We start from the raw sequence: 57,671 nt of genomic DNA, 5'->3' as shown, positions 1-57,671 counted from the left end.
GCTGTTGATTCTCTCTTGAAAAAATCCGCATCCTTATTTCTTGATGCACCGGTGAACGCTTCTGTGAATGATAGTGTTCAATTCACCGTGCGTGTGTATAATGATAGAACAGGACATAACTTGCCAAGTTCAGTGTTCTTCAACCGACAAATGTGGCTCGAAGTAACCGTCTCGAACGGAAGCGATACGATTTATCGTTCCGGCTACGTTGATGCGAACGGCGATTTGATGGACAAGAACAGTGCACTCCGTCCGAATGATGACAAAGACCTGACGCTTTTCGGCGGTGCATTGTACAAGAACGGACACGAGACAAATGTGTTCGAGATGGATTCGCTGGTGAATAATTCTATTCCTCCATTTCAATCGCGAACGGCGCGCTATCGCTTCAAACCGACGTATGCAGGAACATGGAATGTGAAAGCGAGATTGTTGTTCCGCCCGTTCGGTCCGTATTTGCTTCGTACGTTGAACGCAGAGCAATACATCGGTGAGTTGCCAACGTTTGTAATGAATGTTCAAACAACGAGTGTGGAGGTGCGATGAAGAATCTGCCGTTGGTTGATAACTACAAACGGGTGCATACGTACTTGCGCATCTCGGTGACGGAGCGATGCAATCTCCGTTGCCGTTACTGTATGCCGCCCGATGGAATTGAACTCATGCCTCGTGCAGAAATTCTTACATTCGATGAGATTGAAACGCTCGCGAAGCAATTCGTCGAACTTGGCATCAGGAAAATTCGTGTTACCGGCGGCGAGCCGCTTGTGCGGAAAAATGTTGATGAATTGTGCGCACGTCTTGCCGCTATTGAAAAGTTGGAAACACTTGCACTGACGACGAACGGAATCAAACTGGGAGAAAAAGCACAAGCGTTACGGGATGCCGGAGTCTCTCATTTGAATATCAGTCTTGATACCTTGAAGCCGGAGAAATTCCACCATATAACATTTCGCGATAATTTTCAACAAACAATACATGGCATTGAGAAAGCGCTTCAGGTCGGATTTCCTTCGGTGAAAATCAACACGGTCGTGATGAAGGAATTTAATGATGATGAGTTACTCGACTTTGTTGATTTTGCAAAAGCGTTATCGCTGAACATCCGTTTTATCGAATACATGCCGTTCCTCGAAAATGGTTGGAATGAAGTGAAGTTCATGTCGTACAGAGAGATGAAAGACATCATCGAATCAAAACACACGCTTGTTCCGTTCTCAACCAATGAAACAGTTCCCGGTCCGGCAAAAGATTTTCTTGTTGAAGGAAGTGAAGCAACCATCGGGTTTATCACGACGATGAGCGAACACTTCTGCGGCGATTGCAACCGACTGAGATTAACCGCCGATGGCAAACTCCGAAACTGTTTGTTCGGTCGTGATGATTTTGATTTGAAACGTCTGCTTCGTTCCGGTGCATCACCTGATATTATCGAAGATACAATCCGCTCCGCAGTTATCCTCAAATGGGAAAAACATCCCGACACCGAAGAACTTGTAGAAATGCAAAGCAACGCCATGGTTGCCATCGGTGGATAGATTTTTTGATGTATGACGGAGAACGAATTATCAAATAAAATAATTGGTTTAGCAATTGATGTCCATTCTGCTTTAGGTCCCGGGTTGTTAGAGAGTGCGTACAAGGAATGTTTATACTACAAAATAAATACGTCAGGTATTTCGGTCGAAAAAGAAAAACCAGTGCCTTTGTTCTATGAAACGGTAAAATTGGATTGTGGATACAGAATTGATTTGTTGGTCGAAAATAAATTGGTGCTTGAATTAAAAAGCGTTGAAGCCATCAACGATATTCATCTTGCACAAACTCTGACGTACTTAAAACTCGGAAATTATAAATTAGGATTACTAATAAATTTCAATGTTCTGAAATTAAAAGACGGCATCAAACGGGTTATTAATGGAACTTTGTGAACCTTTGTGAAAATACTTTGTGTGCTTTGTGTTTAAAGGGAGTTTTACCACAAAGATTCACAAAGGATAGCACAAAGAACACAAAGTAATTCACTGGGCGATGCTAATGATTTTGCATGAATCTACAAACAACAATAAAAGGAAAACAATGAAAAACTTAACAATCATCGGAATTATCATTCTTCTGTTCTTCACATTCACAGCAATGGCTGGCTCGGCAAAAAAATATGGCAAAGCATTGACGCTGAAAAATGTCACAAAGGTTTCGGCAATTCTTGAAAAACCGGAGAAGTACAACGGAAAGAAAGTGTTAGTCGAAGGGACAATTGTAGAAGTGTGTGCAAAGCGCGGTTGCTGGATTGAAATTGCGAGCGACAAAGAATTCGAGTCCATCAGGTTCAAAGTTGAAGATGGAGTGATGACGTTCCCGATTGATGCAAAAGGAAAGAAAGTCCGCGCTGAAGGAACATTCTCGATGGAAGTTGTCTCCAAAGAAGAGTTGATTGAGCAGGGGAAGAAGCACGCGAAAGAATCCGGAGAGAAGTTTGATACTTCGAGCATTACTGAAGGGAAAACCTACGTCCAAATTGATGGGCTTGGCGCAGAAGTAAAATAAGCATGAATCACATAATGTCGAGAGGTCGCCTATGAAGTGGCGCAAGTGGAATAACATTCTCCATCGCGACATAGGGTACCTTATTGTCGGATTGACGATTGTGTACGGCATTTCCGGAATCGCCGTCAATCATGTGCAGGATTGGAATCCGAATTACAACATCGAAAAAGAATTTCTCTCTATCGAACCGCTTGCCGCGACAGAACGCGAGCCGATGGTAGATGAAGCATTGAAGAAACTCAATCTTGCCGAACGACCGAAAGATTCGTTCAGACCGGATGAGGAAACGCTTCAATTATTTTATGAAAACAAAACGTACTCGGTTGATGTGCCGACCGGTAATGTTATGATTGAAACAACACAACAACGACGCGTCCTGTTCGAGATGAATCAACTCCATCTCAATGCGCCAAAGGAAGCGTGGACGTACATTGCAGATTTGTATGCGTTTTCGCTCGTTTTTGTCGCAGTAACAGGTTTATTCGTTTTGAAAGGAAAGAATGGAATTACCGGGCGTGGGGCGTGGTTGACGAGTATCGGTGTGTTGTTGCCGGTCGTATATTGGATATATTATTTATACTGGTCATAACATTGTCGCTGTTTGTTGAAGCAGGCGGAAAAAATATTAATTTTATAAACATTTATTGCCGTTGCATTCATGCATCGGTAAAGAAATCATAGGGGGCTGTCTCAAAAGGTAGATTTTATTGTAGGCGCAACCTTCATGGTTGCATTTCCAAATTAACAACGCAGACATAAAGTCTGCGGCTACATCATAATCAGACTTATGAGACAGCCCCTTTTAATCATCATAATATTTTGAAACAGATGTTTCTGTTTCAGAAAACAATAAACGAAAGAAATGAAAACAACATTCATCATTTACATTATCATATTTTGTTTCACAACTATCACTTATGCTCAATTCTTTCAAAACGTGAAAGTAGCAAAGGTGGGTGAGCAAGCGCCTGAGTTTTCTTTGACCGACTTTCAGGGAAAAGCGTTCAACTTCTCCAAAGCGAAGAATGATAAGGTGCGGATGTTCTGGTTCACGAATTTATGCAGCGGGTGTCTCTCCGTCATTTCCGATATGGAAAAAATCAAATCTATGTACGAAAAGAAAGGCGTCGAGATTGTTGCTGTCAGTCAGTTAGGCGAAGACAGAGCAACGATTGAACGCATCGTGAAAGAAAGAAAATTGACGCTTAGGTTTTTGTACGACCCGAAAGGCGATGCAACGGCAAAGTACAGTGGACGATACACGCCCGGAACCTGTCCGTTGAAAAGTCTCTACGTAGTTCAGAAGAACGGAACAATTCAGTTCGCAAATCATTTTCCCGGTGTTCCTGCTGCGGAGATTGTGAATCAATTAGATAAAGCGCTCGCGGCGAAATAATCTAACAAAAAACGATGAAGACAACGAAAACATTATTATGGGTGCGCATTCCTATTGTTTTCGCTGTCGCGTTCCTTTTCTTCGCGTTCATCAATTATAAAGAATACAAACCCTTCATTTTTCTCCCCGGCACGCAACCCGGACAGGCGGACACAGCCGCGCCGGTTTCGAGTTGTAAGCCGTGTCATCTTCAACAAGTCGAAGAATGGTCGGGAAGTATGATGGCGCACGCGCCGAAAGACCCGTTCTTCAACGCGATGCTTTCCATAACGTCAAAATATATGATGGGACGCGGACTTGATGTCGGTGAATATTGCTTGCGTTGTCATTCTCCTTCGGGATGGCTTGCCGGTCGTTCGCATCCGCAAACGGTGAAGGATATGTTCGGAAGCGACCTCGATGGAATTCACTGCGATTTCTGTCATCGCATGGTTGACCCGTTAAACAACGACGGCAGTGCCATAATCAATGATTCTGTTCCGGGATATGGAAACGGAATGTATGCAACGCAACGATTCAGCGCTCCGGTGCGAGGCGCTCGCGGAACTCCGCATCCGTGCGAACAATCATTTGTTGACCCGTTCTATAAAACAAGCGAGTACTGCGGTGTGTGTCATCAGGTCAGCAATCCGTATTTGACGGAAAATGCGCGCAATCTTTCACCGCATCTTCAGGTGACGATGGAACGAACCTATAGTGAATGGAAACTCAGTTGGTTTGCGACCCGCGGCGAAGCAGGTTCGTGTCAATCGTGTCACATGAAGAAGAAACCGGGAACGGGTTCATCGTTGCCCGGAACGAGACCACGACTTGACATTGCAAGTCACAGTTTCTCCGGCGGAAATACTTTTGCGCCACGTTCTGTTCACAAACAATGGAGCGGCGTGAGTTCGATTGCAATCGGAAAAGGTTTGGAAGAAGCAAAACAGATTCTCAGTGAAGCGGCGCTACTCGAAGTTGTTGCAGGAAGAGAAACCGATTCAGTTGTTGCTCATATTCGTGTAACCAATCTCACCGGACATAAATTGCCAACCGGTTTTCCTGAAGGAAGACTGTTGTGGTTGAATGTTGTTGGGAGAAATCAATCAGGTCAGGTTGTGTTTGAATCGGGAAGATACGATACGACGGAGCGAAAAGTCATCCTTGATGCACAACTGAAATTGTATCACACCGAGCCGGGAATTTCTCACACGCTCGCCGCACAGGTTGGAATGACTGCTGGACCATCATTCCTCGCGGCGATGAATGATTCTGTTTATCTTGATAATCGAATTCCTCCCCGCGGATTTTCGTACGCGGCATTTCTTGAACATCGAGCGGAACCGGTCGGCTATCATTACGAAGACGGACAATACTGGGATGAAACTCGCTACGCACTTCCGTTCAATACGGAAACGGTAGAAGTGAAATTGATGTATCAGGTTGCGAGCAAGGAGTTTATCGAATATGTTCGCGATGAAAATATCAACAACCCGTACGATTGGAATTCGTGGGGAGAAAAAACGTATGAAGATTGGCTTGAATTCGGTCAGCCGGTGGAAATGGGAGTGAAACAAATTCGCGTATCAGGGTACAGCCAGCAGTTGCCGCGCTTTGAAGACGTTGAACAACCGGTAGAAATCCGGCTTGCGCAAAATTTTCCCAACCCGTTCAATCCCGGAACGACAATCGAGTTTTGGATTTCTCAGCCGACATTCGTTTCTTTAGCAGTTTTCGATGTGAGCGGAAGAGAAGTAGAACGGCTTGTGAGCGAACCACTTGCGGCAGGATTGCACAGCGCGTATCTTAACGGCGCGGAACTTTCGAGCGGTTTATATTTCTACCGGCTTTCAACTTCAGCCAGCAGTATCATTAAAAAATTAATTCTCATTAAATAGGGATTATAGTTGTTCCATGAAAAAATTCGATACGAAATTATTTCATCATCATCTTCGCGGAATGTTCATTCCGTTGCTTGTTCTTTTTCTTGTTTTGATTTCATCACTTGAAGCACAAACTCCGTGGGTGAAGAAGGTCAGCGGCGGTGGCTTGGGAAATCCGTTCTGCGTCAATCCATGGAATGATAATATCATTTACTCGGCAGCCGGAGGACAAGGATTGCTCATTTCCAGAAATCGGGGAAACACGTGGAGTACACTCTCAACAGTGACAGGCGGCTCGCAAATCAAAGCAGTCGCAGTCAGTGCGAGAGATACGAATGTTATTCTGGTCGCGATGGAAAGCGGACCACCGGACAAGATTTTGAAATCTACGAACAACGGCGCAACTTGGACTGTAACGTTTCAACAGAATTTTTATTACTGGGGAGTTCCGCTTGCCTATCTTCCTCAACTCGATGATGATACTGTTTATACAATGGGGGGCAACACGGTTTACCGAAGCACAGATTTCGGCAGTACGTGGGATACTGTTCGAACGAATCCGTTTAACACCTCGAACCAGGGATGGGAATATTGTGTGATTCGCCCGGATAGTCCGAGTGTTCTGCTTGTCGCTGATAACGCATCGGGAATCTGGAAGTCGTATGATTATGGAGTGAACTGGAAAAAAGTACATACTGCAACGGGTGAAGTTCCTGCGCTTGCGTTATCTCCTGATGAACCGAGAACGATATATGGTCCCCGATGGAGCGGCGGCGGCGGTTTTGTGAAATCAACCGACGGAGGTGAAACATGGAACTTCAGCACACCGTTGAATGGCATCAACATGTGGGGTGTTGCTGTTTCCACGACCGACCCGAATTTTGTTATCACCGGAACGTACGGACCTTCATACACTTCGACCGGAGGAATTTATATTTCCCGTGATGCCGGAACCACATGGGAACGAACGTATCAGGGTTTGGTCGCCACAACAAACTACGCGTGTCTTGTGCTTGATACGATGAGTTTATTTATCGTTCAGGGAGATGGATTGTGGCGACACGACCGACCGCTCGGGCAACTTGCTGTAACATCGCCGAACGGAAAAGAAATCTGGCATGCGAACACTGTTCACAATATTACATGGACTGCGAATGGAGTGAACGATGTCAAACTTGAATACTCGCTCAATAACGGTTTCAACTGGATAACGATAATCAACAGCGTACCAGCGGCAACCGGCTCGTACACATGGACTGTTCCCGATACAGTTTCAGCAGAATGTCTTGTACGCGTGACCGATACGTTCAACACAACATTGAAGGATGCGAGTAACGCTACATTCATCATTGATAGAGTAGCATTGGAGTTGCTCAGCCCGGTTGGAGGAGAAGACTGGCTTGCAGGTTCGACTCACCCGATTCAATGGAGTTCGATAGGAATATTGCATGTCAAGATTCAGTTCACGACAGATAATGGCGCTAATTGGCTCGACCTCGTTTCGAGTATGCACGCTTCCGTCGGTTCGTATTCGTGGAAGATTCCACACACGCCTTCCTCATACTGCAAAGTAAAAGTAACCAACACATCCGAACTCGATATGGTCGGCATCAGCGATTCCGTGTTTACGATTTCCGATACGGCACAGTTTTCCGCAAGTATCGTAATTGAGGATGGCGGCGGAAATTCCGATACAGTAATGTTCGGGGAAAAAACATTGGCGACCGATGGACTCGATACATTGTTTGGTGAATCAGAACTCACCATTAAACCGCCTCCCGGTACGTTCGATGCTCGGTGGCAGGTTTCGGGAACGAACGGAACGAAACTTGACCTTCGCGATACATTAAGCGATGTACATCCGACTGTTATCTTTACTTTGGAACTTCAACCCGGGAGCGCAGGGTATCCGCTCACGCTTCGCTGGAATCCCGAATTGTTTCCGCTCGATTATTTCACCTTGCGCGACGCTCAGACGGAGGGAACGCTCCTCTCGCTTGATATGCTTGCAGAAACATCATGTGTGATTACGAACTCCTCCATTACATCCGTGCAGATTGTTCATTCATTGCTGATGGAACTCCCGGTTCATGCAAACGCCCGGTGGAATCTTGTTTCACTTCCGGTGAACACCAATGACCGTAGCAAAGAATCCGTGTTCCCGACCTCCATTTCTCAGGCATTTGAATACACGAATAAATACCACGCGGAAGATACGTTAGAATACGGGCGTGGTTACTGGTTAAAATTCAACGACGACCAAACCGTGCTTATCACCGGCACTAAACGGGCAAACGATTCGGTTGGTGTTGCTGAGGGCTGGAATATTGTTGGAAGCGTGAGCAAGCCGGTTCCGGTTCCTTCCATTACAAGCGACCAGCCGGGCGTCATTCAATCATCGTTCTTCGGTTACAACAACGGTTACTCCGAAGCCGACACAATCAAACCCGGCTACGGTTACTGGCTAAAAGCAGGACAGAACGGAAAACTGTACATGACATCGCCGGCAGTACAGCGAAGAAGAAAATAATTCTCACATCGAGTGAAAATACAAAGCCATGTGTCGGTTGACCATGGCTTTTCTTTTATCAACTTACCTGACTCTTACAGCAAATTTCTGATAACATTCATTCTTTGTTTTTTTTGGGGGGGGGACGTCGTATCGAATTCGAATGTTCAGGGCAGTACAAATTTTTTCCTGAAGTTTCGGACTGGGGACTTTCGTTCCCTGTTCAATAAGGGAAAAATACTTGGGTGTAATGTTCAGTTTCCCTGCAACTTCTTTTTGGTATAAACCCTGGCTCTTCCGTGCAACTTTAATAGCCGAACGAAACTCCACTATGCTTTTCTGTTTTGGCATAACTCCGCATCATTGGTGAAAATAATCTTAATGAAACATGGTATCTAATAGATGGAAACAAATATTTTGAAAAACTATTGACTGTAACAATTGACTTCGCTAAATTATAGCAAAAATTATGAAACGAATCAAATCTTTTCACGGTAAAGACATGTTCGATAAAAAATAAGAAGTGATGGACAACAAGCCAATTACAGTATTACTCGTTGAAGATGAACAAGCGTTACGGCAACTGACATCATGGTTTCTTCAGGAAGAGGGAGGAATCGAGGTTATCGGGGAAGCCGCAGACGGGGAAGAAGCGGTTACGTTAGCCGATAAACATACGCCGGATATCATTCTCATGGATGTTTCACTCGGTTCGATGAACGACCTGAAAGGAGTGGACGCAACTCGAAAAATTCTTGCTTTGCATCCGGAACAAAAAGTGATTGGGTATTCGATTCATGAACATCCTCATTATGTCCGTGAGATGGTGAAGGCGGGTGCTTGCGGTTACTTTAGTAAGTTGTCGGATGATATGAAACAGATAACCCATGTTATTAAAACAGTCTTTTCCAAACATCATTATTTCAGTAAGAGTGTCGCCTTAGCATTGAAGAACAAGGACGAAGAAAAAAGCCCGTATGAAATACTATCACCGGTTGAAAGTGAAATACTCCTGCACATTGTACAAGGGAAACCGTTAAAAGAAATTGCCGCCATGCGGAATGTTACCATAAGCACTGTGGATACGCAGAGGCGAAACATACTGAACAAGCTACACTGCCGGAGTGATGTGGAGTTGGTACTGCATTCTCTCAGGCACGGGTTGATAGAATTTTGACAATGCCTGTCAATCGAATCTATCTCTGTGCGATATTATACGCGAAAAAAACCTGCCTCTCGCGAATTTCGCGAAGGAATGCCTTGTTGTTCCTTCTTGAAAACAGTATATTTGCGGCAACTGTTGCCCTGAACAACAGGGAGAACTCAGTAACGCAAATCTATTTTTTAGAGTGTACAAAGAACAAACAAATGAATGAACGGATGTAACCAAGTGAATAAATAAACAAGTATCACATTTTTTTTGAGAAACGTAATGGCATATCTACGAAACAATACACACCGGTTGAACCTTGCTTATTGTGCTGGTTCACCAAAACAAGGGAACGAACTTCGGCGTTCATACTCCCCCAAGCGCACCACATCTGAATCACGGGAAGCAATAAATAAAACACTTCTCTTCACTGAATCCCGATTTATTGTAATTGTAAACTGAACTGTACTTTGAGATGAGTACAGTTGAGGCTCAGGCGAACAAGTATTTTTTCCTTTCGATGAAAGGGAAGAGGATGGCTTTGCCCGTCCGATACAGAACTGCGCGCTGTTCCGAAACTCAAGAATTTTCTTTTCATTTTCCAACCACCAACATTAACAAGATGGTTATGAAATACCTTACTCTATTTCTCTTCTCATCAATCTTTTTTTTCTCATTGATGATTTCACAAGAGAAGCACAACCTCACAGCATATAAATTGGAGGATGGAGTTATTTACAAGACAACAAATAAAACAACTTGGCAACTCCTCCCCGAAATTTCCGAGCCGATAACGTTTCTCGCATGGAACAAACAACAACCGGAACATCTGTTCGCAGTAACAGAAGATAATATCTTACTTCGTTTGAGAGAGAAGGAAAAACAATGGACAACTGCTTTCATTCCTGAACGAGATTTTCTCATACAAGAAATACAATTCTCTCATACGAATGTAAATGTCATTGGGCTTGTAACGAAACATACGGAGGATGCTGGACAAATGAGGAGTTTCCTTAGCTTGAATGACGGCATTTCATGGGTTCAAGGAAATCACCTATCATTTCACAATAACCCATTTCTAAGAGAGAGAAATACTGTATTGCTTTACTATGACGAAAATAAGAACACGAAAGGAGGAGAAGAGAGATGAAATACTTAAGACTATTCATAGTCCTTATTTTTTACTTCGAATATAGTACCGCTCAGAATACGACTGATGGAATCGTTTGGCAAGAACCTATTTTACTTTCGAATGGTATGCAAAATGCCTATAGCCCTAAAATAGCGCTTACAGGAGAAGATACACTTCACGTAACATGGGGACACGGATTTTTTAATATTCGATTACCATATTGTCGAAGTATAACAGGTGGAAAGGATTTTGAACCAATGAGAGACCTTATTACAGACACGCTTGACTTTCCTTTTCAAGCCCATCGCTCTCATATACTGACAAAAAACGATACAGTAATAATAATTTTTGCAGGTGCAACCGGAAGCTATGCACCTCTTCGTAAAACCATTAGTTACGACGGAGGAATCAGTTGGAGTTATCCGCGAAGAATTACAACAGATGTAACGGGCGAAGTAACAGATGCAAAAATCAATGGAAATACAATTGCGGTGCTGTATCCTCCCAAAGACCAGTACCGAAAATTCCTCTTTAGTACAAATTCCGGTTCTTCATGGACGAGAAGAAATGAAGACTTTGATGATTTTAATAGAATTGCTGTAACAGAGGGAATCATACACATGGTCGCTCATACATGGATTCCTCCGACAAACGAAACCGTATATAAACAATCCACCGACTATGGCATTAGCTGGAATCAGGAAACTGTAGTATCGGAAATAGATGATTGGTATTCCGACATGCCGACGATAGCAGCGAAAAAAACTGATTGCGGTACTCAAATGTTGACTGCTTGGCGGGACACCAAGTATGGCTGGTTTGGAGCGATTGGAGCAAGTATTATTGCCCGTAGTGGAATATCAAATGGAAGGATATGGTTACCGGAAAAACTTCTCACTCCGGAACCAAGATATTTTTCTCCTGTCGCATCAATGTCAACGAACGCAAGCGCTGTTGTAATGATATCGGAAGTCTCACCCCTTGATACATTTCATGCCGCTATTACGGCAACAAATTCTTCACTAACAAATTTTACACCGGTAAAAGATTTAACTCCAAATGTCCGTACTGTTTGGGTCGCGGATGTTGCGGTAACAGCCAAATCAATTCATGTTGTCTATGAACAGAAAACGGGTGAATTTTTCTCTATTTATTATCGCCGTGGAGATTTTCTCCAAAAGGATGTTCAGTTCAATCTCAGTACAGGAACGGTTATGTTCGACACAACAGAAACGACCACAAGTTCTTTTGATACAATCATGGTGAGCAATTCAGGGAGTGATACGCTCATCGTCGGAACAACGATTTCCGATGATAGTAACTTCAGCATAACGCCGTATGATACGACCGTTTCCCCCGGAAGCTCGACACAATTTGTTCTTTCGTTCACACCGGTAAGTGACAGTCTCAAATCTGGAAAAATCATTTTTTATCATAACGGTGAATCATCTCCGGAGTGTATTACTGTTTCCGGTGTAGGAAAATATCGTCAGGAACAACAACAATATCAATCGGGATGGAATCTTGTCTCATTACCTGTTCGACCGGGAATCAATCATCGCTTGCCTTCACTCTATTCGTTTGAACGCGGGTATGAAGCCGAAACGACGATGACGTTCGGGAAAGGGTATTGGGCAAAACCGGATTCCGTCGTATCATTTACCGGAAGCTATGCAACGGATGAGACGGTGGCAGTCAAAGAGGGTTGGAACATTCTCGGCTCGTTAAGTGCGCCTGTTCAGACGAACACCCTGACCTCTTCACCATTGAATATTCTGGCATCACCCTTTTATGGATATGGTGAAGAAGGGTACTTTGAGGCTGATGCTATTCTCCCTGGGAAAGGGTATTGGGTGAAAGTAAATCAAGACGGGAAAATAATATTACAAGTTCAGGATACGAGTAGAGAGAGTGCAATCGGAATCATTAAATCAAAAATTGAAAGAAAAGAGGATAAGCAACTAGCACCGACCAAAGCAGAAATAGAACGGTACCGAACTGCGGAGATGATGTGGTATGAAGGTCTTTTGTCTGAGCATGAATCAGTATTGATGTCGGATAAAATGAAGCAAGACAAGACGAACTACAAGGTAATAAACAAAAAATTATATCAGACAAAAAACAAAGGAACATCATGGATTCCTGTTAATGAATTTCCTGAAGATGTGTCATTTGTTGCTGTCAATAATAGTAGTCCCCAAACCATACTTGTAGCTGTTGAACATAGCATTTACAGAAAGTCCGGTAGCTTATGGCAACCTGTACTGTATCGGTCAAGGAACTTTACACCAAAGGAGATTACGTTCTCGACGCGTAACAACGATATCGTTTGGATGAAAGCGTCCGTAACAGAGTCCGGAATCACGCTTACTGAAGTCTGGTATAGTTTTAATACAGGCATGACATGGGAACTTGCTCACACAAGTCGTACGCCGAGTGAGGCAATTCATCTACAACCCGATGTTTACCCACCGTATTGGGATGAATGTGATACAACTTATTTATGGAGTGAATTATGAAACATTATCTTACTTGTCTTCTCTTGATATATTTTTTCTTCACGTTCAATATGAACGGGCAAGATACTACCGACGGCATTGTTTGGTATCCGCCTATCCAACTATCAGATAGTGGATTTAATGCCTTTATACCAACAATTGCCTTATCAGGAAATGATACTGTACATGTTACATATTATGGAGGAGGGAAACGATTAGCGTATGCAAGAAGTGTTACAGGCGGAATAGATTTTGAGCCGGTGAGAGAATTGTTAACGGATTCGTTGGTAACAAGTTCCATTGCAATGAATATGAAAATAGTTGCCGACGGAAATGATGTTTTTCTTTTTTTTGTGAACCCTGACCCACCTTACCCTTATCACTCAAAAGTACGTTTATCACACAGCAGTGATAGAGGCGAAACGTTTGAACGTATCCGGCAAATAAGTCAGGATAGAGCTGGGGAGATAACATGGGCGACAATTTGGAAAAATGATATTGCCATTATTCATGATATCACAGGACCGAGAAAAATTACTCGTTCTTCGGACAGAGGAAGAACCTGGACACGCACGAATGAAGATTTAGGCGACTTTACCCGTATTGCGTTAACTCAAGGCACACTACATCAGGTTGACCATAAATGGATTGACCCGACAAATGAAATTAGCTATTTACAATCTACAAATTTAGGCACAACATGGGGCAAAGATACGATTCTTTCAAAAATTGATGAGTGGTATTCGGATATACCGTCAATTGCAGGTTACACAAATGATTGTAGTACTGAACTACTGATTGCATGGCGGGACACAAAATACGGTTGGAAGGGTGCCTTAGGAGCAAGTATCATTAGTAGAGGAGGGCTTGCAAATGGAAAGCGGTGGTTACCGGAAGTTCTGCTAACACAGGAACCGCGCGGGTTCGATCCCAGGGTAGCCATAAACAAGAATCTCCGGGCTGTTCAAATGAAATATGAGGTTGCGGCATTAGATACCTTTCACAGTGTCGTAACGGCAAGTAATAATTCACTTTCACGCTACGTGCCGGTGAAAGACCTAACTCCTCAGGCTAAATTTACGAGTAGAGGTGATGTCAAAGTTTCAAGCCATGCAGTGCATGTTGTCTATTCCAAAGAAGTTGGCTCGACATTTCGTGTATTTTATCAACGAGGTGAGTTTTTACAAAATGAAGCAACAATTTCTTTTTCACAATCATTGATGAAGTTTGACACGACAGAAGTCAGCACAACAGTGACACAGTCAGTAACAGTGCGAAATGCAGGCCAAGACATCCTACAAATTGGAACAGCAACTACCGACAACGAAAGTTTTCAAGTTACACCTTCAAGCGCAGCGATACTCCCTGAAGATAGCGTAGAGTTTAGTATATCATTTACACCGGAAAAAGAAGAACAGTACACGGGACGAATTATTTTTTATTACAACAGTCCTAATTCACCCAGTTGTTTTCCGGTAACAGGATATGGAAAATGGAGACAAGACCAAACACAATATTCTCGAGGATGGAATCTGGTATCTATTCCCGTCCGACCGGGTCCGGTACAAAAAGTTCCTTCCATGTTTTTGTATGATGGCGGGTATTACGATAGCGATACGCTTGTGTTCGGAAAAGGGTATTGGGGGAAACCGCCGGACACAATGACATTTCAGGGGAGTGAAGTATTGGAAGATAGTTTTATTGTAAAGAAAGGGTGGAATATTATCGGTTCGTTGAGCGCGCCTATTCAATCTGCAACACTTCTCACATCGCCAATGAATATCGTTGTCTCTCCGTTTTACGGATATAACGAAGAAGGATATTATCCCGCCGATGCAATACTTCCTGGGAAAGGGTATTGGGTGAAAGTAAACAGTAATGGGAAATTGATTTTACAAGCTCAAAGTATGAGTAAAGTCATGAATTCTAAATAATGAAACCAAATCCAATGAAAGGAGACACCGGCAAGTGAATGAAATGTAATAAAAAATAGAGAGACGGTGTGATGCAGACTCACGCTCAGGAACCGATTGAAGATTTCCCAGAACGATTCTGTCCACAGCTACTACCGTCCCTCGGGATACAAACCCCGCATCTGCAGGGTTATCCACTTGTCGGTGCTGGGTTCGCACAAACACCGATGCAAATGTAGCAATAAATCCTAACTAAAGAAACAATAACAATTTCAAAGAAAGTTAATTTTATGATAAAAAAATATTTAAAACCGAGTAGGATGGTTGCTGCTTTTTTTGCAATCACAATTCTTTTTTCACCTTTTACCTCCTTTGCACAGTACACATCGTTGTATGGTCCCTTGGGTCAACCAAAAGATGTAAAGGACATTGCAGTTGATGCAACAGGTATTACCTTGTACGCATGTGATAAAACTGTTCTGTTCAAATCCACAAATGGCGGCTCAAACTGGTTTGCAACACAGTACGAAATTCCGTCGCCGCTTGTTGTTACTTGTAAACCGGATGTACCTGCCATTGTAGTGGCGGGTGTTACGGATATGCTATGGTATAGTGACAATGGTGGAAATAATAATTGGGTCCCTTCATTATATTCTTCGGGTATGGTGCCGCTCCGTCTTTCCACTTCCCCGGTTACAAATTATACAAACCTTATGTATATGGGAAGAAAACATTTAAATAGTGTATCTGTTTATTACAGTGGAGATGCAGGATTTACTTGGGACGCACGACCATCTTTCAACTGGCAGACAGATGCATACGATGTTGTTCCCGATCCGGGAAACCAAGAGAAAGTATGGGTAGGTGGTTCTGACCCGAACAATGCAACTGAAGGAAGCAACCCAAACGCACCAAACAATAATCCTTCAATTCACAAAAGAGGTGTTTGGGTTTCCTTTGACCGTGGGCAAACCTGGATTTCCCGTTCCATGGGAGATTTTAATGTGCGTGCAGTTGCGGCATACGGACAAACAGTTTTTGCAGGAACAGCGTCAGGGAAAATTGCTAAATCAACCGATGGCGGCAACTCTTGGGACTCCACATTGAGAGTTTTATCCGGTGTGTCAACTATCAAATCATTACGAATGACAAGTAGTGATACAATCTATGCCGCGACAGACAACGGTATTTATCGTTCTACCGATGCCGGGGCCGGATGGGGTACATATCCTACCGGCATGACGGATAAAAATTTATTTTCATATGGTATTGCACGAGATGTTGAAGCAACATCATTTGGCACCACTGCTACCGCGGTCTATAAAAGTACTAATGCAGGAACAAGTTGGACCAACTCAAGCACAGGAATCGGGAGAATGTCTCTTTCGTCGGTCGTCTCTTCCGGGTCAAATGTATGGACTGTTTCTTCAACGAGTTCCAATGCAAGTACATATAACGGTACCACATGGAGTAATGTGGCTCTTGGAGGTGCAGAATCGTTTATAGGAAATCGCATCAGCAGACATCCTTCGAGTGGAAGACTTTTTGCTGCAGGACAACTCAATAACGTTGCGGCATTGTATCAAAGTACAGATGAAGGTGTAACATATCCGACGCTTTATAAACCATCCACGACAACAAACACAAAATTTTATGGAACGGCAGTTGACCCGCTCAATTCAAATATTGTGTATCTTTTTGGGTCGGCAAAAAATAGCACGAATGTCCGAAACTGGTATCGCAGTTCTAATGGAGGAACTTCATGGGATACCACTCTTTCTGTTATCCATAGTGCGGCAGATACCGTCCAGGATATGGTCGTTGATTCTACTGGCGCTTCAGGGCAATCCCAAAAACTGCTTGCGGCAATCAAAAATGGCGGTGTGTACAGGAGTACGAATTATGGAAGCGGATGGGCGCAAGTATTTTCTTCAACTACAGCTGATGTAAAATCCTTAGCGATGAATACAACTTCTGCATCGGTAGTTTATGCGGCATCATCTATTGGCATTCATAGAAGTTTCACTTCCGGAACATTTTGGTCATCTATACGAACCGGGAATTATAAGAAAGTAGTGATTTGTCCCGGAGTAAGCACTACAAACAATTCTTCCATCGCCGCGCTAACCGATGACGGAACAAAAATATATTATTCGCCGAATGCAGGATTAACATGGATTGATGCAACAGGTTCAATTCCAACACCAATCAATAATTTATACGGCGAAGGAACAACAACTGGAACGATGTATGTTGCAACAGGAATAGGAACATACAAAATTGCTGAACCTCAATCACCGACACCAAACGACCCGGCAACTCCAACGAAATTTGATGTTGTATTGGACTGGAGCGAGCCGGCTGGCGCTGTAGCATATCACATACAAATCGCTTACGACACAAATTTTACCAACATCTTGGATGATGCAAATAATCTCACTTCACCATCCTATGAGCCACTTACGTTAATTAATGGTACAACGTATTACTGGCGTGTGGCGGCAAGCAATATTGCCGGTGAAAGTAATTTTTCATCTGCTCGTTCCTTTGTTGTTGATGCTGATAGTGTAATTCAGATGTCGATGACATATAATGCAAATCGTAATCCTGTTTTTACCATAACAACCTATGACCCGAATGGCGGTCCGTACAAACTTTACCGTTACTCCTGCACCAATGGGTCAGACTGTAATCCGCATCCTGAAACGACTCCATATCAATTCTTGGGTTATTTTAGCGGTTACACATATATAGACCTTTCTGTACAAGCAAAACAAAAACAAGAGACAGAGACTATTCGGTATTACTATGAAGCGCGTGCAACACATTTTTCTAATAAGAAAGTTGTTATCTCTTCTGATGGCGGCGGCGGTGAAGCAAAAACCGTTATTGCTCTCGATGATAATCTTCCGAAAGAAACACGTTTATATTCTAACTTCCCCAATCCCTTCAACCCAACCACGGAAATAAAATACGACCTCCATGAAGATGCGTTCGTTTCTCTTATCGTCTATGATGTGCTTGGTCGTGAAGTACAAACGTTACTCAACGGGATGGAAAGCGCTGGATATAATTCTGTACCATTCAATGCTTCGGCGTTACCAAGCGGCGTCTATTTCTATCGCTTCTCTGCTACGCCGGTCAGCGGACAAACCGGTTCCTTCACTGATATCAAGAAGATGTTATTAGCAAAGTGACGCAAGTCAGTTTGATAATAATCCCGCAAGGCGGGGGTTCTCATTGTTAATTGGTTGATTGGTTAATTGGTTAATTGGTTATTTCGTAAGGCAAATTGAGTTATTTAGGATTGAGGGGGGAGAAGGTTGAAAAATACTTGATTTTCTCCCCTTTTATGAATAGCCCAAAACAGCGTAATTTCTCATGTCCTTCCGGAAACCTGCATTTTTGAAGCGAACGGAAGGGTTGTTCTTCGGGCAACTCGTTCCCGCCACCGGGCAGGAAGGTTCTGCCCACGGGCAACTCGTTCCCGCCGTCGGGCAGGAGGGGTCTGCCCACGGGCAACTCGTTCCCGCCGTCGGGCAGGAGGGTTCTGCCCACGGGCAACTCGTTCCTGCCGTCGGGCAGGAGGGTTCTGCCCACGGGCAACTCGTTCCCGCCGTCGGGCAGGAAGGTTCCGCCCACGGGCAACTCGTTCCCGCCGTCGGGCAGGAGGGTTCTGCCCACGGGCAACTCGTTTCCGCCATCGGGCAGGAGGGTTCTGCCCACGGGCAACTCGTTCCTGCCGTCGGGCAGGAGGGTTCTGCCCACGGGCAACTCGTTCCCGCCGTCGGGCAGGAGGGTTCTGCCCACGGGCAACTCGTTCCCGCCGTCGGGCAGGAAGGTTCTGCCCACGGGCAACTTGTTCCCGCCGTCGGGCAGGAAGGTTCCGCCCGCGTGCAATTTGTTTCCTCCATCGGGCAGACTATTTCAACAAGTTCGCAACACGTTTCTGTTATTTGGAATCTGTTGTCGAAGGAGCGGAACCGGTAACCAGTATGCAGAAACCAGTAATCAGCAATCAGTTTTCAACAAAGTAAAATTATTTTCATTCAAATATTAAAACAACAATAACATAAAGGATAAAGCAAATGGCATCAACATTTTTGCCTCGAAGCGAATCATTGTTCTTACAATGGTTGGAAAATTTTATTGCAAAACTTGCAGAATATGTAGCGTTGTTCGGACTCTCCGGCGGGCAGGTTGACCAGTTCACAACGGACAGGGATAGCGTAAAAAATAATCTGACAGAAGTTGACAGTCTCAAAAAGACCTTACAGTCGAAAGTGAAAACCAAGGATGAAGTAGTTGCTCTTGCGCGAAAGCATGTACAGGATTTGGCTGGTATTCTCAAGCGTCATCCTTCCTATACGGAAGCAATCGGAGAAAATTTGGGAATCGTAGCGCCGGAGACGCCGGGCGCGGGTTCTCTTGAAAATGCGAAGCCGAAAATTTTCGCGACAACGTTGGTTGATTGTGCCCGTCTGGATTGGTTGAAAGAAAAGTCAGACGGGGTTGTCGTGTACTCGAAACGCGGAGCGGAAACAGAATACACAAAACTCGATGAGGATTACCGGTCGCCGATGGAAGATAAACGGAAGAATCTTGTCGCCGGTGTGCCGGAACTTCGTTCCTACAAAGCACGCTTCCTGAAAGATGATGTGGAAGTCGGGCTCTGGTCAGACGAAGTAACGGTAACAGTGTTGATTTCGTAACAAAGTCCGGTCCGGGGACGGGCGTCGTTTGCCGTTGCGTTAGCGGCAGGCGACGCTTTTTTTTCCGCCAGAGGCGGGCGAGAGTTACTACGCCGCTACTTGCCGACTTCGTTTTCTTTGGAACAGAACTATCCCAATCCGTTCAACCCTTCAACCGTTATCAGTTACTCGTTACCGGTTGATTCGTGGGTGACGCTGAAAGTGTACAACATGCTTGGTGAAGAAGTTGTTACGTTAGTTGATGGTTTACAGGTCGCGGGTTACAGGTTCGTGGAGTGGGATGCGTTTCGTGTTTCGAGTGGAGTGTATCTCTATCGTCTGACTGTGAACTCATTTACGGAAACAAAAAAACTTGTATTGATGAGATAAGAGTTGAAGATTTCAATTTCATATTCTTTGGAAATGCGGTTTATCTTTCAGGTAAGCCGCATTTCTTTTTTTGTCTGATTATTCTCTGTTTTTCTGTTGACTTTTCTTTTGTAAAGAGATATATTTGCATTGTCATTCATCATTTCCTTCCTGTTCTTTCCTCAGTTCCTTGTTCTTCAGTTTGGTCTGCATAGCAGAGAACTACTATCGTTCACATCGCTTTATGAAGAAAACAGTATCCATTATTTTTTTACAGATTGTTCTTTCTGTTTCGATTCTTGTCGGACAGGAATATCAATCTCAAACTATCATCACGACCGAACAGGGACTCTCTCAAAATACCGTCAGGGATATTTTGCTTGATGAGAGAGGGTTCCTTTGGTTTGCTACGGATGATGGGTTGAATAAATACGATGGGTACTCGTTCACCATGTATAAACATTCGAGACGGAGAAATTCTCTCAGCGGTAATTCGACCTCGTGCTTGTTTGAAGATTCCAACAACAACATTTGGATAGGAACGGCGGGGAACGGACTGAATAAATTTGAGCCCGCAACAACGATGTTTACACTTTTCCTCAATGATACTTCAAACATCAACAGTATTAGCAGTAATAATGTTACGGCAGTGCTGGAAGGAAGAGATGGAGTGTTCTGGGTAGGAACCTCAAACGGATTAAACCGACTTGACAGAGAAACACAGAAGTTTACATTTGTTCCTTTTCCTTCTGTTGAACATTATCCGGGGCAAGGTGACTATGTCAATACAATTTTTCAAAGCAGCGACGGCTTGCTCTGGGTGGGAACGAGTTATGGTTTGGTGCGATGTGATAGTTTAGGAAACTTTATCCATCGGTATGATGAGAATCCGGCGGTTGAGAGTGAACTCAGTAATCGGATCGTCTCGACAATTTACGAAGACCGGTTCGGACAGATATGGATAGGAACATTTGGCGGTGGTATCAATCTTTATCAACCGGGACAAGGAAACTTCAAGCGATTGCAATCCGTCCCGGGTTTTGCCGAGCATATCAGAACAAATTATGTTAAAAAAATTATTCACCACGATAGCAATACGATTGCAGTCCTCACCAATCGTTCTGTTGATTTGATTGATATCGTAACGCATCGCGTGCGGAATGTTTGGGTAAATACTGTGTTGACGAATCCGAGCGCACTGTTCGTAGATGCAAGCGGAGTGCTTTGGATTGGTTCAACCGGAACCGGAATAGTCAAACTCAATCCGATGAGGAAGAAATTTAATTCGGTTTTTAAAGGTGACAGCACGAAGCACGGATTAAGTTTTTCTTCTGTAAGAGCGATGTATGAAGACCGTGACGGTGATTTGTGGGTTGGCGGGCATATCGGATTGAACGTATTAAGAAAATCGGAAAGAACTTTTGCGGGCGACTACAGGGAAGCGAAATGGGAACCTGTACAATCAATGCTTGGTGAAAATGTTTTTTCGATTATTGAAGACCCGGATGAGGCAAACATTTTTTGGTTTGGCACTGAAGGCGGAGGAGTAGCCCGATTTGATAAAAGAAATGAAAAGGTGACGAAGTATCATCCGGAGGTGACAGATAAACAATTTTATTTCCCCGGTTCGAAAGCCTTCAAAAGTTATATTACCCGGAGTGGGCAACTCTACTTCGGAACAGAGCGTGGATTAGCCAAGTGGAATTCTGCCGGAAAATTCTTTGAAGATTTTATCCATGAAAATGACAATCCGACATCAATTGGTCCGGGTGCGGTGAAGGCGATTAACGAAGATGATTCCGGTAAACTTTGGGTAGGAACAGATTTGGGTGGAATTTCCATCTATGATACTCTCACCAAGCATTTTCTTCGAATCATTTCGGACCATAACAATCCCCAAAGCCTCAGCGATAATAAAGTAAATGCAATTTACCGGGATGCGAAAGGAAGAGACTGGATCGCAACGGCGGCGGGATTAAATCTGTTCATAGCAAATGAGAAACAGTTCGTTGCCTTTACAACTGATGACGGCTTGGCGAATGATTACATCTATGGGATTTTGGAAGACGAGAAAGGAAACCTCTGGCTAAGTACGAACCGGGGACTTTCGATGTTCAATCCCGAAACAAAAGAATTTACAAATTATGACAGACACGACGGTTTGCAGGGGGATGAATTCAACACGCTCGCGTATTACAAAAACAAAAACGGAGAACTATTCTTTGGCGGCGTAAAAGGATTCACCTCGTTTTTCCCGACCGAAATACAGACGAATCCGACGATCCCCAAAGTCCTTATCACCGGTTTCAAGAAGTTCAATCAAACTGTCACCATGGAACAATCCATCGAATTTCTGAGTGAATTGCATCTCTCGTATTCCGATTATGTTTTTTCGTTCGAGTTTACAGCATTGGAGTTTACCGAACCAATCAAAAATAAATATGCATACATGATGGTCGGGTTTGATGACACATGGAGAACGACAACATCCGAGCAACGAGTTGCAACCTATACGAATCTTGATGCGGGCGAATATGTATTTAGAGTTATCGCTTCCAACAACGACCGGGTATGGAACAATGAAGGAACATCGCTTAAGATTATTATTGCTCCTCCGTTTTGGGAAGCAGTATGGTTTCGTGCTGTTGGAATAGCGCTGTTTGCGAGCGTTATTTTTGGTATGTATAAGTTCAGGGTGAATTCGCTTCATCGGCAACGGGAAGCGAAGCAGAAATTCGCGCACCAACTCATCGAATCACAGGAAGCCGAACGGAAGCGAATCGCTTCGGAAATGCACGATGCTGTCGGACAGGATTTGCTTATCATTAAGAATCTTTCCTTCATGGCACTGGAAGAAGAGAACAATGAAGCGAAAGAAAAATATTTGTCTGAGATTTCTCAAACGGCATCTCAGACAATTGACGATGTAAGAAAAATATCGCATAACCTGCGCCCCTTTCAAATTGATAAGTTGGGTTTGACGAAAGCCTTGGAATCGCTTCTCACAAACATCTCAAAAACTTCTTCCATTCGTTTTACGTATGATGTTGACAGGATTGACGGTTTGTTTCCGAAACTTCATGAGATTCATGTTTATCGGATGTTGCAGGAGTGTTTGAACAACATCATAAAACATTCCGATGCGAATGAAGCGGTCATCACCGTAAGAAAAGTGAATGGCACTGTCGTAATTACCGTGAAGGACGATGGGAAAGGATTTACATCAGAACCGAACGAAGGGGAACTTAAATCTTCAGAAGGATTCGGGCTGTCGGGTCTCACCGAGCGAGTGACAATTCTTGGCGGTCATCTTTCTATCAGTTCAAAGATGCAGAAAGGGACGAACGTGAGTATCACGTTGCCTGTTGTGTAAATGCGTGACGTCTTTGATTATTCACTTGAGAGTTTGTACCTTCATAATAAATGAAAACAAAACTCTATCTTGATACATCTGTTCCATCATTTCTGTTTGCTAATGATTCGCCCGATAAACAAGCAGCGACAAAGGAGTTCTGGAAATTACTTCGACTCGACATTTTTGATGTGTTTATTTCGGATATTCTCCTCATTGAAATCGCACGTTCAAAGTTTCCATTAGACAATCAGTTGAAAAGTGCCATTGCAGAGATCTCACATGAAATTGTGCATGTAGATGATGAGATAGTTGCAGTTGCACAAAAGTATATTGAAGAAAAGATAGTTCCGGTCAAGTTTCGAGATGATGCTCTTCACTTGGCTTGTGCTTCCAAAACCTATGTTGATGCAGTTATAAGTTGGAATTTTAAACATTTTGTAAATCTTAAAACAATTCGCGGAGTGAACGGTGTAAACCGCATACTCGGCTTAAAAGAAATCGAAATTTTAACACCATACAGTTTTATTGAAAGAGATAGCAATGGATGATACGACATTAATTGAAATGATACATGACATTCGACTTCGACATTACGAGGAAATCAAAGACTTGAACACCAAAGATCTTGTCCAGAGGATTAGGAACGAAGCCGAACAAATAGAAAATGAAATTAACGAATTATATAACGGGAAAGATGCTTTAGTAAATACTTGAAAAAGTAAATATGCTTCGAACAATAGATATCATCATCGCCGACGACCACCCGATTTTCCGAAAGGGATTAAGGCAACTCATTGAATCTTCAGTGAATTCGTATGCAGTGAAAGAAGCGGAGGATGGGAAATCTGCTCTTCAGTTTGTGGAAGAACTGAAACCTGATGTTACCATTCTCGATGTTGATATGCCGGAGATGAACGGGCTTGAGGTAGCAAAGGAAATTGAAAAGCGGCGTCTCAAAACCAAGGTCATTTTTCTGACCATGTACAAAGAGGAAGAGTTGTTCAACGAGGCGCTTGACCACGGAGTGCTTGGATATATTCTCAAAGATAATGCAGCGAAAGAAATTTTGAATGCTCTCAATGCCGTAATGAAAAATGAGTATTATATCTGCCCGACCATTTCCAATTTTCTTGTCAACAGAAATCTTAAAGAAAAGAAACTTGCAAAATCCCAACCCGGTCTCGATGACCTGACACATTCCGAAAAAAACATTCTCCGTCTCATTGCCGAAAGCAAAACGAGCAAAGAAATCGCCGACGAACTGCACATCAGTTACCGCACGGTCGAAAATCATCGCACCAACATCTGCGCAAAACTGAACATTCACGGCAGCCACGCGTTGCTCAAGTTTGCGTTCGACAACAAACACCTCCTCTAAAGAGTTACAAGTTATCAGTTAAAAGTTAAAAGTGTAATCGACTTTTAACTTTCCTGTTTTGGTTAAACACTAACCTTTCACTTTTCATTTTTAACTTTTCACAGTTTTCTAAGTGGAAACACTTAGGAAACCGTGTGTTTGCCTTCCTCAAAAAAGTGAGGAATCCTCTATGTTTTCGCCCTTCTTTTCTCCCTACCTTTGTACCGAATTTTTACTGCGTACTTACTTAGCAACTGTGTTAGACATGAAAATTATGATCGTTGATGATGTGCCAAGGATTCGAAAAGTAATCATTGACATCCTAAAAAATATTGAGGCGGAATTTATCGAATGTGCCAACGGTAATGAAGCAGTAAAAGCATATGATTTATTTCACCCGGATTTTGTCCTGATGGACATTGAGATGAAAGGGATGAATGGCATTGATGCGACGAGAATTATCAAGCGGAAATACCACGACGCGAAAATCTGCATCGTGACTAATTACAGCGATGCTTTATTAACCAAGGCCGCGCGGGACGCCGGCGCAGTTGGCTACGTGTTGAAAGAAAATCTGCATGAGTTGCGGAAATTTATACAAGGCTAAGTGTGTGGCACATCAATACACATGAGAGTTTCCTATTTCAATAATTCACAATACAAACTACATAAGGACACAACAATGAAAAAGTTCATCGTACTTATACTCCTTATCATGAGCAATGTTCTTTTCAGTCAAACTCCAAAATATCCGTACCCGATTATTTTTCTGCATGGATTGGTCTCCAACGACACGACGTGGCGCGTGACAGTGACCGCGTTAGGCGGCAACGCTCGAGTGTTTGATGTCTGCCTGAACCACGATAGTGATTCATTGACCGCCTCGTTGACAACAACCGATGTGTATCCAATCGGATGGAGAGACACAGGCACGGCTCCTTCACCGACACGATTGTATGTTATGAACTTTGATAACACACAATTCGCTGTCACCGGACATGAAAACCACCGACTCAGCAATCAATCTGCAATCTTGAAGCAAGGTGTCGCGTTGAAGGCAATGATTCAGGCAGTGTTAGATATTGATAGCGCAGGTAAAGTCGTCCTCGTCGGTCACTCGATGGGTGGTTTGGAAATTCGTGAATATCTCCAACGCGGATTTAATGGAACTGTGAGCGGACGCGGAACGAATTGGGTTGACCAAACTTCCTCGTTTGGTCACCGCGTGGCAAGAGTTGTAACGACCGGGACTCCGCATTTGGGAAGTAATCATACGGGCGGTCAACTTGCAATTCCCGGAGTAAATGAAAAGAGCGAGGCATGTCGTGACCTTCGGTATCCGTATATAAAACCGGGAATTCCCCCCGTGAATGTTCCTGCGCCGTATCTTTTTGGCGGTGCGGAAAATCAATTCCAATGGAATCCTTCGCCCCATCATCTTGATGTGAATTGTAATGGTGTCGCAACGAATACTATCACCGGCATTAGTAGCGGAACAACATACAACGCATCAATGCCTCTCCCGACAAATATTCGTTATACGTATGTCACTTCAAACTTTGGCGGCACGGGACAGGATGGACTTGTTGAACTCTCGAAGATGTGGTTATACAGCGGTTCAACGCCTGCACCATCTACCGCCGATACATTATTGTTGAATATTTCCCACCTCTTGCAACCGATGGATGTTTCCTCAATCATACGCGGCATGGATGAGCCGGACGATACAACGCTGGGATACGAAATTCCAATCGCGCAACCGACGATTTGTTTCATCACAACAAAGATGAATGGCATTACCACCGACCGTGATGTATTTAAAGTGAGCGCTCTTTCTAATGGCATCATGGTGTTCAGTACGTTCGGTATGGGGGCAGGAGTTGATTCACTTATTGTTTCGACTGCGAACGAAGAAGTTGCTCGGGTTGCGAGCGCAAACGACACGGCGACAGCAATCATTTACAATGCAACACTTGGAACACGATACTATGTAACGGTTCGCGGAACAGCGTCCGACTCGACGTGGCAAAGTCCATATTTTTTAAGTGTTCTTTCCGGTTTGACTCCGCCTTCAACACAGGCATCAAATATTACAGCACTTTCAACCGAGGCGACACAATTTTCATTCAACTGGACAGATGGAAGCGGAACAAAACGCGCCGCATTTATCAAACAAACGAACACGGGAACAGCAATGCCGGATAGCAACGTCACGTATGTTGCAGATACTGTCTTTGGTTCAGGAATTCAAATTGGGACAAGCGGCTGGTACTGTGTCTTTAACGATACTACTCACCTCGGCGGAGTAACGGTAACGGGACTTACGCCGGGAACAGAGTACCGTGTGATGGTGTGTGAGTACGTCGGCACGGCGGGAAGCGAACAATACAACAGAGATACTGCGACCGGAAATCCACGAAACGTAACAACGACATCTTCGGGGACAGGTCTTTCCGGGCAAGTGAGTGTCGGAGCGACGCAAACATATACTTCCTTGACTGGTGTCGGTGGTTTATTCGAAGCAATCAATACGTTAGGATTGTCGGGCAATCTCATTGCTTCTGTTTCTTCCAACTTGACAGAGAATGGAAAGAATTCTCTTCGTCAGTGGACAGAAACCGGGGGAAGCGGTTTCACACTCAAAATCATCCCTGATGGAAATCAAGAACGAATGATTTCCGGTTCTGTGGATAGTGCGAATGGAATGATTCGTATTGATGGTGCAGACCGTGTAACGATTGACGGAAGATTTAATGGAAGCGGAAGGTATCTCCGTTTTGTAAATACTTATGGTGGCGGAAAAACGATTGGAATTTATAACGGTGTGAATACCTTTGCGCTTCTCAATTGTACGATAGAAGGAAAATCTGTTCTGGGAAACATCGGCGAACTGATATCTCTCAAGGCATGGGTAACGCCGAACAGCGGCATAACGATTAGCAATAATATCATTCGCAAGGCCGATGGACTGTATTACATAATAGTTGAAGGAATTTCTGCCAAGGGTGAAGCGGGTATCAGTAATACGACGATTTCTGAAAATGAATTCATCAATGTGTTACATGGGATTATTGTTGATAGTACACAGGGAAATCATTGGGTTATCAACGGGAACAGTTTTTATGGAACGGATTCGCTCGAGCTGTTGTACGGGATAATGTTTACTGCGTCTGCATCCAGCAACGATACGATTTCGATGAATTATCTCGGAGGGACGGCTCCGCAGTGCGGCGGCAATGCTTTAAAAATTCAAAATCGTTTCATTGGAATAACCTTCCGTACTGAAACGGGCAATAATAATTTGGTCATGAATAATACAGTACAGAACATTGATGGGAGTAAAGTTTATACGGACAAATCTTCTACTGGCATTAGATTTCTTTCAAGCGGGATTGTCCGCGGCAATATTATCGGTCATCCGACCGATAGCGCGAAGGGAATTCGTTACAGTATGAGCATTGCAAGTGAATTGAGATCAATCGAAACAAGTGCGGAGTCCACGTACAACAACACAATTGCAAATATTGATATGTATTGTGAAACACATTTACGGCAAAATACGATACGCGAAGCGCCTGCAACATTTTTTGGAATTGTTGTTCCGTATAGTGCTTCTACTACTTCAATAATCACAAAGAATAAAATTTATGCGACTCGTGTTACCGATGATTATTCGGATATGTGGTGGAAAGGAATAGTTGTTAATGCCAGTGCATCTGTGTTCAACAACATGATATCGTTTACTTCCGGCGACAACGACGTTGACTACGACCAATGCAGGGGAATTGAAGTTCAGAACAATACACCAAGGGTTGTGAATGTATGGCATAACACGGTGTTTCTTGCAGGAAAAATTCTCGCGTGGAACCGCAGTCAATGTTTTTACCGCTCGCACTGGGATTCATCTACAATTAGTTTGAAGAATAATATCTTCCGCAACGAACAATATGGCACGGGAATACCGATAGTTGTTACCGTTGGGTCGTTGCATAACCTTACGAGCGATTACAACGATTTCTCCACAACACATCCGGATTCTCTCGCGTTCTTTGAAGAGGCTTATTTGTTTGTGAATTTTGCTGCCTGGAAAACTCAAACCGGACAGGACTTACATAGTGTCACTCAACTTCCACACTTTGTTAATGCGGTGGGCGGAGATTTACATTTGACAGGCGCATCGCTCGGCGATATGAATCTTAGTGGAATTCCCCTTGCTTCTGTTCCGTATGATATTGATGGCGAGGAACGAAATCTTGCACGTCCGTATATGGGCGCAGATGAGAACTTGCTGTATCCTCTTGTAACATCGTACAACATTATTGCAACCGCGGGAACAGGCGGAACCATCAATCCTTCCGGAACGGTGGTTGTGCCTGAAGGATATAACAGGCAATTCACCATTACTCCCAACGCGGGCTACACGCTCGATAGTGTGGTTGTTGACGGTGTGAAAGTGGACTCGACAACGAGGTACACGTTTATCAATGTGACGGCGAATCATACCATCAGTGCATACTTCTCCGGCAATGATTACACAATCACTGCGACAGCAATCGGTAGCGGGAACATCACTCCATCCGGTTCCGTCGTGGTACTGCACGGTGCGAATCAATCCTTCACGATTACTCCCGATGAAGGGAGTGCGCTTGATAGTCTTGTTGTAGATGGTGTGAGAGTGGACTCGACAATGAGTTACACGTTCACTGCCGTAATTGCAAACCATTCAATCACTGCGGTGTTTTCATCCTCTCAAATGGTTATGCAACTCAGCATGATGGATAAATGGAATATGATTTCCGTACCGTTGTTGATGAGTAACTACGCGAAAACTTCACTCTTCCCGACAGCAGTTTCCGATGCTTTCAAGTATCAGGCGGGATACACTTCGCAAGCGACGCTTGCCAATGGTGTCGGTTATTGGTTGAAGTTCGACGGTGGGCAATACGTAACGATGACAGGATATAATCGTTTACACGACACAGTCGAAGTAAGCGAAGGATGGAACATGATTGGAACACTCAGTTCTCCTGTTGCAGTGACTAATCTTGTTTCGCTTACTCCGGGACTTGTGTTGTCTCAGTTCTTTGGCTACGCAAACGGCTACACAACAGCAGACACGCTGAAGCCTGCCAAAGGATACTGGGTGAAGGCTAATATAAACGGGCAGTTCGCGCTTCTCGCTCTGTCATCCACTACATCGAGAAGTACCATTCGTTTCCAGCTGACGAATGAACTGCCCCCTTCACCGCCGTCGCCTGAAACCCAACACCTAACACCTAACACCTTTAACCTAAGCCAGAACTATCCCAACCCATTTAATCCATTGACAATTATCAATTATCAATTGCCAATTGACAATTATGTAACGCTCAAAGTGTACAACGTTCTCGGTGAAGAAGTAGCCACACTCGTTGACGGGTTACAGGTTGCGGGTTACAAGTTCGTGGAATGGGATGCGAGTAGATTACCAAGTGGAATCTATTTCTACCGACTAACAGCCGGTTCGTTCACGGAAACGAAGACGCTGTTGTTGATGAAGTAAGTAAGTAGTTGAGTAGTTGAGATGTGAGATATGAGATAAGTGAGATGGAAGTTTGTTGCACTTATGATTCTCCTTATCTCCCTACTCCCTCGCTCCCTTGCTTCATACCAGTGAAGTGAGTGTGAAGGAGAACGAGTGTGCGGCTCGCTTGTGGAAAGAAAGCGTAACTCACGTTAAGGATTACAAGAATGTTTTCTGAAACAGGTGAGCCGCATCGTTATTAAATACAGTGTAGAGTCCGAGTCGTCATCGGATTTGCACCGGCTGTCAATGTCCACACCATGACAGAAGATGTGTCATGGAATGGTCCATGACACCCAAGAAAAAGCGCTTCAATACTCTCTCATAGTATCAATCAACCGAGAGATTCGTTCTTTTCAATATTCATTGAAAACGCTTCATTTAGGGCAATTTATCTCTCCCTGAAGGCAGGGGGATGTCTCCCTCAGCGTTCAGGGAGACATCCCTTACTGATTCGGGATATATCCCTCAGTGGTTGGGGATACATCCCTGGACAGAGCGGGTTGTTTCCCGCTTCGATACGGGAAACATCCCGGAAGGATGAGGGATGTTCACCACAGGATAGCTGGATGAAACGACCGAACAGCAGGGAAGCATCCCTGTGCAGAAGGTGTTGTTTCCCGAATGAGTGAATCATTGATAGTGAAAGAACCATCGCAACGAACAGGAAAATGATGTATGCAGTCTGAATATAAAAATTGTACAAACATGTCGTGGCTGTCCGACAAGAAAGGGTCAGTCATTGTTTCGTCGAAGTTGTCAAAAAAGGCAACCATAGTGAGCGTGTTGCCAAAGGGTCATTGCCATATGGTTGCCCAAAAAGCAACTTCGGTGTGTGGCACATTTGAAGAGTGTGTTCCGAATACCGAAACAGAGTCAATGCGAAGAAAGAAGCGACGAGGAGATTGCTTCATCCCGTTCTGATACGTGATGAACGGGACTCGCAATGACAATGAAGTGTGGGTCATTGCGAATCCCGCTTCAGCGGGGTGAAGCAATCTCCCAACCCCAATGGAAACGTGACTACTATTGAACCAAATCTGTCGGTTCATTGCCACGATGAATCCCGTGGCGGGTTGGGGACTCAGACAGAAATCAGATTTTGGAAATTACTTTGAAGATAAAATTTTTGTTCACATAAAATCTAATTCACTATATAATAACAATACAGTAAAGGAGAACGCTATGAAACGCTTCTCAACAACCATCTTATCATTCTTGATGTTCTTTACATATTTTTCGCTGACGGTGATTGCGCAGTGGTCAACCAACCCGAACTATAATACCGCAATCGTGACGGCGGCAAACTATCAGTATGAACCCGCTCTCGTTAGCGATGGAGCCGGAGGCGCTATCATCCTTTGGGGGCAGAATTCCGATGAGGGTTCTTCAGACATATTTGCGCAACGGATTAATTCCTCCGGTGTAGTTCAGTGGAATGTAAGCGGTGTGGCAATCTGTACGGAACCACATACTCAGGACGATGTAGTCATGACCACCGATGGAGCCGGGGGCGCTATTATTGCATGGCGTGATTATCGGAACGGCAATGGTGATATCTATGCCCAGCGTATCAATGGCTCGGGAGTGGTCCAGTGGACTGCAGACGGAATTCCCATCTGCACACAAACAGATGACCAATACTATCCCATCATTGTGAGTGACGGAGTAGGAGGCGCAGTACTACTGTGGGAGGATAGGCGCGGAGGGTATGAAGATTTATACGCACAACGAATTGATGGTTCGGGAACTCTCCGGTGGGCTGTCAACGGTATTGCCGCATTTACTGCCACGTTCTATGTGGAATATGTGAGGGTTGCCAGTGATGGAGAAGGAGGAGCCATTGTTACATGGTACGACAACCGTCATTGGAATACCAACATTTTTGCCCAGAGAATTGATTCCACAGGCGGGCTTCCCTGGACTCAAAATGGTGTATCTGTCTGTACCGCAGTGTACAGTCAAGAAAACCCTGAAATCATAAGTGATGGAGCCGGAGGCGCGATTATCTCCTGGTACGACAATCGAACCGGCAACAATGGAAATATCTACGCTCAACGAATAAATGCCGCCGGCAGTCCCCTCTGGACAGCCGATGGCGTAGCTATATGTACTGCCCCGGATGGTCAAGATTCTCCTCACCTTGTAACGGATGGGCTGGGCGGCGCGATTATTTCATGGCGCGATTACCGTCAAAATCACGCGAGTATCTTCAGCCAGCGAATTAACCCCGCGGGGAGTATCCTGTGGGCAGTCAATGGTGTTGAACTCTACTCCTCATACAACAGTATATACGATGTATCAATGGTGAGTGATGGAACAGGAGGGGCTGTCATTGCATTGCAAGCCTATCCCTATGACGATAATTTTCAGGATATTGTTGCCCAACGAGTTGATCTCAATGGGAATGTGCTATGGTTTGAACATGGTTTGGGAATTTGTACAGCAAATAATGACCAAGAGAGTCCGGTAGTCATTCACGACGGTACGGGTGGTTTTATCTTCGCCTGGGAAGATAATCGGAATAATGAAAGTGATATCTATGCCCAATGGGTGAACGGAAGCGGTACGAATTTTCAGCCGCCTGCAGGACAAATCCTTTCCATTCAAGATGTCGGAAATGACCAAGGAGGCAAGGTACGTATCCAGTGGCAGAGGTCTCCGAATGATATTACGGAAGGAAGCGCGCTTCAAACAACTACCTATGGTGTTTGGAGAAAAATACCGGAAGGCATGACTTCAATGAGAACGAAGAATCCTCAAGCCCCGTTCGTGAATGATACGTTGGGTGCGAACTATGATTTTATCACGACGGTAGCCGCCGTTCAATCACCGACGTATAATTTCGTTGCACCAACGTTAGATGATTCTTCCGCCTCCGGCACTCATCCGTTTACGTATCTCATAACCGCGCACACAGTAAAACCGCTGATGTATTTCGTCTCTCAATCTGCCAACGGTTACTCGGTAGATAATCTTGCACCGACTGCGGCGCAAACGCTTGCGGCCGAGGTGCTTGCCGGTCCTTCCGTGCGGTTAACATGGAATGAGAATCTCACGGATGATGATGTGAGCAAGTATGAAGTTCACCGCTCGCTCACGAGCGGGTTCACACCGAACGCCGGAACGAAAATCGGTCAGACAACCGGAATCCAGTTCGACGATGGAAGTCCGGTGCAGGGTTCTGTTAACTATTATCGAATCGTAACGCGCGATATTCATGACAATCAAAGTTTGCCGTCGGTTCAGGCGTCTGCCGAGTTTGGCGTAACAATGCTTTACAGCATGAATGATAAATGGAACATGCTCAGCGTTCCGCTTACTGTAGATGACTACACAAAAACAACCTTGTATCCAACCGCCGTCTCCGATGCGTTCAGGTATCAGGCGGGTTATCAAATCGCTACAACGTTAGCCAATGGTTCAGGATATTGGTTGAAGTTCAACGGCAGTCAGAATGTTTCCGTGAGCGGTTTTATGAGAACAGAAGAAACCATTTCTGTTGCAGAAGGATGGAACATGATTGGTTCAATTTCATCCGCCATTGCTCCGGCTCAGATTACTTCCACGCCTCCGGGACTTGTTACATCTCAGTTTTACGGTTACAGCGGCGGCTACATTCAAGTTGATACGATCCAACCGGGGAAAGGATATTGGGTGAAAGTTAACGCGGGTGGAACGCTTACGTTGTCGTCATTGGTCAATAGTCATTTGTCGTTGGGGAAAATTGAGATTGTGCCGACGAGTGAACTGCCACCTCCGCCGCCTGAAGGTGACGGCAATGTATCTGGAAACCCGAAACCCGAAACCTTCAGTCTGAGTCAGAACTATCCCAACCCGTTCAACCCTTCAACCGTTATTGGTTACTCGTTACCGGTTGATTCGTGGGTGACGCTGAAAATGTACAACATGCTTGGTGAAGAAGTCGCTACGTTAGTTGACGGTTTACAGGTTGCGGGTTACAGGTCGGTGGAGTGGGATGCGAGTAATCTGCCAACCGGTGTTTACGCGTATCGCATTCAGGCAGGTGAGTTTTCAGAATTGAAGAAACTTTTGTTACTTCGATAAACAACCCCTTGGATTGTTGGAGTAGTGGAGTATTGGAGTACGAAGGATAATATCTCCAATACTCCATTACTCCTTTCAATCGGGTAACGATTATTTTATTTCTTTCAATGCCCGTTCCGTTGCAACGAGCATTGCTTCTGCGCCGACAGGCGCGCCGGTCGCATTCTTCATCCAGATATCCGGCGCAATACTTCCCGCTTTCACCATGCGCTCAAACTCTACTCCGATGCTTCCGGCTTTTCTCATCTGCTCTTCGATTTGATGCGCAATCAAATGTCCGATGGGATAATCCGGCAAGTACAGAAATGAATGAATCATGTGAGAGTAAACACCGAGAAGAGTAACATCTTTCTTGTTGAATACCGGTGCGTAAAATTTGTTCCAAACATCTTTTGAGATTTGCATTGTTGCTTGCTTCAATTCAGCAGGAGTTGTTTTTGGATTTTCATACATCCAATGCCAGACAGCCATATCAACCAGAGCGACACCCGCAATTTCGTATGTTCCCCAGAAATCGTTCAACGTTTTGAGCGCTTCGGTTTGTGGATCGGGCGCTGTCAAGCCGAGCAGTTCCAAATCATGTCCCTGAAACACAAACGCAAGCGCTTCTGTGAATGCAGTGTTTGGAACGCCGTTGAGTAACGTGTGGTCAATGTCGTTCAGTGATAATGTCTGTTCGACATTGTGTCCCATTTCATGCACAGCGATGTTGTAGCCTTTGTAATTCATTCCCGACTTTTCAACTCGTGTGCGAAGTCGTGCCTGAACACCACGCATTCCTGCCCCTTGTGCATGACCGGAACCGCGTGCCGGGTCAACTGCGATATTGTTTGCAATATAGTTCGCCCGTTCCGGTGAGAAACCTAATTTGATGAGGAGAGCAGGCATGTCATTTTTATAGGCATCGGTAGTCGGATATTTCTTTGCAACAATTTCATCCAACTCCGAAGGTGTGTATTTTCCTTGTGGTTTGAATCCGTTATACCACATGTCGAATGGTTCGAGCGAACGACCGAGACGTTTCTTGATAAGTTTGGCAGTTTTCTCAACGAGCGGAGAAGCAAGCACTTGTTCAAGCATTGCCTTCACGCGCGTTTCAGGAATTTCTCTGTTGATTTCGAAACGACGTGCAATAAGAGTTGGTGCGTTTGGCGAGTACGCATCTGCCAATGCCGATGCCTGAAATGTTTTGAGGAGTGTGGCATATCGTTCATCCGGTTCAGGTGCGTTGGAAATTTTCATGTCAGCAGGCGCAGGTGAATCGGCATCATTTACATCTGCCGCTTTGACTTCGTTCGTGAACGGATTCCAATCAACATGAGGATTGTTGACGACGACATCGGGAATTGTCTGGTCAACAATTCGTTCCATCACTTTTTGAATCATCCGTTGTTTGGGAAGTCCATCTTTGCCAAACGAATAATTTGATTTAATTTCATCACGAAGATTCCAGTGCGAAAGGAGGCGCATCTTTGCAGGAAATAACCGCTCCCCTTTTTCATTGAGAAGATGATGCATCCAGATATTGTACTCAGCAATGTATTGGTCTGCTTCCGCGCCTGCCTTGGCGATGGCAAGATTCACGTCGGAAGGAACGCGGCGGGAGAAACGTTGTGCGAGCCGCACTTCTGCCCACTGACGGCGTGACCATGTTTCCCCTTGAGTCAATCGTTCATCAAGCGTGGTAAGCGGGAAGTTCAGTAAGACGGTGAAAGCAAGTTTGTTCTGAAAGAAATCATCGAGGATGTGCGCTGAAGGTTCGTACGCCGCGAATGTTTCATCGAACGGGTAAATCGTTCCGATGTCAAGGTCGGTTTGTGTCCGAAGGTTTCGGCTGATTTCTCCCATGTGTCCGTCCATTTTTTCTAAAAGATTTTCGAAGCGAGTGAACATGACATCGAGCGTAGATTTGTCGCCGGCAAAGTTTGTGCGAACAAATTCTTCGAACACTACGGCATCACCATCTTCCGCGCGCCAAAAATTTGCAACCTGACGAAGTCCTTGTTGCAGACGTGCTCGTTGCCCTTCTCCGTATTGTTTGAGAAGTTCGGTTTCAAGTTTTGCCTGCGAATTTCCAAGCCACGGGAGTTGTTGTGGCTGAGCGTTCGTTGTGTGAATCATGAAAAAGAAAAGAAAAAATATAATGAGTGATTTTGTGACCATAGAAAATTCCTTTGAAGTGTATTCATAGTGGATAAAATGAGCGGTGAGAATGTACGGCATCAGGAAAACAATTCCAAGAAGTTCAACCGCAACGGACATGAAATTTCCGATAGTTTCTTTGTACAACCTCGTGAACCCAATGGTTGAAAATATCAAACCTTGTTATTCAAAAAGAAAAACGTACATTCAGCCTCATGAAAGAAATTCTTTTGACAAAAAACCGATGGCTGAAATTTGTGTTGCTCCTCTGCGTGTGGGGAGTTGTCGGGACGTTGTTCACGGTTCAGTCATACTTGTATCGAATCAATGTCGGTCAGCAGATTACATTCTGGGATTTATATCCGTCAGAAGTATTCTTTTTTCTTTCGTGGGGATTGTTAACGCCGCTCCTTGTTTTTAGTGCGCGAAAATTCCGCGTCGGGAGGTCGAACTGGATTTCGAGAATTGGAATACATCTGTTAACGGCAGTTGGCATTGCGTTAACTCAGCGGTTTCTCTATGAGTTCATCGTACAACATTTGAAAGCAACTGCCGAGCGTCCTTTTTCGTGGGAGCGATTAACGAACAATGTTATCGGCTTTTCCGATTACGGATTTTTCATTTACTTCATCGTTGTCTTCATCGCTCATGCGGTTGATTATTACAAGCAAATGAATCAGGCGCAACTCAATGAAGCGAAACTGAGAGAAGAACTTACCAATTCGCAACTGCACGCGTTAAAGATGCAACTTCAGCCACACTTCTTATTCAACACACTCAATACAATTTCCGTGTTGATAAAAGATGAGCCGCAGAAAGCCGAACAAATGCTCGCTCTTCTGAGCGATTTGCTTCGCCTGACATTGCAACATACCAACACTCAGGAAATTAGTTTGAAGGAGGAGTTGAAGTATCTCAAACTGTATCTGGAAATCGAACAAATCCGATTTGGCGAACGATTGAAGATTCGGATTGACGCCGATGAAAACACGCTCGATGCAAAAATCCCAACGCTGATTCTTCAACCGCTCGTCGAAAATGCCATCAAACATGGCATTGGCGAAAGAAGGGGAGAAGGTGTTATCGAAATTCGTTCGATGCGGCACCATCAAAATCTGAACATCGTTGTAAAGGATAATGGGAATGGTTTGAACGCTCTCAACAATTCACACTCTACCGGTATCGGGCTTTCTAATTCTCGTTCGAGATTACAGTCATTGTATGGAAGCGCTTCATCAATATCAATTTCCAATGGTGACAATGGCGGCGCGGTTGTGGAAATTCTCATTCCGTTTCATACCGAAAGTATATCCTGAATATGTTCGTTCGCACTCTCATTGTTGATGATGAACTGATTGCACGAAAAGGTGTCCGCCGGTTCCTGAACGCAGAATCTGACATTGAAATTATCGGTGAATGTGCCGATGGTGTTGAAGCGGTTGAGACAATTCAAAGCAATAAACCGGACTTAGTGTTGCTCGATATTCAGATGCCGGAACTTGATGGCTTTGGTGTGATTGAAGCGTTGGAAGGGAAGATTGTTCCTGTTATCATCTTCATTACTGCGTTTGATGAGTTTGCTCTGAAAGCATTTTCGGTACACGCGTTGGATTATTTGTTGAAGCCGCTCCGACAGGAACAACTTCATCACGCCGTGGAGCGTGCAAAAAGTATTCTTCAATTCAAACAAACTGAAAAGTTCCGGGAAAAATTAGATACCATGCTTCAGTATGTTTCTCTCCAAAGGAAATACCTCGAACGGCTCATTATCAAATCTCAAAAAAATATTATTGTTGTTCATGTGCGGGACGTGGATTGGTTTGAAGCATACGGCGACTACATCCGTGTCCATTGCGGCACGAAGACGCATCTCATCAGGAATACGATGAATGAACTCGAACAACGTTTAGACCCGGGTGTATTTGCCCGCATTCACCGCTCGACCATTCTCCAACTCAACCGTGTGAGGGAACTTCGTCCGCTTTCGAACGGAGATTTTGTCGTGACATTGTTAGACGGTGTGAAAGTTTCTCTCAGCCGAACGTACAGCGAAAAAGTGTTAGAGGCGCTTCAAGGCATTCGATAACGAACTGACGAACGTTTTCTTTTCACGGTTCATCTTTCCTTTTACACGGTTCATCGAATAACGGTGGATTCGCGTGCATTTATTCCGTATATCTGTGCAGAAATATTTTCAACAACTGCACAGAATGCTATGAACTTTTCATTACAAACATTAAACAGGAAACAACAATTATTTGTTAGCTTGATGTTCTTATTGATTTTTCAATCAACAAGCACGGCACAACAATTTACCAAGATAACTTCCGGTTCACATGTGAATGACCTTGCCGCATCAAGAAGTGTCAATTGGGTAGATTACGACGGCGATGGCGACTTGGATCTGTTCGTCACGAGAGGAAAACAAGGCGGACAAAATAACATGATGTTCAGAAATGACGGCGCACCGAACTACACATTCACAAAAATGGACACGATGATTATTTCCCGTGACAACGAACCATCCGATGGAAGCAGTTGGGGTGACATGGATAATGACGGCGACCCCGATTTGTTTGTGGTGAACTGGTACAACAGAAATAATTTGATGTACCGGAACAACGGGCAAGGAAAATTCACGCGAATAACGACGGGAAATCCGGCAACCGATGGCGGGTACTCTGAGACGTGCAGTTGGGGTGATTACAACAATGATGGGTTGTTGGATTTGTATGTTTCGAACAGTGCAGGAACATTGAAAAATTTTCTGTACAAAAATCTCGGGAACGGCCAGTTCCAGAAAATAACAACCGGCGCAATTGTGAATGACGGAAAACATACTCGCGGTGTGAATTGGGTTGATTATGATAACGACGGCGACCTCGACATGTACGCGCTCAATGAAGAAAATGAAAACGAAGACTTGTACAAAAATATGCTCACCGAAACAGGTGTTGATACGTTTGCCAAAGTAACAACCGGTTTGCTGGTGACAAGCGGAGGTTCCTCGTGGAGCGGAAGTTGGGGAGATTATGATAACGACGGCGACTTCGATGTGTTTGTTACAAATTGGGGATATCAGCAAAACAAACTTTTCCGGAATGATGGCGGCGGAAATTTCGATACAATCTCTGCCGGGACACTGACGAGCGAACAAGATTATTTTGCCACAGCGAGTTGGATTGATTATGATAATGACGGCGATTTGGATTTGTTTGTGACTACTGCGTACGGAGGAAGTCAAAAGTGTTTCTTGTATAAAAATGAACTGATTGAAACAGGTCAACCGACGTTATCAAAAATTACTACTGAACCGCTTCTTAATGAAAACGGATATTGGTACGGCGAAAGTTGGGCAGATTATGATAACGATGGAGACCTTGATGTATATGTTGCAGGAACCTTGAGCGAAAATGCAAAGAGTATTTTCTACAAAAATAACGGAACAACAAACGCCTGGTTGAAACTCGATTGCATCGGAACAGTAACAAACAAATCTGCTATCGGCACAAAGATAAAAGTGAAGGCGACGATCAATGGAAATCCGGTTTGGCAACTTCACGAAATAGATGGACAAAGTGGTTATTGCGGGCAAACACTTCAACAACACTTCGGACTTGGTGACGCGACAATTATTGATTCGTTGGTTGTGAAATGGTTCTCAGGTCAAGAACAGGTGTTCACTAATGTTCCGGTTAATAATCACTTCACCATTGTGGAGAATGATTCAACTTCTCTGGAACTATCGTCACCGGAACATGGAAGCACGAGCGACCAAATTACTATCAACCTGAAATGGCACGGTAAGTTCTGGACTGCACCGTACCGCGTTCAGGTCGCAACTGATTCGACTTTCACTTCGGAAATCGTTCTGGAAGATTCGACCGTGAATGATACGTCGCGGTCAGTTTCAATTTCTTCGAACAACAAGACATACTTCTGGCGCGTCCAATCACAAAGGACGATGTATCCCAATATCTGGTCTGCTGTCAGGAAATTCAGTAGCGTGATTGCGCCACCGGTTTCTCCGTCGTTGGTTTTCCCTGTGAACGGAGATAGCAATCGTTCAATCGTTCTCTCGATGAAATGGAGACGTTCAACGAACGCGTCACGTTATCATTTAAGAATTTCTACCGATTCACTTTTTTCAACATTTGTGTTTGATGATTCCCTGCTTGCAGATACGAACAAATCGGTTGGTCTGTTAGCAAACAAAACAAAGTATTACTGGAAGGTTCGTTCGGGAAATATTTCCGGATACAGCGCTTTCACATCTGCATGGAATTTTTCTACCATTGTTGATACGCCATCTATTCCACTTCATGTTTTTCCGGCAGGAGGTGCGGTTGATGTTCCTCAATCATTATTATTCGTGTGGAACCGTTCAAACGATGCTCAAACCTACAGACTTCAGGTTTCAACAGATTCGTTGTTCTCGAGTTTCATTGCCGATGTTCAAAACATACCCGACACCTCGAAGCAAATTGAATTGCCGAACGGATTTACAAAATATTTCTGGAGAGTGCGTGCAACAAACATCGGTGGAACAAGCGCGTACAGTGTTGCTGTAGGTTTCCGCACCATTCTTTCAACACCATCACTTCACGCACCGGCAAACGCTTCGCATCAACTTCAATTATTAACATTTGCTTGGTTAAACAACGTAAGTGCTGAACGATATATTTTTCAACTCAGCATTGATAGTTTGTTCGCTACGACGCTCCGCTCGGATACGATTCAAACCGATACAATAACAAGCGTGGAGGGCTTACTTCTTGGAACACGATACTACTGGAGAGTTCGTGCAGAACGAACAGAAAGTATCAGCGAATGGTCAACTGTTTGGTGGTTCGATGCTGATGTAACGACGATGAATATGCAAGTGAATGGGCGATGGAATCTCATTTCGCTCCCTCTTCTTTCAAATGATTTGCAAAAAGAAATTCTTTTCCCGAATTCAAGTTCGTCTGCGTTTTCATTCGGCAGTTCCGGTTACGTAGCAGAAGAAACATTGAACATCGGGATTGGGTATTGGTTGAAATTTGATAGCGCTCAAGGATTGACAGTCAATGGAACCTTACTCAATAGTGTAGCAATTGAAGTTCGTGAAGGATGGAATCTACTCGGTTCACTTTCTCAATCGTTGGCAGTTACGGAAATTTCTTCAACGCCCGGCGGAATTGTTACTTCCGAATTTTATGAGTACGAAAACGGATACACAACGACAGATACTCTCAGACCGGGAAAAGGGTACTGGGTGAAGGTGAATCAGGCAGGTACGCTTACATTCTCGTCATTCGTTATTGGTAATTTGTCATTGGGAAAAATAAACGCGCTTGCATCAGATGAACTACCACCTCCGCCGCCTGAAGGCGAGGGCAATATCGAACCGGAAACCCGAAACCAGAAACCGGAAACATTCAGTCTTGAACAGAACTTTCCTAATCCATTCAACCCGACGACGGTGATACGTTATCAACTTCCGGCTGAATCGAATGTGACATTAAAAGTATTTGATGTGTTGGGAAAAGAAGTTTCTGTACTTGTGAATGAAATTCAGGATGCAGGATATCAACAACTCGAATGGGATGCAACCTCAAACCCGAGCGGATTGTATTTTCTTCACTTGAAGGCAGTAGCTCTCCACGATGCTACAAATGGTTATTCTCAAGTGAGGAAGCTGGTGGTGAGTAAATAAAAATAAATATAGAGTTTCTCTCAAAGCCGATTTTAGAAAATGAAATCGGCTTTTTTATTCCCTCCCAAATTATTGTCTCAACTCTGAAGCCATGAAATTCATTAACAATCAAACTTGATAACAATAGACTGAAGAACAAAGACTTTGCTTGAGTTGAAAAGAAATACCTTTATTTATCAGATTTTTGTTGTTGTTTTTGTAGAGTAAAGCTCCGTTCGCATGGCATACTGCTTGTCAATTTTTCTCTGTTATCTTTCTTTCAATCAACCATGAACTTTATGCAAACCAGATTTTTCCATCTTCTTTATCTTATTGGATTTTGTCTCACTGCTTTTTCTCAAGAACCATTCAACAGCGAAGACGAGAAAATGCTTATCAAAAACGAAATCGAACGGTACAAACATCGGTTTGTAACTCAGCAAGCAACGCTTGCTGATGAGCGGTACGACGTAACGTACTACAAACTCGATATCATCGTAACAACCTCTCCGCAATATATTCGCGGAAGTGTGTTGATGAAAGCATTCAGTAAGCAAGAAGGATTGGCAACGATGACCATTGATTTAATGAACTCGCTGACAGTTGATTCGGTTATCATCGGGACAACAAGCGTTGGTTTTACTCAGCACTCTTCTTCGTTTAATGTTACACTTGACAGAACATATACGCTCGACGAAGAAATAGACGTGACGATATATTATCACGGCGTTCCGGGGAACAGCGGCTTCGGGAGTTTTGAATTTTCTTCTCACTCGGGAACACCGTGGGTGTGGAGTCTGAGTGAACCGTACGGCGCAAAGGATTGGTGGCCCTGTAAAGACCACCCGACGGATAAAGCAGACTCGGCTGATATTCTTGTCACATGTTCATCTTCATATAAAGTCGGGTCGAACGGAAAATTACTCAGTGTCGTTGAAAACGGAAACGGAACGTCCACACATCATTGGAATGAATCATATCCGATTCCGACGTATTTGATTTCAATTGCAATTACAAATTATTCATCCTTCTCGAACTGGTTTCATTACTCGCCGACAGATTCGATGGAAGTGTTGAACTATGTGTTGCCGGAACATCTTTCCAGTGCGCAGGCAAATCTCCCGCGCACGGTTGATATGCTGGAAATTTATTCCGACTTGTTCGGTTTGTATCCGTTTATCAATGAAAAATACGGACACAGCGAGTTTGGCTGGGGCGGCGGCATGGAACATCAGACAATGACTTCGCTTGGCGGATTTAGTGAAGGACTTGTCGCTCATGAACTCGCGCACCAGTGGTTCGGCGATATGATTACTTGCAGAACTTGGCCCAACATCTGGTTGAACGAAGGATTTGCAACGTATCTGGAAGCGTTGTATTACGAGCGGCAATACGGTTCTGCCGCGTACTGGGGAAGCGTTACAGGAGAGATGAATAGTGCAAAAACTGCCGTCGGTTCCATCTATGTGAGCGATACGAACAACATCGGAAATTTATTTAGCGGCTCACTCGTCTACGCGAAAGGAGGCACAGTTCTGCACATGTTACGACATGTTCTTGGAGATACTGCGTTCTTTACTTCGATGTACACCTATGCGAATGATCCGAGGTTCAAATACGGAACAGCCGTGACGGAAGATTTTCAATCGGTGTGTGAAACTGTTTCAGGAAAAGACCTTGATTATTTTTTCGCCGAATGGATTTACGGCGAAAAATATCCCAAGTACATGTTCGGATGGAGCGCTCAACCGGTCACCGGCGGATACGAAGCAACCATCAACATCAATCAAACAACGGGAACGAGTAACCCGGCATTTTTTACCATGCCGGTTGATATAAAATTTTCTGCATCGGGTTGGGATACTACGATTACGGTTTTCAACAATCAACAAATACAATCATTTACTACATTGCTTTCACACGAACCAACATCGGCGCAACTCGACCCGAACAATTGGATACTCAAAGATTTTACAAAAGCATTTTCCGCTACACCATCCAGTCTCACGTTCGGAACGGTAAATGTCGGGGGAAGCAAAACTCTCAGCGTGACGGTGAAGAACAACGGAGTTTCTACGATGACGTTTTCTTCTGTTGTATCTGATATGGCACAATATACGGTCACACCATCAACCGGTAGTATTGCTGTTGGAGAGAGTCTGAAATTTGATATTACGTTCACTCCAACCGGCGATGGCTCAAAAATCGGACATATTATTTTCACGCACAATTTAGGAACGCCTGACCAAATTACTGCAACGGCATTCGGACTTTGGCCCCGCTACACACACAGACTTTCCCAAAACTGGAATCTTGTCTCGCTTCCGGTTACACCCGCTGACCCGCGCAAGACGACAATATTTTCCGCTGCCTCCTCTGCCGCGTTTGCTTTTGAAGGAAGTAACGGGTACGTTGCCAAGGATTCTCTTGTTGAAAATAAGGGTTACTGGATAAAATATAATTCTGAAACGAATGTCACCTTTATGGGATATACGCGCAATACCGATACTATTGAAGTGAATTCAGGATGGAATCTTGTCGGTTCATTAACGAGGGCAATTTCTGTTGATGATGTTGTAACTGAACCATCGGGAATTCTTGCTTCGGAGTTTTTCGGTTACAATGTTGGATATGCGATGACTGATTCACTCAAACCTTCGAAAGGATATTGGGTGAAAGTTAGTCAGGATGGGAAATTGATTTTGGAATCTAATACGCGTACGTACAAACGGAATGATGGAGAAATGGGTGTGATGGAGGAAGCAACAACGAACAACAAAAAAACAATTCAGTTACGACGATGGCGATGAAGTTGTTTGGTTTTGTATTTCTGACAATATTTGTTGTAGGATTTACGATGAATAACAAGAAGTTCACAATCACTTCAAGTGCATTCGACCACTCAAAAGCGATTCCTTCTAAGTACGCGAATACAGGAGTGCTTGGAGGGAAGAATATTTCTCTCCCTCTTTCGTGGGAACACCCACCGAAAGAGACCAAGTCGTTTGCAATTTCGATAGTTGATGTACACTCGGTTGCAAATAACTGGGTACATTGGCTCGTTGTCAATATTCCGTCGAATGTTGATTCGCTCTTCGAAGGCGCATCAACGACAAGCAAATTACCGGCAGGCGCCAAAGAATTGAACAACACATGGGGAGTTGTTGGTTACGGCGGACCGCAACCGCCGAAAGGTTCCGGCGCTCATCGGTACGAAGTAACTGTCTATGCGCTCAGTGTGGATACACTCGAACTTGATGTTCATACATCATTGACTAAATTCAAAAAGGCAATTGACGGACATGTCATCGCTATGGCAAAAACTATCGGAGTGTTTGAGCGGATGTAACACAACCTTGTATTTCTAACCATGTGATGACTGCATGGTGTAAGAGTTTCATAATCTAATCATTCAACAGGAAACGAATATGGTAATCTTTCTACTTCTTTTCGTCTTCATCATCCCATTTCCTGTTCTTTCTCAATCAAATTCTTCATCGTATCAAAGCGATGAGGTTCTCGTTCTTCTTCCGACATCCAAAGCGATGGACGCAATTCAACATCAACCGAATGTTGTTCGCTTATATCATCGCTTCCCGGAATTTTATGTTGCAGGTTTGTCACGGCAAACGCTGAACGAATACTCGCGCTCGGAAAAGAATATTCAGATTCTTGATGAGCGACCGTGGAGCGCGTCGTATGCTGTTTCCACAAAGTTAGGTGTGCAATCTCTTGAACGAACATACCGGGGGTTTGATGTTACTGTGCTGTTCAAATCGGAAGAGTTCGATATACTGAGCGGAAACGAGAACATCTTTCAGCGGCTGCGGCAAGCAAAGTATTCTCTTGTTGAAATCGAACCGGTTCCGTTGACATTTAATCCGTTGCCGGAAGTTTCGATGATGCGCGATAATCCGCATCCGAGCGACCCCATCAGTACTATTATTGCAAAGATAGCCGATTCCTCGATTCGTTCGTACATCCAGCAAATGCAGGATTTCGGAACGCGTTACTGCACAAATGCAAACCGCGACAGCGTGTTTCGGTGGTTGCGAAACCGTTATCTCGAAACGGGAATTACGGATGTTGCTTATGATAGTTTTCAGTATAGTAGTACATGGCAGAAAAATATTATTGCAACGATTCCCGGAACTGTGAATCCTTCTCTTGAAATTATTATTGGTGGACATCTCGATTCATATTCAAGCAATCTCAATCAAGCGCCGGGCGCGGATGATAACGCAAGCGGAACAGTCGCCGCGCTTGAGATGGCAAGAGTTCTCAAAGCAATTAATTATCAACCTTCGATGACGTTGCGCTTCTGCGGATTTGCCGCGGAAGAAGCCGGACTGAAAGGAAGTGCGGCGTACGCTCTCAAAGCAAAGCAGGCAAACCGAAATATCAAAGCGATGCTCAATTATGATATGATTGGAAATCGTACACAAAGCCAGAGCGATTATAATGTGTATCATGTCTGGTATCCCGGCGCGGAAGATTTATCGGACCTTCATGCTTCGATGGAGGCGGCATATACGTTACTCACACCTGTGCTGACGACGTCTTATCGAAGTTCGAGCGATAGTTGGTCGTTTTATCAACAGGGTTACAAAAGTTTATTCTGCATTGAGCATGACTTCAGTCCGTACTATCATTCACCGAATGATTTGCTGACCAATCTTGACATTCCGTATGCTGCGCAAATAATAAAAGCAGGGTTGGCAACGTTGCTGACGATTGACCAGATTCCTTCCACGGTTCCTAATGTCGAAGTGATTGATATCGGTAACGGAACTTCTCTGCTTGTTCAATGGGAAAGCGTCGGGGATAAAGATGTTCAATCGTACAAAATTTATCTGGGAAGAACTCCGGGAGTGTACGATACAAGTTTCACACAAACCGGGTTGACGCGAACAATGAGCGGCTTGACGAACGGAACACGATACTACATCGGAGTCACTGCGGTTGATATTGCCGGGCAGGAAGGAAGTTTTGTCGAACAATCCGGAACGCCGTTGTTGATTCCTCTCGCCCCGGAAAATCTGACAAGAACGAATTTGCCAAACATGGTTCGTCTGAACTGGAAGAAGAATTCGGAATATGATTTGCGTGGCTACAACATTTACCGCTCGTCGGAATCAAACCCGACGTTTACCAAACTCAATGGTACACCAATAGCAGATTCGTTTTGGAATGATACAAATCTGAGTTGGGATATTTATCGCTATTATGTAACCGCACAGGACTTGGCAGGGAATCAAAGTAGTGGCTCGGATACTATCACAGGAATTCCGGTTGATTTACAAAGTTGTGTGATGCTCAGAGTGAGTGACCAAGGTGGTTCGAGTGATACCGTTTGGTTCGGAATGAAAGCGGGCGCGAGCGATGGAATTGATACGCTGTTTGGAGAAACCGAACTTCCCCCGCCGGATGATTATCGGTGCGATGCCAGATGGAGGATTGCCGGAACAAACGGAACCTCTCTTGATATTCGTGACACACTAAGCGAAGGACAAACAACCAGAACGTTCCTGCTCGATGTTCAACCGGGAATTTCCGGTTACCCGATGACTGTTCGTTGGAATCCTTCATCATTACCGACCGGAGATTTTCTTTTGCTTGATGAACAAACACACGGCAGTTTGATTCGCGTGAACATGAAAGCGGAAAGTCTGCTCGTGCTTCCCAATCAAGCATTCTCATCGTTGGAAATACTTTACACTGTTGCAGCAACGATGGTCATGCACGTTCAGGAAAAGTGGAATTTAGTTTCACTTCCGCTTGAAGCTGTTGATTGCAGAAAATCAATTCTCTTTCCGACGGCAATTTCTTCTGCGTATGAATATTCAACTACGAATGGGTATGTGCTAAAGGAAACATTACAGACCTGCACAGGGTACTGGTTAAAATTTCCCAACGAAGAAACAATTCCGTTGCTCGGCGTTGAATGTACCGCAGAAACAATTCACGTTCAGGAAGGATGGAATCTTATCGGTTCAATTTCCGAAACGGTTGCAACATCGTCCGTCATATCAAATCCACCCTTAATGCTTACAACTCCGTTCTTTGGTTACGGGAATGAATATTTCGTAAGCGAGAACATTGAAAGCGGGAAGGGGTATTGGGTGAAGGTGAATCAGGATGGGGAATTAATTATATCCTCAGCGATGAGTAATCAATCACAACCTCATAGGCGCGAAGTTCGATAAACTAACTCAATAAACAAATCAGATTTTAATTCGATAACAAATTTATCAATCAATAAAAAGAAAGAAAGAAAATTTTATGAAATACGTTACCATCATATTCCTTACGCTCATGATTGTGAGTAGTTCTCACGCGCAATTTATGAAGCGGATAAACAACAAGCCGGTAGAAAACACCCGGACAAATACAACTATGGAAGCAGCGATAAGTTACATCTTGTTTTCAAATAGTGTGAACGGACCTTTTTCGGAACCCGACAGCATCTTTGTGAACGATTCGTTGTTCATGAAGATGGATGTCAATCCGCTTGATACAATTTTTACCGAATACTGGCTCGATGCCAACCGAAACGGAACGATTGATACGAATGATTTCAATTTCACCGGTGATATGCTGGTGGATAATGGAGTCGGTTCAACCAATATTGCAGATTTCGACGCTACGCCAGGCGTTATTATTGCATATCTCAATCCCGAAAATCCACCGGCAATGCATATCATCGTAAAGGCGATGGAAGAATCATCGGTTGCATACGGTCGGGTGATTTTTCAAAATCGCCCGGCGCAGTTTACGGTTAGTGGAACTGTGTATGATGTTGACGATGGACCGGTCTCCGGGTTGTTTGTCGGAGTGAGAGATTCATCGCGACAAATTATGGCGACGACCGACGTGAACGGCAATTATGAATTACCGCTCGATAGCGGAACGTATCGCTTTTTTGTCAGCGACCCGTTCGGTAGGTATTCGTCAACAGATACAACGATGACTATCGAAAGCAACGTCACGAAGGATTTCTATGTTGCCCGCTATTCGTCGTACATCAGTGGATATGTGCGCGATGAACATGGCACGGCAATTCCGAATATCGGTGTCGGACTTCAGCAACGTAGCGGCGGCAGTGAAGTTCGGACGGATGCAAACGGTCATTACAAATTAATGGTGCCTGCAGGTAATGGAAGAATAGGTGTAAGTCAGGGTGATTTACTGCCACAGTATATGAGTGTGCAAAGCCACGATTTTACAATTGGTGAGGGGGACTCAATTGTCAATAATTCGATTTCAAACTTTACATGCTATTCAACGAACAGTATCATCACAGGACTTGTATTAGAAAACGGTGGTATCCCGACACGAACCTATAAAATAAGTGCGTGGGTTAATGTACTCAACAGTTACTCCGAGGCAATAACAAATGGACTGGGAATGTTTTCGATCCCGGTGCGTAGCGATACGGATTTACATCTCACCTACAATGTTTGGTTCAACCAACCAAACGAGGAATACCCGCTTCCGCCCGGAATGTATGTTGATACTTCGTATGGGAATGTTTCTCCGGGTGAAAATATTACGTTCAACATTATCCCTGCGGAAACTCTCGCCTTCGATAATTTTGATGGAAACTTTGTCGCTCCATCTCCTTTTCTGTGGGAACCGTTTAATTTTGGGAATCCCTTTGGGAATGAATATAAAGTCCTGTTGATTGATAGTACTTTGCATATTCAGGTTCACAGTCAATCGGGGAGATCCGGCGCGGGAATTTATTCGCGTAAACCATATATCCTCAATGACCGTGATATCCGTATCGTCATGAACCGAACGCAACTTGGACAACATAACTCTTCCTACATTCTTCTTTCTGACGAAAAAAGAAATTGGGATGCTCCGGACAATTTTAACCGATGGTTACAATTGTGGACCGGCGACCAAGGAGACCCGGGCTGGAAATTAGTTCTCAATGTGAATAATTCAAAAACTGTTCTCTGGGAATCAAACGAAACATCCGGTTCTGATATTCGATTTATTTTTGAAGGCGGTTCTGCCGTTTCTTTGTTCATAGATAATGTTGAAAAGTATCAGGGGAGTTGGAATAATAATTTCTCAATGGCGTATGTGTATCTTGTCGAAGAAAATGAAGTTTCCAATACGCCGACTACTGTCGTCTATGATGAGTTCCGCGTTCGTTCCCGTTTTTCACTTGATGTTCGGGAAGTTGGCGGAGAAACTCCGGCAGAGTTTCGGCTTGAACAGAATTATCCGAATCCGTTTAATCCATCAACGAATTTCAGATTTCGGATTGCCAATTTCTCCTCCGAAGGCGGATCCGCCTCTGGCGGAGGATTAGTGACATTGAAAGTATTTGATGTATTAGGAAGGGAAGTTGTTAATGTGGTGAATAAAGAACTTCCGGCAGGAAATTATTCGGTAACATTTGATGCGGGTGAATTGACAAGCGGCGTTTATTACTATCAACTTCAGGCAGGTTCCTTCATCGAAACGAAGAAGTTCTTGTTGATGAGGTAATCATTTATTTTTCATGTAGGTCGGGTGTTGTCTCGACGACCGAGTCGAAATGAACTTAGACCTACATGATTTCTCAAGTCTGAAAGTGCAGAGGAAAGCGGCATGTCATGCGTGAGAAAGAAAAAACAGTCGAAGAAAAATCAAAGCCATTCTCCAACGGAATGGCTTTTTTCTTCTCTTGCTCTGGCATGATAGTTGAAAATTTTACGGAAGTAGAATCAAATGAATACTCAACTTCACCATTGTTCACTCGATGATATACTCTGTCAGGCAATCGAACGCGAAGCAGAAATGAAACGGTATTATCAGGATGCGGTTCAGGAAGTCGGACCGGATGCACGTGAACTGTTATCAACATTTTCCATTCAACACGACGAGCGAATTTCCAAACTCAATTCACTGTTGCACGAAGTAGAAGAACTTCGTGAACTCAGCGCCTCCATAGCAGATTAACCATGAATCACACATACGTTCCAATTAAACTCCGCACCGGGAATCAGATGATTGCCGAAGGTGCGGTGAAGGCGGGTTGTCGCTTTTTTGCCGGCTACCCGATTACTCCCGCTTCGGGAATCTATAAAAGTATGATTGAATTGTTGCAACGCAAGGGAGACCTTGCCATCAGTTCACCGGACGAAATTTCCGCACTCGCATATTGCGTCGGCGCTTCGTTACGCGGCTACAAAGCGATGACCGCAACTTCCGGTCCCGGTTGGGCATTGATGATTGAAACCGTGCAATACGCGTTGATGACGGAAACGCCGCTTGTAATTGCCATGGTGCAACGTCTCGGTCCCAGCACCGGCGGCGCAACGCAAGGCGCGCAAGGCGATGTCTTGCTGACGGAATTTTGCACAAGCGGCGGCTACACAATTCCCGTCTTGTGTCCAAGCACTCCGCTTGAATGTTATGAACTGACCGTGCTTGCATTTTCGTGGGCAGAACTTCTTCGCACACCGGTGGTGATTCTCACCGATAAAGAAGTCGGCATGACAACCGAAAGCGTCAACTACGAACAACTGCAATTACTTCACGCCGCCGATAGAATTTCTCATCTTCAAAAGCCGACGAACGGACATGGCAAGGCAAAGACGTATGAGTTTACCCGGCTGAGTGATATTCCCAAGTTCGCTCCGGTCGGAGGGTTGATAAAAGTTACGGCAACCGGTTCGGCGCATAACAAATCGGGAGAGTTGAAAAAGAACGATGCGGAAACGCTCGAAGTGCTTCATCATCTCGAAGAAAAAATCAGGCTGAGAAAGGACGGACTTGCAATTGTGAAGCGAGACGTTGACCCCGAAGCCGAAACGCTTCTCATCAGTTACGGAATTACCGCACGGGCAACGGAAGAAGCAATTCACATTGCACGAAAGCAGGGAAAGAAAGTTTCCGGCTTACATTTACTGACGCTGTTCCCCGTTCCCGAAAAACAAATTCTCAATTCGCTCGGAAAGGTGAAGCGGGTGGTGATTGCGGAGGAAAATCTTTCGGGACAATACCGAAGCGTCATTTCTCATCTTATGAAAACACAGGAAGTCATCGGAGTCAACAAAATCGGTTCGATGATTACGCCGCAAGAAATTCTGAAGGAGGTTCTATGACCGGGACAATACCCACGCCGACAACATTCATCACTGAAAACTGTGCGATGCCATTCTGCAAAGGATGCGGACACACGCACGTGTTACGAAAACTGAACGATGCGCTGATGAAACTTCAGATTCCGCCATCGAAAGTGAATTTGGTTACCGACATCGGATGCATCGGGTTGGCGGATGCGCTGTTTGAAACTCCTCATACAGTGCACACAACACATGGACGCTCGACAGCGTTTGCCACAGGCATCGAACTTGCCGATTCTGTGTTGTCCGATTCAAAATTAAAAACAGTTGTTCTCATCGGCGATGGCGGAGCAATGATTGGATTGCTTCATCTCGTCAATGCCGCGTTGCTCAATGTTGATGTGACCGTGTTGCTCTGTAATAATTTTTTATTCGGGATGACAGGCGGACAGCACTCGGCATTTTCCCCGATGGAATTTATTACGCCGACCACTCCCGACGGAAACATTATTCCGCCGATAGATATGTGCCGTGTCATGCTCGATGCACGGGCTGAATTTGTCGCACGGAAACTTGCCACCGATAAAGATTTGGGAGATGTTCTTGCCGAAGCAATTCAACATCCCGGATTTTCGCTTGTTGAAATCGTTGAACTTTGCACTGAACATGCAACCACGAAAAACGAGTTAACCGGAAATGCAATTCGTTCAGTCATTGAAGAGCAGGGACAGGAGTTCGGAATTCTGACGAATGAAAAAAACCGTGCAGAGTTCGGAGTGCTGTACGCGGATAAAAACCCGCGTGATCAGGCCTTCTCTGCCTCACAGAAAGATGATGGATTGATTCCGCAGTTTGAAAGCAAACTGAAACATCAGGTGGGAATTGTTATTGCCGGAAGCGCAGGGGAACGTGTCCAATCGGCGGCGAAGAAATTGTGCGAAGCCGCCGTGATGAGCAGGTTACACTGCACGCAGAAGAACGATAATCCTGTTACACAAGGTTCGGGTTTCTCGCTTGCAGAAGTGATTCTCTCTCCGCACGATATTTTTTACACGGGAATCGAAACGCCGGACGCCGTCATCGTTGTCTCGGAAGACGGATTGAACGAGTTGTACGAGAAGCATGTGTTTGACCGTTTGAAACCAACGACGATGCTTCTCATAGATTCAAGTTTGCCGAAGCCGCACACCGACGCGAACATCATCGAGTATCCGTTCAGGAAAGAATACGGCGGAGCGAAAGCGGCATTGAAAGCAATTGAGTTGTATGTGCAACAATCGGGTCTGTTTCCGGTAGAAGCATTTCAAACGTCCTGAAGCCTGAACTCTGACATCTAACCATTCATAGGGAGGAGAGTTGATTATTGAGGTAAGCAACTGTATATTTACTTCGGATAGTGTAACCATGAAAAAAACGAAGTCTGTTTCTGATGTTACTGCGACAAATACTAAGGAAGGTGAACCATGAATAACAACGTGAACACCAAGGAATCCTCCTCCGGTGTAAGGGACGATTTCATGGTACAACCGCCGTGTTGCTGTGTGGAACGTGACACCCAAGCAAATAAGGATATGTCAGAGAGTTTCATGAAAATATTTTTTATTCTCCTTTTTTTACTTTTTGTTGTCACCTCGTCTGGATTTTCCCAGCATTTGTGGGATTTACATTTAGTGAGTGAGAATTATACTGGAGTGGCTAACGATACTTCTCGGCAGAATCTTAGGAAACTCATGAAGGATGAGAAATCTGTTAATGCGGCATTGCTTCTGGCATATTATCATGGAGAACAGGATCAGTTGTTTATTCTTGACAGTTTGAGAAGTTGGGCTTATGCTGATACATTGCCATTCAATACTTTTCATTATTTTAACTACCAACGTGTAAGAGGATATTTCGGAGATGAGGGGGCAATACAGGGGTTTGATACCTTGATAAGGTATAATGGTTTTATTTCAACTTCAATAAAGTTAAATGCAATATATTTTCTGACTGAGGCGGGAATATTTTCATATTTTGATACTGTACTGAATGCTTATAAAAAAGATGGAATTATTAAACAAACTGCAAGAGTTGTAATGGGAGAATATGGGAAAAATCAAAATTATTCGACGCAAATTAAATTAATACTTGAAAATGAAATCCGAGATTCGACTGATTATGTTGCCTTTATGGTAAGTGCTACTGTACTGGCAAAGTTTGATAAGCAATCTGCAAGGTCAATTCTAGAAGATTTATTCTATACAAATAGTGGAATCTACAGAAGCAACTTATTTCACGGTTTGAAAAAGATAGATCCGGAAGGTCAACCTGAACGTTCTATTTGGGCTGGACCTAATGAACCGGATCCATACTTGAGATCAGAGTACTATCCCGGCGTCGGCTTTATAGAAGGTAATTTATGGGCGAAGCGTTACTACGAACCATTTTTTATCAATTTTATGTTAAGACAAATTCAAGTTGAGCAGTCTAATTTGGTGCGATCTGAAATTAAATCATTTTTAGATGCATTTGCACCAATAAAGCCAATTGATTCTATAACGATTGTTGGATTATTAGACACACTCATTTCATATAAGCATCAGATAGCAGGATACAACTGGCTCTCCGATTCGAATTTTGTAATTGAACTTGATAGCTTCCTTTCCAACGCTCTTGGTTATCTCTCGCAGGGAGATTCCAACAACTGTTACCGTCAAATCAAACTCTTTCAAGAAAAAGTAGATGAAGAGTATCGCGATTCATTAGATGAAGATAACAAAACAATAACGCTTGAAGGTTGGAAATTTCTGTACTATAACGCTCAATATCTTCTCGATAGATTATTAACTTCAGAAAAACAAAAGTGAAGGATTAGTTGTTAGAGCATTCCAATATTTCCTCGGATGTCATGGACGATGAGAGTGTCTTAGAACTAGGTTTTCGGAAATATTATTTCGATTCTGGTAGGAAATAGTCGAAAGTAATTTCGACCTACAAACGTATGGTTACTTCACCATAGTTTACCAAAAAGTTTGAACTATTCCGGACGAGATAATTTCCCGGTCCTTTGTTATAAGAGCGCTTTCAGTTATAAGCGCCGTTGCTACAATTATTCTGTCATGAAGTTCCGGAATCGCTTCTAACCTTCTCATCTGCAAGAGAATGTCAAAATCAAATGGATGGATTGTGTAATTTTCACTTGTCACAAGATTCGATAAAAATTCTCCGTAGTCAAAAGTAATTCTCTTCTTCTCACCAATCATTAAGACTTCGGAAAGAACAATAGTGGGAACGATAATTTGTGTAAGCCCTGCATCTGCTTCCATCATACAAGATTCAGCCCTGCGGGAAATGAAAGTCAATTCGGCGAAGTACCAAATCAGGCATGGGTATCAACCGTATAACGTTTCATTGTTCCTTATCGAATTCATACAAGGGTTTAAAAAGCGATTTTTTTGCGTCCGCAATATCTTCTTCCGTTACATCAATACCTTTCCAAATTCCTTCAAGTTCAACAGGTTTTGATTGATGCTTTAGTTTTGTTTTCAAATCGTGGATTTGAGATTCGATTTTTTCCAGTTCTTGAATTATTTCTGTCATACGGCGCTCGTTTATTTTCTTTCTGAGTCCAATGTACAAAGCGAAAATAAGAGAAACAAATGAATATTGTTTGCGACGACAGTTTGAGGCGACAGACATTAACTTTGCGAAGGTTTTAGTGGTAATAAGGTGCAGAACAAAGAAACGTATGAAGCAATTGAGAAGTTGAACCTTCTCAAGGTTATTAAATTACTGATCTCAATTGCGGGTTAAAAAATTACCAATGTTCTGGCTGAATGACAAGTATTTATTGAAAGCCTTGTCGGGAATTTCTTACTAATGCACAATCAAACATTTATCCGAGCGTTTGTTGGATTTTTGAGGTGCGATGTGAGGAGATTTTTCATAATACTGATTGGAGGTTAGAGTTTGATATCCTTGTTTGGTCGGAAGTTTGAACCCACTCCTTTGCTAATAACTAAAACTCAAATTCTTCTTGTGTTCTATTTTTGGGATTTCCTACAATCTTATATACTTCAGGAAAATCTGTTGTTCCTTCAATTTTCGGAATAAGTTCTTTTAATGCTTGATTGAAAATTCCGATTGCCCACTTATTGCGGTTTGTAATTCTAAATATAAAATCAACCTCATCTGGTTTCCAAGTTGTCGGAGTGTTTGATTTAACACCAAAGGCAACACCAATTAAAATATTTCTAACCGTATCGTTTTTATCAATGACCTGTGCAACAACTAAAGTTTCTTTCAAAGCTACCTGTAATTTCCTGTCGTTCTTGTAACGCAGGATCTTTGCTGTGTCTTTTTCAATTTCTGATTGTTGGAACATTCCTTTACTTTCACTTAGAACAACATCAATCTTAGCGTTTTTTGTCGGTGGTAAAGCAATGATGTCGGGATATTCACGGGGTTGTGCTTTTCCTAAATCGGGGTCGGGAAGAATTGCTCCGCCACCCTGTGAGCCAGGATAAGAGATAGAAACAATCCTGAACTTGTTTGGAATTAAAACCCTGTGTACAATTGCGTAAGTAACTTCATCTTCATCAACTTCAATTGTCTCTGCAGTTGTCGGCGATGCAGTTGTAAACGTTGTGGATGAAAAATATTTTTTCATGAGTGAAAGAATTTCTCCTTTACTGTTTCCTAATAGTTTTCGTCTATCCCACACAAGTTTAATTCCGTTGTGATTGAGAAACATTCCGTCAAGGAAATAAGCTATCGTTGCCACAACTTTATTTTCAGAAATTTTTGCTTGATGTTTCTCCCAAACAGGTTGAAAATTTATTGTTGAGTTTTGTTCCTTCGCTTCTCTTGCAACTTTTATTAATTCTGCTGTAAACCAAGATGGAACTCCACCACTATCTTTTTCAATCGCTTCTTTTAGTTTGCTCCGAAGCGTAGTCAAACTATTCAAATCCTTTTTCATTATCTCATTCCCTCTCGGTCTTACCAATGCATAAATGCCAAAAACTTTGTGGGTGTGAGAAAAGACAAATGAAATGAATGTCAAAATTCCTCTGTCAGGGTCCATTGCATGACTGAAACGATTTATCTTTGCTGCAACCCAGTCCTTACGAACAAAGTATCTCAACTTGTTCATGTTTCCGTTTCTATCTTCTCTCGCTTTCCACTCTTGCAATAATTCATTTGTTCCTGTTGCAGCATCAACCTCTTCGCGAAATATCTTGTATGATTTTGTTTCCTTTAAAGATTTTATAGAATTAACGAACCAATTTTTCTCCGATTGTTCAAATACTTTTATACTTGCTTGAATTGTATCTTTCAAAATTTGAATTACAGGCGGACAAGCAGGAAACTCAGTATGTCGTTGCAAATTGAAT

Annotated in this window: 39 protein-coding genes (2 of these 39 cut by a window edge); 32 read left to right on the top strand and 7 right to left on the bottom strand. The window is 43.8% G+C overall.

Annotation, left to right across the window (positions count from 1 at the left end; all coding sequences use genetic code 11):
• From HY960_13430 to HY960_13395, 8 genes are all read left to right on the top strand, one after another.
• Nucleotides 1–546, top strand: partial view of a hypothetical protein gene (locus HY960_13430; protein MBI5216748.1) — the 3' end only. 780 nt of this gene lie to the left of the window's left edge; the window shows 546 of its 1,326 coding nt (coding positions 781–1,326); its start codon lies beyond the left edge, outside the window; the stop codon is at nucleotides 544–546.
• The gene (moaA, locus tag HY960_13425; protein MBI5216747.1) at nucleotides 543–1,538 is read left to right on the top strand and encodes a GTP 3',8-cyclase MoaA; all 996 of its coding nucleotides are present in this window, start codon (nucleotides 543–545) and stop codon (nucleotides 1,536–1,538) included. Before HY960_13430 ends, moaA begins: the two co-directional genes overlap by 4 nt.
• Before the next feature lie 12 nt (nucleotides 1,539–1,550).
• Entirely contained in the window at nucleotides 1,551–1,931 is a 381-nt protein-coding gene (locus HY960_13420; protein MBI5216746.1) for a GxxExxY protein, read from the top strand.
• Nucleotides 1,932–2,079: 148 nt separating this feature from the next.
• Nucleotides 2,080–2,547: a DUF4920 domain-containing protein gene (locus tag HY960_13415; protein ID MBI5216745.1), complete on the top strand. Its 468-nt coding sequence runs from the start codon at nucleotides 2,080–2,082 to the stop codon at nucleotides 2,545–2,547.
• A 31-nt stretch (nucleotides 2,548–2,578) separates the two neighbouring features.
• On the top strand, nucleotides 2,579–3,136 hold the full coding sequence (locus HY960_13410; GenBank protein ID MBI5216744.1) for a PepSY-associated TM helix domain-containing protein: 558 nt from the start codon (nucleotides 2,579–2,581) through the stop codon (nucleotides 3,134–3,136).
• A gap of 273 nt (nucleotides 3,137–3,409) precedes the next feature.
• Nucleotides 3,410–3,943, top strand: coding sequence for a TlpA family protein disulfide reductase (locus tag HY960_13405; GenBank protein ID MBI5216743.1), 534 nt, complete (start codon nucleotides 3,410–3,412; stop codon nucleotides 3,941–3,943).
• Nucleotides 3,944–3,957: 14 nt separating this feature from the next.
• The gene (locus tag HY960_13400; GenBank protein ID MBI5216742.1) at nucleotides 3,958–5,820 is read left to right on the top strand and encodes a T9SS type A sorting domain-containing protein; all 1,863 of its coding nucleotides are present in this window, start codon (nucleotides 3,958–3,960) and stop codon (nucleotides 5,818–5,820) included.
• Nucleotides 5,821–5,836: 16 nt separating this feature from the next.
• Nucleotides 5,837–8,335 carry an exo-alpha-sialidase gene (locus HY960_13395; GenBank protein ID MBI5216741.1) on the top strand — a complete coding sequence of 833 codons (2,499 nt, stop codon included), beginning with the start codon at nucleotides 5,837–5,839 and terminating at the stop codon, nucleotides 8,333–8,335.
• 63 nt (nucleotides 8,336–8,398) lie between these two features.
• Here the strand turns inward: HY960_13395 and HY960_13390 are convergent, their stop codons facing one another.
• Entirely contained in the window at nucleotides 8,399–8,665 is a 267-nt protein-coding gene (locus HY960_13390; GenBank protein ID MBI5216740.1) for a helix-turn-helix transcriptional regulator, read from the bottom strand.
• A gap of 175 nt (nucleotides 8,666–8,840) precedes the next feature.
• Between HY960_13390 and HY960_13385 the strand changes: the two genes are divergently transcribed.
• From HY960_13385 to HY960_13365, 5 genes are all read left to right on the top strand, one after another.
• A complete protein-coding gene (locus HY960_13385; protein ID MBI5216739.1) occupies nucleotides 8,841–9,491 on the top strand; it encodes a response regulator transcription factor in 651 nt (216 codons plus the stop codon).
• Nucleotides 9,492–10,092: 601 nt separating this feature from the next.
• Nucleotides 10,093–10,614 carry a hypothetical protein gene (locus HY960_13380; protein MBI5216738.1) on the top strand — a complete coding sequence of 174 codons (522 nt, stop codon included), beginning with the start codon at nucleotides 10,093–10,095 and terminating at the stop codon, nucleotides 10,612–10,614.
• The gene (locus tag HY960_13375; protein ID MBI5216737.1) at nucleotides 10,611–13,115 is read left to right on the top strand and encodes a hypothetical protein; all 2,505 of its coding nucleotides are present in this window, start codon (nucleotides 10,611–10,613) and stop codon (nucleotides 13,113–13,115) included. Before HY960_13380 ends, HY960_13375 begins: the two co-directional genes overlap by 4 nt.
• On the top strand, nucleotides 13,112–15,028 hold the full coding sequence (locus HY960_13370; protein ID MBI5216736.1) for a DUF1573 domain-containing protein: 1,917 nt from the start codon (nucleotides 13,112–13,114) through the stop codon (nucleotides 15,026–15,028). Before HY960_13375 ends, HY960_13370 begins: the two co-directional genes overlap by 4 nt.
• Before the next feature lie 269 nt (nucleotides 15,029–15,297).
• Nucleotides 15,298–18,204 (top strand): T9SS type A sorting domain-containing protein, encoded by a 2,907-nt coding sequence (locus HY960_13365; protein ID MBI5216735.1) that lies wholly within the window; start codon nucleotides 15,298–15,300, stop codon nucleotides 18,202–18,204.
• A gap of 153 nt (nucleotides 18,205–18,357) precedes the next feature.
• Here HY960_13365 and HY960_13360 read toward each other — a convergent pair whose 3' ends face one another.
• Complete coding sequence (locus tag HY960_13360; protein MBI5216734.1) at nucleotides 18,358–18,921, bottom strand: hypothetical protein; 564 nt, start codon at nucleotides 18,919–18,921, stop codon at nucleotides 18,358–18,360.
• Between the two features lie 174 nt (nucleotides 18,922–19,095).
• On the opposite strand from HY960_13360, the gene HY960_13355 reads away from it, so the two are divergent.
• The 7 genes from HY960_13355 (at nucleotide 19,096) to HY960_13325 (ending at nucleotide 30,321) form a co-directional block, all read left to right on the top strand.
• Entirely contained in the window at nucleotides 19,096–19,719 is a 624-nt protein-coding gene (locus tag HY960_13355) for a hypothetical protein (GenBank protein MBI5216733.1), read from the top strand.
• 99 nt (nucleotides 19,720–19,818) lie between these two features.
• Nucleotides 19,819–20,088 carry a T9SS type A sorting domain-containing protein gene (locus HY960_13350; protein MBI5216732.1) on the top strand — a complete coding sequence of 90 codons (270 nt, stop codon included), beginning with the start codon at nucleotides 19,819–19,821 and terminating at the stop codon, nucleotides 20,086–20,088.
• A gap of 223 nt (nucleotides 20,089–20,311) precedes the next feature.
• On the top strand, nucleotides 20,312–23,440 hold the full coding sequence (locus HY960_13345; GenBank protein ID MBI5216731.1) for a hypothetical protein: 3,129 nt from the start codon (nucleotides 20,312–20,314) through the stop codon (nucleotides 23,438–23,440).
• A gap of 50 nt (nucleotides 23,441–23,490) precedes the next feature.
• Nucleotides 23,491–23,970, top strand: a complete 480-nt coding sequence (locus HY960_13340; protein MBI5216730.1) for a PIN domain-containing protein — start codon at nucleotides 23,491–23,493, stop codon at nucleotides 23,968–23,970.
• A 176-nt stretch (nucleotides 23,971–24,146) separates the two neighbouring features.
• Nucleotides 24,147–24,800: a response regulator transcription factor gene (locus HY960_13335; GenBank protein MBI5216729.1), complete on the top strand. Its 654-nt coding sequence runs from the start codon at nucleotides 24,147–24,149 to the stop codon at nucleotides 24,798–24,800.
• Nucleotides 24,801–25,044: 244 nt separating this feature from the next.
• A complete protein-coding gene (locus HY960_13330) occupies nucleotides 25,045–25,386 on the top strand; it encodes a response regulator transcription factor (protein ID MBI5216728.1) in 342 nt (113 codons plus the stop codon).
• Between the two features lie 75 nt (nucleotides 25,387–25,461).
• Entirely contained in the window at nucleotides 25,462–30,321 is a 4,860-nt protein-coding gene (locus HY960_13325; GenBank protein MBI5216727.1) for a T9SS type A sorting domain-containing protein, read from the top strand.
• 818 nt (nucleotides 30,322–31,139) lie between these two features.
• Here HY960_13325 and HY960_13320 read toward each other — a convergent pair.
• The gene (locus HY960_13320) at nucleotides 31,140–31,310 is read right to left on the bottom strand and encodes a hypothetical protein (GenBank protein ID MBI5216726.1); all 171 of its coding nucleotides are present in this window, start codon (nucleotides 31,308–31,310) and stop codon (nucleotides 31,140–31,142) included.
• A 217-nt stretch (nucleotides 31,311–31,527) separates the two neighbouring features.
• Here HY960_13320 and HY960_13315 point away from each other — a divergent pair, with 217 nt between their 5' ends.
• Nucleotides 31,528–34,410: a T9SS type A sorting domain-containing protein gene (locus HY960_13315; GenBank protein ID MBI5216725.1), complete on the top strand. Its 2,883-nt coding sequence runs from the start codon at nucleotides 31,528–31,530 to the stop codon at nucleotides 34,408–34,410.
• 90 nt (nucleotides 34,411–34,500) lie between these two features.
• Here the strand turns inward: HY960_13315 and HY960_13310 are convergent, their stop codons facing one another.
• Nucleotides 34,501–36,531: a hypothetical protein gene (locus HY960_13310; GenBank protein ID MBI5216724.1), complete on the bottom strand. Its 2,031-nt coding sequence runs from the start codon at nucleotides 36,529–36,531 to the stop codon at nucleotides 34,501–34,503.
• Nucleotides 36,532–36,767: 236 nt separating this feature from the next.
• Between HY960_13310 and HY960_13305 the strand changes: the two genes are divergently transcribed.
• From HY960_13305 to HY960_13255, 11 genes are all read left to right on the top strand, one after another.
• On the top strand, nucleotides 36,768–37,868 hold the full coding sequence (locus tag HY960_13305; protein ID MBI5216723.1) for a histidine kinase: 1,101 nt from the start codon (nucleotides 36,768–36,770) through the stop codon (nucleotides 37,866–37,868).
• A 2-nt stretch (nucleotides 37,869–37,870) separates the two neighbouring features.
• Entirely contained in the window at nucleotides 37,871–38,638 is a 768-nt protein-coding gene (locus HY960_13300) for a response regulator transcription factor (GenBank protein ID MBI5216722.1), read from the top strand.
• A 129-nt stretch (nucleotides 38,639–38,767) separates the two neighbouring features.
• Nucleotides 38,768–42,250, top strand: coding sequence for a VCBS repeat-containing protein (locus HY960_13295; protein MBI5216721.1), 3,483 nt, complete (start codon nucleotides 38,768–38,770; stop codon nucleotides 42,248–42,250).
• 278 nt (nucleotides 42,251–42,528) lie between these two features.
• Nucleotides 42,529–45,039 carry a choice-of-anchor D domain-containing protein gene (locus HY960_13290; protein ID MBI5216720.1) on the top strand — a complete coding sequence of 837 codons (2,511 nt, stop codon included), beginning with the start codon at nucleotides 42,529–42,531 and terminating at the stop codon, nucleotides 45,037–45,039.
• 47 nt (nucleotides 45,040–45,086) lie between these two features.
• Nucleotides 45,087–45,578 (top strand): YbhB/YbcL family Raf kinase inhibitor-like protein, encoded by a 492-nt coding sequence (locus HY960_13285; GenBank protein ID MBI5216719.1) that lies wholly within the window; start codon nucleotides 45,087–45,089, stop codon nucleotides 45,576–45,578.
• Between the two features lie 79 nt (nucleotides 45,579–45,657).
• Nucleotides 45,658–48,435 carry a M20/M25/M40 family metallo-hydrolase gene (locus HY960_13280; protein MBI5216718.1) on the top strand — a complete coding sequence of 926 codons (2,778 nt, stop codon included), beginning with the start codon at nucleotides 45,658–45,660 and terminating at the stop codon, nucleotides 48,433–48,435.
• Nucleotides 48,436–50,314: 1,879 nt separating this feature from the next.
• Nucleotides 50,315–50,734 (top strand): T9SS type A sorting domain-containing protein, encoded by a 420-nt coding sequence (locus HY960_13275; GenBank protein MBI5216717.1) that lies wholly within the window; start codon nucleotides 50,315–50,317, stop codon nucleotides 50,732–50,734.
• A gap of 222 nt (nucleotides 50,735–50,956) precedes the next feature.
• On the top strand, nucleotides 50,957–51,187 hold the full coding sequence (locus HY960_13270; GenBank protein ID MBI5216716.1) for a hypothetical protein: 231 nt from the start codon (nucleotides 50,957–50,959) through the stop codon (nucleotides 51,185–51,187).
• A 2-nt stretch (nucleotides 51,188–51,189) separates the two neighbouring features.
• On the top strand, nucleotides 51,190–52,335 hold the full coding sequence (locus HY960_13265; protein MBI5216715.1) for a pyruvate flavodoxin/ferredoxin oxidoreductase: 1,146 nt from the start codon (nucleotides 51,190–51,192) through the stop codon (nucleotides 52,333–52,335).
• Nucleotides 52,332–53,612, top strand: coding sequence for a hypothetical protein (locus HY960_13260; GenBank protein MBI5216714.1), 1,281 nt, complete (start codon nucleotides 52,332–52,334; stop codon nucleotides 53,610–53,612). Before HY960_13265 ends, HY960_13260 begins: the two co-directional genes overlap by 4 nt.
• A 147-nt stretch (nucleotides 53,613–53,759) precedes the next feature.
• Nucleotides 53,760–55,142 (top strand): hypothetical protein, encoded by a 1,383-nt coding sequence (locus tag HY960_13255; protein ID MBI5216713.1) that lies wholly within the window; start codon nucleotides 53,760–53,762, stop codon nucleotides 55,140–55,142.
• Between the two features lie 153 nt (nucleotides 55,143–55,295).
• Here HY960_13255 and HY960_13250 read toward each other — a convergent pair whose 3' ends face one another.
• The 3 genes from HY960_13250 to HY960_13240 all read right to left on the bottom strand — a co-directional run.
• Nucleotides 55,296–55,604 (bottom strand): PIN domain-containing protein, encoded by a 309-nt coding sequence (locus HY960_13250; protein MBI5216712.1) that lies wholly within the window; start codon nucleotides 55,602–55,604, stop codon nucleotides 55,296–55,298.
• Between the two features lie 79 nt (nucleotides 55,605–55,683).
• Nucleotides 55,684–55,875, bottom strand: coding sequence for a hypothetical protein (locus HY960_13245; GenBank protein ID MBI5216711.1), 192 nt, complete (start codon nucleotides 55,873–55,875; stop codon nucleotides 55,684–55,686).
• A gap of 418 nt (nucleotides 55,876–56,293) precedes the next feature.
• Nucleotides 56,294–57,671, bottom strand: the 3' portion of a protein-coding gene (locus tag HY960_13240) for a hypothetical protein (protein MBI5216710.1). 458 nt of this gene lie beyond the right edge of the window; the window shows 1,378 of its 1,836 coding nt (coding positions 459–1,836); the start codon falls outside the window, past its right edge — the gene reads right to left on this strand; it ends in the stop codon at nucleotides 56,294–56,296.

It is taken from the genome of Ignavibacteriota bacterium (genome assembly GCA_016212665.1).
In the GTDB taxonomy this organism is placed as follows: Bacteria; Bacteroidota; Ignavibacteria; order UBA10030; family SZUA-254; genus FW602-bin19.
Note: the sequence above shows the minus strand (reverse complement) of the source record. Positions and strands in the feature narration are given on the sequence as shown.

Bases quoted from the DNA above. Each gene is read 5' to 3' on its own strand.
- moaA (MBI5216747.1), top strand. From the start codon at position 543: ATGAAGAATCTGCCGTTGGTTGATAACTACAAACGGGTGCATACGTAC.
- HY960_13420 (MBI5216746.1), top strand. From the start codon at position 1,551: ATGACGGAGAACGAATTATCAAATAAAATAATTGGTTTAGCAATTGAT.
- HY960_13415 (MBI5216745.1), top strand. From the start codon at position 2,080: ATGAAAAACTTAACAATCATCGGAATTATCATTCTTCTGTTCTTCACA.
- HY960_13410 (MBI5216744.1), top strand. From the start codon at position 2,579: ATGAAGTGGCGCAAGTGGAATAACATTCTCCATCGCGACATAGGGTAC.
- HY960_13405 (MBI5216743.1), top strand. From the start codon at position 3,410: ATGAAAACAACATTCATCATTTACATTATCATATTTTGTTTCACAACT.
- HY960_13400 (MBI5216742.1), top strand. From the start codon at position 3,958: ATGAAGACAACGAAAACATTATTATGGGTGCGCATTCCTATTGTTTTC.
- HY960_13395 (MBI5216741.1), top strand. From the start codon at position 5,837: ATGAAAAAATTCGATACGAAATTATTTCATCATCATCTTCGCGGAATG.
- HY960_13390 (MBI5216740.1), bottom strand. From the start codon at position 8,665: ATGCCAAAACAGAAAAGCATAGTGGAGTTTCGTTCGGCTATTAAAGTT.
- HY960_13385 (MBI5216739.1), top strand. From the start codon at position 8,841: ATGGACAACAAGCCAATTACAGTATTACTCGTTGAAGATGAACAAGCG.
- HY960_13380 (MBI5216738.1), top strand. From the start codon at position 10,093: ATGAAATACCTTACTCTATTTCTCTTCTCATCAATCTTTTTTTTCTCA.
- HY960_13375 (MBI5216737.1), top strand. From the start codon at position 10,611: ATGAAATACTTAAGACTATTCATAGTCCTTATTTTTTACTTCGAATAT.
- HY960_13370 (MBI5216736.1), top strand. From the start codon at position 13,112: ATGAAACATTATCTTACTTGTCTTCTCTTGATATATTTTTTCTTCACG.
- HY960_13365 (MBI5216735.1), top strand. From the start codon at position 15,298: ATGATAAAAAAATATTTAAAACCGAGTAGGATGGTTGCTGCTTTTTTT.
- HY960_13360 (MBI5216734.1), bottom strand. From the start codon at position 18,921: ATGGAGGAAACAAATTGCACGCGGGCGGAACCTTCCTGCCCGACGGCG.
- HY960_13355 (MBI5216733.1), top strand. From the start codon at position 19,096: ATGGCATCAACATTTTTGCCTCGAAGCGAATCATTGTTCTTACAATGG.
- HY960_13345 (MBI5216731.1), top strand. From the start codon at position 20,312: ATGAAGAAAACAGTATCCATTATTTTTTTACAGATTGTTCTTTCTGTT.
- HY960_13340 (MBI5216730.1), top strand. From the start codon at position 23,491: ATGAAAACAAAACTCTATCTTGATACATCTGTTCCATCATTTCTGTTT.
- HY960_13335 (MBI5216729.1), top strand. From the start codon at position 24,147: ATGCTTCGAACAATAGATATCATCATCGCCGACGACCACCCGATTTTC.
- HY960_13330 (MBI5216728.1), top strand. From the start codon at position 25,045: ATGAAAATTATGATCGTTGATGATGTGCCAAGGATTCGAAAAGTAATC.
- HY960_13325 (MBI5216727.1), top strand. From the start codon at position 25,462: ATGAAAAAGTTCATCGTACTTATACTCCTTATCATGAGCAATGTTCTT.
- HY960_13320 (MBI5216726.1), bottom strand. From the start codon at position 31,310: ATGACCCACACTTCATTGTCATTGCGAGTCCCGTTCATCACGTATCAG.
- HY960_13315 (MBI5216725.1), top strand. From the start codon at position 31,528: ATGAAACGCTTCTCAACAACCATCTTATCATTCTTGATGTTCTTTACA.
- HY960_13310 (MBI5216724.1), bottom strand. From the start codon at position 36,531: ATGATTCACACAACGAACGCTCAGCCACAACAACTCCCGTGGCTTGGA.
- HY960_13305 (MBI5216723.1), top strand. From the start codon at position 36,768: ATGAAAGAAATTCTTTTGACAAAAAACCGATGGCTGAAATTTGTGTTG.
- HY960_13300 (MBI5216722.1), top strand. From the start codon at position 37,871: ATGTTCGTTCGCACTCTCATTGTTGATGATGAACTGATTGCACGAAAA.
- HY960_13295 (MBI5216721.1), top strand. From the start codon at position 38,768: ATGAACTTTTCATTACAAACATTAAACAGGAAACAACAATTATTTGTT.
- HY960_13290 (MBI5216720.1), top strand. From the start codon at position 42,529: ATGCAAACCAGATTTTTCCATCTTCTTTATCTTATTGGATTTTGTCTC.
- HY960_13285 (MBI5216719.1), top strand. From the start codon at position 45,087: ATGAATAACAAGAAGTTCACAATCACTTCAAGTGCATTCGACCACTCA.
- HY960_13280 (MBI5216718.1), top strand. From the start codon at position 45,658: ATGGTAATCTTTCTACTTCTTTTCGTCTTCATCATCCCATTTCCTGTT.
- HY960_13275 (MBI5216717.1), top strand. From the start codon at position 50,315: ATGGCGTATGTGTATCTTGTCGAAGAAAATGAAGTTTCCAATACGCCG.
- HY960_13270 (MBI5216716.1), top strand. From the start codon at position 50,957: ATGAATACTCAACTTCACCATTGTTCACTCGATGATATACTCTGTCAG.
- HY960_13265 (MBI5216715.1), top strand. From the start codon at position 51,190: ATGAATCACACATACGTTCCAATTAAACTCCGCACCGGGAATCAGATG.
- HY960_13260 (MBI5216714.1), top strand. From the start codon at position 52,332: ATGACCGGGACAATACCCACGCCGACAACATTCATCACTGAAAACTGT.
- HY960_13255 (MBI5216713.1), top strand. From the start codon at position 53,760: ATGAATAACAACGTGAACACCAAGGAATCCTCCTCCGGTGTAAGGGAC.
- HY960_13250 (MBI5216712.1), bottom strand. From the start codon at position 55,604: ATGATGGAAGCAGATGCAGGGCTTACACAAATTATCGTTCCCACTATT.
- HY960_13245 (MBI5216711.1), bottom strand. From the start codon at position 55,875: ATGACAGAAATAATTCAAGAACTGGAAAAAATCGAATCTCAAATCCAC.